The organism is Streptomyces sp. NPDC002076, assembly GCF_053593835.1.
Map to the genome: position 1 here is coordinate 200999 of NZ_JBSFDI010000007.1, position 57671 is coordinate 258669.

Genomic DNA, 57671 nt, shown 5'->3' on the forward strand with positions numbered 1-57671 from the left:
GGCCGTGCCCACGGCGGCCGCCGTGCCGCCGACCAGCAGGGCCCGCCGCCCCAGCCGCCGATCCGTGTCACTCATCCCGCCCCCGTACACGCCCCGTTCCGCCCCTTGTGATCGTCAACGGATATCCGGCGGTCCCGGTTCCCACGGCCCCGTACCCTGGAGGAGCTATGACTGAGACCCCGCAGCGCCCTCTCCGCGTCCTCGCCGCCATGTCCGGTGGAGTCGACTCCGCCGTCGCCGCCGCACGCGCCGCGGAAGCCGGCCACGACGTCACCGGCGTCCACCTCGCGCTCTCCGCGAACCCGCAGTCGTTCCGGACCGGCGCGCGGGGCTGTTGCACCATCGAGGACTCACGTGACGCCCGCCGCGCGGCCGACGTCATCGGCATCCCCTTCTACGTCTGGGACCTCGCCGACCGCTTCCGCGAGGACGTGGTCGAGGACTTCGTCGCCGAGTACGAGGCCGGCCGCACCCCCAACCCCTGCCTGCGCTGCAACGAGAAGATCAAGTTCGCCGCGCTGCTCGACAAGGCGCTCGCCCTCGGCTTCGACGCGGTCTGCACCGGTCACTACGCCAAGGTGATCGTGCGTGCGGACGGCTCCCGCGAGCTGCACCGCGCCTCCGACATGGCGAAGGACCAGTCGTACGTCCTCGGTGTGCTGGACGAGAAGCAGCTCGCCCACGCGATGTTCCCGCTCGGCGACACGGTCACCACCAAGGAGGAGATCCGCGCCGAGGCCGAGCGCCGCGGTCTCGCGGTCGCCAAGAAGCCCGACTCGCACGACATCTGCTTCATCGCCGACGGCGACACCCAGGGCTTCCTGGCGAAGCGGCTGGGCCGGGCGGAGGGCGACATCGTCGACGAGTCCGGCACCAAGGTGGGCACGCACGAGGGCGCCTACGGCTTCACCATCGGTCAGCGCAAGGGCCTCAGGATCGGCACCCCGGCTCCCGACGGCAAGCCCCGCTACGTCCTGGACATCTCCCCGGTGAACAACACCGTCACCGTCGGCCCCGCCGCCGCCCTGGACGTCACCGCCCTCACCGCCATCAAGCCCCGCTGGTGCGGCACCGCCCCCACCGGCCCCGGCACCTACACCGCCCAGCTGCGCGCCCACGGCGGCGAGACCGAGGTCACCGCGGAGCCGGTCGACGGCGAACTGCGCGTGCGCTTCACCGAGCCGGTCCGCGGCGTCGCCCCCGGCCAGGCGATCGTGCTGTACGACGGCACGCGCGTGGTCGGCTCGGCGACGATCGCGTCGACCACGCGCGCGACGGCCGCGGCGGTGTAGCCGGCAGCGAGACCGCCGCCTAGCCCGCGAAGAACTCCGCCAGCACCGGCCCCAGGACGTCCGGCTCCACCATGTGGGTCTGGCCCGCCAGCTCGCGGTACGCGGCCTCGGGCACCGCCCTGGAGATCTCCCGGGACGCCTCGCGCATCCACTCCGGGCTCGCGCCGCCCGCGACCGCCAGCACGGGCACGGAGATCCCGGCGAGCCGGTCCCGGGGGAGCAGCCCGTCGCCCATGACCGAGTCGTCGTACGCGAGACTCGGTGCGACGGCCTCCATCCCGGCCCACATCGGCGACTGGCGGGCGCGCTGGATCATCCCCTCGGCCAGACCCGTCAGCCGCAGGAACAGCTCCACCGCGTCCCCGCGCCGCTCCTCCGAGAGCGCCTTGTTCAGCTGCTCCTTGTAGGTGGCCTCCCGCTCGGCACCTCCCTGGAGGAAGTCCGCGTACGGCACCTCGTACACGGCCGCCCGGCCGACCGGCAGCCCGCTCGCCACCGCCTCCAGCACCAGCGCGCCGCCCGAGGAGACCCCGAACAGCGCCGCCTGGCCTCCCACGGCGTCGATCAGCGCGGCCAGGTCCTCGACCTCGCGCTCGACCGCGTAGGGCTTCGTGTCCCCGCTCTCGCCGCGGCCCCGGCGGTCGTAGACGACGGCCGTGCAGCGGCCCGCGAGCCGCTGCCCCAGGGGCGCCACGGTGCCACCGGTGGACATCGCGCCGCTCACCAGGATCACCGTCGGCCCCTGACCGGTCACGTGGTACGTGAGGGCCGTTCCGTCCCGTGAAGTCGTCTTCTTGTCCATGTCGGTGCAGACTGCCGTACCGGCACGGACTCATCGCTCACGACACGTCGACGTCGTAGAAGCAGAAGTGATCCTTGATCTCCGCCACCCCCGGCTTCGGCTCCGGGTACGCCCACACCAGGTCCGGCGCGTCCGGCAGCGACCAGTAGGACGCCGTGCCCTTGAAGGGGCACACGGTGTGCGTGGTGGAGGGGGTCAGCAGATCGAGTCGTACATCCTCGGCGGGGATGTAGTAGCGCACCGGACAGCCGGTCTCGCGCAGCACCAGCGGCCGGTCGGTCTCCGCGAGCACCTGGTCGCCGTGCACCACGCGCACGTGCTGCTCGCTCTTGTCGATGGTGATCGTGTGTCCTTCGCTCATACAGGGACAGCACCGGCGGGCCCGCGCTTCTTCCCGCGTACGGGGCGGGCCGTACGGTAAGGCCCATGAACATCTGCGTCTTCCTGTCCGCCGCCGACCTCGACGAGCGTTACACGCGCCCCGCGCGCGAGTTCGCCGAACTCATCGGCAAGGCCGGTCACACCCTGGTGTGGGGCGGTTCCGACGTCGGTCTGATGAAGGTCGTCGCGGACGGGGCGCAGGAGGCGGGCGGCAGGCTGCTGGGCGTGTCCGTGGAGTTCCTCGCCAACAAGGCGCGGCCCGGTGCCGACGAGATGGTCATCGCCGCCGACCTCGCCGAGCGAAAGAAGCTGCTGCTGGAGAAGGCCGACGCAGTGGTGATCATGGTGGGCGGCACCGGCACGCTGGACGAGGCCACCGAGATCCTGGAGCTGAAGAAGCACGGCCGCACCGAGAAGCCGGTCGTCCTGCTGAACACCGCGGGCTTCTACGACGGCCTCAAGCAGCAGTTCCGCCGCATGGAGGAGGAGGGCTTCCTGCCCCGCCCGCTGTCCGAGCTGGTGTTCTTCGCCGAGGAGCCGGTCGGCGCGCTGGCGTACCTGGAGGAGTCGCTCGGCATCCGCTGATGCGAGCATGGCGGGCATGGCTACTCATGTGATCACCGGGGCCGGGTCCGGCATCGGGGCGGCCGTCGCCCGCCGTCTGCACGCGCGCGGGGACGAAGTCGTCCTGCACGCGCGTGACGCGGGCCGCGCGAAGGAACTGGCGGCCGAGTTCCCCGGCGCCCGCACCCTGGTGGGCGACCTCGCGGACCCGGACCGGCTCTCCTGGGCGTTCTCCCACCAGGCCCTCCCGGACCGCGTGGACTCCCTGCTGCACATCGCCGGTGTCGTCGACCTGGGCGAGGTCGGCGACCTGACTCCCAAGTCCTGGCACCACCAGCTCAACGTCAACCTGATCGCCCCCGCCGAGCTGACCCGGCACTTCCTGCCCCAGCTGCGTGCGGCCCGCGGCCATGTGATCTTCGTCAACTCCGGCGCCGGCCTGAACGCCCACGCCGGCTGGTCCGCCTACGCCGCCTCCAAGCACGGCCTGAAGGCCCTCGCCGACTCCCTGCGCCACGAGGAGCACGCCAACGGCATCCGGGTCACCTCGGTCTACCCCGGCCGCACGGCCAGCCCCATGCAGGCCAAGGTCCACCAACAGGAGGGCAAGGACTACGACGCGTCCAAGTGGATCGACCCCGAGTCGGTCGCCACGACGATCCTCATGGCCCTGGACCTGCCCGCAGACGCGGAGGTCAACGACCTGACGGTACGACCGGGGCGGTGAGCGGGGCGGACGGCGCCGAGGTGTTCGCCCCGGAGGAGCTGACGGAACTGCGCGCGCCGACCACCACGGGCGAGTTCACGGGCGACATCTGTCGAGACGCCGACCCGCCCGCCTCCCGGCCTGCCGAGTCGGGTGGTGGGCGGGCGAAGGCCCGGGGGTCCAGGGGGCGAGCCCCCCGGGTGTTCGGCATACCCTGCCGGGGTGAGTGAGAACAGCCAGTTCAGGTTCCCGGGGGCCACCGGCATCGGGTCCATGCCCGGCGGGGACGCCAGGGAAGCGGCCAAGACCGTCGCCGGCAGCTTCGAGGACTTTCCGTATCTGCCCGAGCTGCCCGCGCGTGGACCCGGCGCCGACATGATCGGCCGTACCGCCGGGATGCTCGTCGAGCTGTACGCGCGCGTGGAGCCCAGCGGCTGGCGGATCGGGGACCGGCCGGGCCGGGACACCAAGCGGGCGCGGTCGTGGCTGGGGGAGGACCTGGACGCCCTGGAGGAGTTCACCCAGGACTACGAGGGGGATCTGAAGGTGCAGGCGGTCGGGCCGTGGACCCTCGCCGCCGCGCTGGAGCTCAAGAACGGCGAGGCCGCCCTCTCCGACCCCGGCGCCTGCCGTGACCTCGCCTCCTCCCTGGCCGAGGGGCTGCGCCTGCACCTCGCCGAGGTCCGCCGCCGTATCCCGGGCGCCCGGCTCGTGCTCCAGCTCGACGAGCCCTCCCTCACCGCCGTCCTGCGCGGACAGGTCCGTACCGCCAGCGGCTACCGCACGCACCGGGCCGTGGACCGGCAGATCGTGGAGGCCACCCTTCGCGACGTGATCGGCGCCCATGACGGCGGACCCGTGATCGTCCACTCCTGTGCCCCTGACGTGCCGCTCGCCCTGCTGCGGCGGGCCGGCGCGGCCGGCGTCTCCCTCGACTTCTCGCTGCTCACCGAACGTGACGACGACGCGATCGGCGAGGCCGTCGAGGGCGGTACCCGGCTGTTCGCCGGTGTCGTGCCGGGCACGGACGGCCCATTGTCAGACCCTGCCGGTAGCGTCATGGGTGTCAGGACGCTGTGGCGCAGGCTGGGGCTGCCTCCGGGGCTGCTCGCGGAGGCGGTCACGGTCACCCCGGCGTGCGGTCTGGCGGGCGCTTCCCCCGGCTACGCACGCCAGGCGCTCGCCCACTGCGTCCGGGCGGCGAGATCGCTCGCGGACAACCCAGAGTAACGGGAGGACAACACGGTGGCCGGCGACAAGCAGCAGGCGGAGACGGCAGTGCCCGCCGAGGCACGTGACAAGCACGCGCAGCTCGCTGAGCAGATCGAGGAGCACCGCTTCCGGTACTACGTGAAGGACGCTCCCGTCATCAGTGACGCCGAGTTCGACAAGCTCCTGAAGACTCTGGAGGCCCTGGAGGAGCAGTTTCCGGAGCTGCGCACCCCGGACTCGCCGACCCAGAAGGTCGCGGGGTCGTACGAGACGGAGTTCACCGCGGTCGAGCACCGCCAGCGCATGCTGTCGCTCGACAACACCTTCAACGACGACGAGCTGGCCGCCTGGGCCGAGCGCATCGCGCGCGAACTCGGCGACCAGGACTACCACTTCCTGTGCGAGCTGAAGGTGGACGGCCTGGCGGTCAACCTCACGTACGAGAACGGCCGGCTCACCCGCGCGGCGACCCGCGGCGACGGCCGCACCGGCGAGGACATCACGCCCAACGTCCGTACGATCGCCGAGATCCCGGACCGCCTGGGGGGCGACCAGGTGCCCGACCTGGTGGAGATCCGCGGCGAGGTCTACTTCCCGATGGAGAAGTTCCTCGAACTGAACGAACGCCTGGTCGCCGCCGGCGACAAGCCGTTCGCCAACCCCCGCAACGCCGCGGCGGGTTCGCTGCGCCAGAAGGACCCACGGGTCACCGCCACCCGCCCGCTGCACATGGTCGTCCACGGCATCGGCGCCCTGGAGGGCTTCAAGGGCCTGACCCGCCTCTCCCAGGCCTACGACCTGCTGAAGACCTGGGGTCTGCCCACCTCCCCGCACAACCGCGTGGTCGACGACCTCGACGGCGTACGCGAGTTCATCGCCCACTACGGCGAGAACCGCCACTCCGTGGAGCACGAGATCGACGGTGTCGTCGTCAAGCTGGACGAGATCCGCCTCCAGGGCCGCCTCGGCTCCACCGCACGTGCGCCGCGCTGGGCGATCGCCTACAAGTACGCGCCGGAAGAGGTCAACACCAAGCTCGTCGACATCAAGGTGGGCGTCGGCCGCACCGGCCGGGTCACGCCGTACGCCCAGGTCGAGCCGGTCACGGTCGCCGGCAGCGAGGTCGAGTTCGCCACCCTGCACAACCAGGAGGTCGTCAAGGCCAAGGGCGTCCTCATCGGGGACACGGTCGTCCTGCGCAAGGCCGGTGACGTCATCCCGGAGATCCTCGGCCCGGTGGTGGACCTCCGGGACGGCAGCGAGCGGGAGTTCGTGATGCCGGGCGAGTGCCCCGAGTGCGGCACCCCGCTCAGGCCCATGAAGGAGGGCGACATCGACCTCCGCTGCCCCAACGCCCGCACCTGCCCGGCACAGTTGCGCGAGCGCGTCTCCTATCTCGCCGGCCGCGAGTGCCTGGACATCGAGCACTTCGGCGCGGTGGCCGCCGCCGCGCTCACCCGCCCGCTGGAGCCGGCCGACCCGCCGCTGGTGGACGAGGGCGACCTGTTCGACCTGACGGTGGAGAAGCTGCTGCCCATCAAGGCCTATGTCCTCGACCCCGACAGCGGTCTGCCCAAGCGGGACCCCAAGACGGGCGAGGAGAAGGTCGTCACGGTCTTCGCCAACCAGAAGGGCGAGCCGAAGAAGAACACCCTCGCACTGCTGGAGAACATCGAGGCGGCCAAGTCCCGCCCGCTGGCGCGCTTCCTGAACGGCCTGTCCATCCGGCACGTCGGACCGGTCGCCGCGCAGGCCCTCGCCCGCGAGTTCCGCTCCATCGACCGCATCGAACAGGCCACCGAGGAGGAGCTCGCGACCACCGACGGCGTCGGCCCGATCATCGCCGCGGCGCTCAAGGAGTGGTTCGCCGAGGAGTGGCACCGCGAGATCGTCCGCAAGTGGAAGGCCGCCGGAGTCCCGCTGGAGGACGCCTCGACCGGCGAGGACGAGGGCCCGCGCCCGCTGGAGGGGCTCACGGTCGTCGTCACCGGCACGCTGGAGAACTTCACCCGCGACGGCGCGAAGGAGGCACTGCAGAGCCGGGGCGCGAAGGTGACCGGATCGGTGTCGAAGAAGACCTCGTTCGTCGTTGTAGGTGACAACCCGGGGTCGAAGTACGACAAAGCCATGCAATTGAAGGTTCCGGTCCTGAACGAGGACGGTTTCGGCGTCCTCTTGGAGCAGGGCCCCGAGGCCGCGGCTGAAGTCGCGCTTCCGACCGAGTAGTAGCGGTTGAAGGTCACCCGTTCGGCGCATATCAGTTGCATACGGGTGGCCCGGGCGCATTCGGGCAACCGTCGACGACCGGTGCCCGTGGAAGCCTTCCGCGGCCTACTGTTGAGATGTGCACCTGCCGTGCCCAGCTGCGGTTGGGGCATCCCCGTGCGCTCCCGGCGTGCGGGGAAGGTTTCTTCAACGCGGAGCTGCTGATGGCTGTCGGACATCGGGCCGCGTGGCGTGGGCACCGCCGGCTGTGAGAGGGACGGGAATGGAACCGACCGAGAGCGTCGCCCCGGACTCACGGCTGCGCCCGCGCCGGCGCGCGTGCACCTGGCGGGCCACCCGATGGACGGGCCGGGCACACGGGCGTACGGGAGGTCGGGCCCGCGCGGCCGGACCGGGCACCGCCACCGACGCCCACCCGCCCATACCCGTGGCCATCGCGCCCGCCCCCGGCCCGACCGGCGCCGACCCCGAACGGCACCTGTCCTGGCCCACCCTGCCCGCGAGCGTCGTGGCCGCCGCCGCGCTCGTCCTCGGCGCCGGCTTCTACCGCGCCTTCAGCGGCCACCACGCCCTCTTCCCGAGCGGCACCGTCGGCTGGGCGCTGGCCCTGCTCACCGGTGTCATCGTCGGCCACCTCGTCATGCTGGGCCGCGCCCGCTGGTGGCGCGGGACAGGCTCCGGCGCCGCGCTCACCCTCGCCGTGCTGCTGCTCTACGGCTGGGTGCCGGCCGGCATGGTCAGCCTCACCGTCGTCGTCCTGGTCGGCATCGCCCGGCGCCACCACTGGCGGCAGGGCGTGCTGCACGGCGCGGTGGACATCCTCGGCATCGGCACCGGCGCGCTGCTGCTCGGCCTGTTCGGCCGCGTCCCCAGCGTCGAGACGCCCTGGCGGCCCGACAGCTGGACCTTCGCCACCGCGCCCGAGGTGATCCTGGCCGCCGTCGCCTACCTCGCCGTCAGCCGCGGCCTGCAGTGGTACCTGTACGCCCCGCGCGGCGGCGGACTGCCCACCGTGGCCCGCACCGCCCTGGTGAGACAGGGCCTGGTCGCCGTAGCGCTGCTCGGCATCGCACCGCTGCTGTGCGTCGTCGCCGTCGCCCAGCCGGTCCTGCTCCCGCTGTTCGCCATCCCGCTCATCGCCTTGGACTCCACCCTGTGGATGGCCCGGGCGCGTGCCGAGGAGCAGCTGCGCGACCCGCTGACCGGGCTGCCCAACCGGCAGTGGCTGCTGGAGCGGATCTGGACGGCCCTCGACGACGCCGAACGCATCGGCGCCCGCTCCGCCCTCATGCTCATCGACCTCGACCGTTTCCGCTCGGTGAACGACACCCTCGGTCATCTCGCCGGTGACCGGCTGCTGCTCCAGATAGCCGACCGGCTGCGGCTCGCCCTGCCGCGCGGAGCGGAGGCCGCGCGGCTCGGCGGCGACGAGTTCGCCGTGTTACTGCCCGTGGCCGACTCCACGACCTCGGCCACCCGGGTCGCCCGCGGTCTGGTCGCCGCGCTCAGCTCCCCGCTGGACCTCGACGGGCTCACCCTCGTCCTGGAGGCCAGCGCCGGCGTCGCTGTCTTCCCCGACCACGCGCTGGACGCCGAAGGGCTGCTGCGGCGTGCCGATGTGGCGATGTACCAGGCGAAGAGGGACCGTACGGGCGTCGAGGTGTACGAGTCCAAGCGGGACTCCAACACCCCCGACCGGCTCGGTCTGCTGGGCGATCTGCGCCGGGCGCTGGACGCGCACGAGGTGCAGCTGCACTACCAGCCCAAGGTCCGCTTCGACGGCCAGGTCGCCGGCCTGGAGGCGCTGGTGCGCTGGGTGCACCCCGAGCGCGGGAAGGTGCCGCCGGACGAGTTCATAGCGATCGCCGAGTCCTCCGGGCTGATGCCCCATCTGACCGAGTACGTCCTGGAGACCGCGCTCGGGCAGGTCGCCAAGTGGCGCGCGCAGGGGCTGCGGGTCCCGGTCGCCGTCAACGTCTCCCCGCGCGATGTCCACACGCCCGGGTTCGCGGGGTCGGTCGCCGCGCGCCTTGCCCGGCACGGGGTCCCGGCGGGGGCCTTGCAGCTGGAGATCACTGAGCATGTGCTGCTGGAGGATCCGCAGCGGGCCGCGGACACCCTGGCGGGACTGACCGGGCACGGCGTGAAGATGTCGCTGGACGACTTCGGCACCGGGTATTCGTCTCTGGTGCATCTGCGGCGGCTGCCGGTGAGCGAGCTGAAGATCGACCGGTCGTTCGTGGCGCGGCTGGCTGTGGACACCGAGGACGCGGAGATCGTGCGGTGCACGGTGGATCTGGCGCATTCGCTGGGGTTGCTCGTCGTCGCCGAGGGGGTGGAGGACGACGAGACGTGGGAGCGGCTGCGGGATCTCGGGTGTGATGCCGTGCAGGGGTGGCTCGTTGCAGCCGCCATGCCGCCCGAGGAGACGACGGCGTGGTTGCGGGCGCGGGGGTCCCGTGGGTGGCAACGGCCCCGCGCCGCGTTGCCTGCCGCCGAGTAAGGGGTTGGCCGGGCCGCGCCGGAGCATCCTCCGTGGCGAACGGCAGGTCCACCAGCTGGGCGAACATCGTGTCGGTGAACGCGCCCTTGCCCTTGAAGTGGCTGTAGAGGACAGCCACGCCCGAAATTCTATCAGCGCTAGCCAATCTATCGGCGCTCTGCCAGCTTTGGCCCCATTCCTGGCACCGCTAGCACACCCTCGGCTACCGGTTCTGGTTCCAGCCGGGCCCGGCCGCGGCCGGCTACGGCGTCGCAGCCGACCCCCGGGGGGACGCCGGCGCCCACCTGGCGGTCAAAGGCCTCAGGGACGGCACCTTCGGGCTGCCGGGCCTGGTCCTACTGGCCGCCGTCGGTGCCCGCGCCGAGGCGTGGTTCATGGTCTGCGTGGCACTCGTCCCGCTCGTCGACACCCTGATGGTCCTGCGCCGCGGCGGGACGAATGCGGTCGCGTTCGGCATCCACGTCGCCACCGCGATCGTCGTACTGACCAGCGCCGGACTGCTCTTCGCGGTCCGACCACAACACAGCGGTCCGACCACAACACAAGGGAACGCATCATGTCGCTGTTCGTGCCCAAGTTCGACGATTCCGTGATCGTGCGCGGCGCCGAGGCCGAGGTGGTCGGGGGCGCACCCGTCGGCGTCCAGCTGCTGGCCGACCAGAGTGCGACCGGAGGGGCGCTGTCCACCGTGCGCGTCACCCTGGCCGCGGGTGCCGACGGCGCGCGGCCTCACCTCCACCACAACGGGGCGGAGATGTTCTACCTGCTCGACGGGTGTGCCGAGATCCTCTCCGGTGACGACATCGTGACCGCGGAGCGCGGTGACCTCGTGATCGTCCCGCCTCGGAAGCCGCACGCCTTCGCCGCCGTCCCGGAGGCCCCGGCGGACATCCTCATCGTCTTCACCCCGGGCATCGAGCGCTTCGAGTACTTCCGCCACCTGCAGCGCATCCGCCTCGGCGAGGCCAGCCCGGAGAGCATCCTCGAGGTGCAGGACCGGTACGACAACCACTTCCTCAAGAGCGAGGTCTGGGACGGCCGCCGGGGCTGACGCGCGGGGCCGGGGAAACCGTTTCACGGCCACCCGCCCCCGCCCCATAGGATTGGGGCTAGTCGTCCCGTTCCCGTCTGTCGCGCGACGCCTGGCACGCACGCTCGCCGCGTTGCCGAATCGTCCACGTGGCTCCGCCACGAGGACGCTCCGGCGCCTTGCGATCGCACGCACCAGACCCCGCGCGACCCGCCCTCGGGCGGACGACGGGAACGGGACGACTAGCCCCAGCCCAAACCACACACACTCACCCCAGAGGATCGCTGCATGCCTGGCATCACGCGCGAGGAGGTCGCCCACCTCGCCCGGCTGGCGCGTCTGGAGCTGAAGCCCGAAGAACTCGACCACTTCGCGGGACAGCTGGACGACATCATCGGCGCGGTCGCCCGCGTCAGCGAGGTCGCCGACCAAGACGTACCGCCGACCTCGCACCCGCTCCCGCTGACGAACGTCATGCGCGCGGACGAGGTCCGTCCCTCGCTCACCCCCGAGCAGGCGCTCTCCGGCGCCCCGGCACAGGAGCAGCAGCGTTTCAAGGTGCCGCAGATCCTGGGGGAGGAGTGACCACCATGACGGACAGCAACATCATCAAGCTCACCGCCGCGCAGATCGCCGAGAAGATCGCCTCCGGCGAGCTCACGGCCGTCGAGGTCACCGAGGCCCACCTCGCCCGGATCGAGGCCGTCGACGAGAAGGTGCACGCCTTCCTGCACATCGACCGCGAGGGCGCCCTCGCCCAGGCCCGCGCCGTGGACGAGAAGCGGGAGCGAGGGGAGAAGCTCGGCCCCCTGGCCGGCGTGCCCCTTGCGCTCAAGGACATCTTCACCACCGAGGGCGTCCCCACGACCGTCGGTTCGAAGATCCTGGAAGGGTGGATTCCGCCGTACGACGCCACCCTGACCAAGAAGCTGAAGGCCGCTGACGTCGTCATCCTCGGCAAGACCAACATGGACGAGTTCGCCATGGGGTCCTCCACCGAGAACAGCGCCTACGGGCCGACCGGCAACCCCTGGGACCTCACCAAGATCCCCGGCGGTTCCGGCGGTGGATCGAGCGCCGCGCTCGCCTCCTTCCAGGCGCCCCTGGCCATCGGCACCGACACCGGCGGCTCCATCCGCCAGCCGGCCGCCGTCACCGGCACGGTCGGCGTCAAGCCCACGTACGGCGCGGTGTCCCGCTTCGGCATGGTCGCCTTCTCCTCGTCCCTCGACCAGGGCGGCCCCTGCGCCCGTACGGTCCTGGACGCGGCGCTGCTGCACGAGGTGATCGCCGGACACGACCCGATGGACTCGACCTCCATCGACGCCCCGGTCCCGCCGGTCGTCGAGGCCGCCCGCAACGGCAGCGTGCAGGGCATGCGGGTCGGCGTGGTCAAGCAGTTCCGCGGCGAGGGCTACCAGGCCGGAGTCATCCAGCGTTTCGACGAGTCGGTCGAGCTGCTGAAGGAGCTGGGCGCCGAGATCGTCGAGCTGGACTGCCCGTCCTTCGACCTCGCCCTGTCGGCGTACTACCTGATCGCGCCGTCCGAGTGCTCCTCCAACCTCGCCCGCTTCGACGGGCTGCGCTACGGCCTGCGGACCGGCGACGACGGCAGCCACTCGGCCGAGGAGGTCACCTCCCTCACCCGCGAGGCCGGCTTCGGCCCCGAGGTCAAGCGCCGCATCATGCTCGGCACCTATGCGCTGTCGAGCGGGTACTACGACGCGTACTACGGCTCCGCCCAGAAGGTGCGCACGCTCATCACGCGCGACTTCGAGAAGGCCTTCGAGCAGGTCGACGTCATCGTCTCGCCGACGACCCCGACCACCGCCTTCGCGATCGGCGAGCGCGCCGACGACCCCATGGCGATGTACCTCGCGGACCTGTGCACCATCCCGACCAACCTGGCGGGCAACGCGGCCATGTCCCTGCCCTGCGGACTCGCCCCGGAGGACAACCTCCCGGTGGGCCTGCAGATCATCGCCCCGGCGATGAAGGACGACCGCCTGTACAAGGTGGGCGCCGCCGTCGAGGCCGCCTTCGTGGAAAAGTGGGGTCACCCGCTGCTGGAGGAGGCTCCGTCGCTGTGAGCAAGGCACTGTCCAAGGCCAAGGGCTTCAAGAAGTCCAAGTCCGGTACGTACCTGTCCATGGCCACCACCGCGTTCGGCGCGGTCGGTGTCGCCAAGCAGATCAAGAAGGCCCGAGCCGAGCACGACACGCTGCGGCTGATCGACGCCACGGTCTCGGCCGTGGCCATCGTGACCGGCCTCGCGATCCTCTACCGCGAGCTGAAGCGGCTGGGCGACGACGACGTCCTGCTGGGCTGAGAGGGAAGTTTTCACCGTGACCACCACGACCGACCTGGTGTCGTACGAGGACGCGCTTGCGTCGTACGACCCCGTCATGGGCCTTGAGGTCCATGTCGAACTCGGCACCAAGACCAAGATGTTCTGCGGCTGTTCGACGGCGCTCGGCGCCGACCCGAACACCCAGACCTGCCCCGTCTGCCTCGGCCTGCCCGGCGCGCTCCCGGTCATGAACGCGACCGGCGTCGAGTCGGCGATCAAGATCGGTCTCGCGCTGAACTGCGAGATCGCCGAGTGGTGCCGCTTCGCCCGGAAGAACTACTTCTATCCGGACATGCCGAAGAACTTCCAGACCTCCCAGTACGACGAGCCGATCGCCTTCAACGGCTACCTCGACGTGCAGCTGGAGGACGGCGAGACCTTCCGCGTGGAGATCGAGCGCGCCCACATGGAGGAGGACACCGGTAAGTCCACCCACGTGGGTGGCGCGACCGGTCGTATCCACGGCGCGCAGCACTCGCTCCTGGACTACAACCGCGCCGGCATCCCGCTCATCGAGATCGTCACCAAGCCGATCGTCGGCGCCGGCGAGCGCGCCCCCGAGGTGGCGAAGGCGTACGTCCGTGAGCTGCGCGAGCTCATCCGTGCCCTCGGCGTGTCCGAGGCCCGCATGGAGATGGGCCAGATGCGCTGCGACGTCAACCTGTCGCTGATGCCGAAGGGCGCCGACAAGTTCGGCACCCGCAGCGAGACCAAGAACGTCAACTCGCTGCGTTCGGTGGAGCGCGCGGTCCGCTTCGAGGTCATGCGCCACGCCGCCGTGCTGAACGACGGCGGCAAGGTCGTCCAGGAGACCCGGCACTTCCACGAGGACACCGGCTCCACCACCTCCGGCCGGACGAAGGAGGAGGCCGAGGACTACCGGTACTTCCCGGAGCCCGACCTCGTGCCGGTCGCGCCCACGCGCGAGTGGGTCGAGGAGATCCGCGCGGCGCTGCCCGAGCTGCCGCTGGCCCGCCGCACCCGGCTGCTCGCCGAGTGGGGCATCTCCGCCACCGACATGCAGGCGATCATCAACGCCGGTGCGCTGGACCTGATCGTCGCCACGATCGACGCCGGTGCCGACGCCGCCTCCGCCCGCAAGTGGTGGATGGGCGAACTGGCGCGCAGCGCCAACGAGTCCGGCAAGGCGCTGGACGAGCTGGCGATCACGCCCGCGCAGGTGGCCCGGGTCACCGAGCTGGTCGCGAAGGGTGACCTGAACGACAAGCTGGCCCGGCAGGTCATCGAGGGCGTCCTCGCGGGCGAGGGCACCCCGGACGAGGTCGTCGACAAGCGCGGTCTGAAGGTCGTCTCCGACGAGGGCGCGCTGACTGCCGCCGTCGACGAGGCGATCGCCGGCAACCCGGGCGTCGCGGACAAGATCCGCGGCGGCAAGGTGGCCGCGGCCGGCGCCCTGGTCGGCGCGGTCATGAAGGCGACCCGGGGGCAGGCCGACGCGGCCCGCGTCAAGGAGCTGATCCTTCAGAAGCTGGGCGTCAGCGAGGGCTGAGCGACACCGCGGGAACCATCCGAGGGGCAGTGCACCGAACCCGGTGTACTGCCCCTCGCTCGCTTACAAGAACCTTATGAGGCGACAGAGTTCGCCGGAGTGTCCTGTGATGTCGCTCCCAGTCCTGTGAATAAGCCCACGATCACGACAAACGATCATTTTCGCCTGCAAGAGTGTCTGGCGATTGCTCATGCGTTCTTTGCGGGCTGTTCAGTTTATGGACGATCGTTCCCGATCAAAGATCCACAAATCATCTCCTGGGAGCACGTCCGTGGCAGACCTCGCCCGTTGGTGTGTCCGGCATCGGCTGATCGCCGTGCTGCTGTGGCTCCTCGCCTTCGGCGGGGTCACCGCGGCCGCCGCCGTGGCCGGTTCGTCGTACTCGAACGCCTACGACGTCCCCGGCACCCAGGCGGGTCGCGCCGCACAGCTGCTCAAGGAGGGTTTTCCGGGCCTGGGCGGGGACAGCGACACCGTCGTCTGGCACACCGGCACCGGCACCGTCCGCGCCGCCGGCGTCGAGCAGACCATGACCCACACCCTGGACCGGATCGCCTCGCTGCCCGGCGTGGCCTCCGTGACCGGCCCGTACGGCCGCCAGGACGCACACCGGATCAGCGACGACGGCCGTACGGCCTACGCCACCGTCACCTTCACCCAGGAGGCCGAGCACATCGGCAAGGCCGAGGCGCAGGCCGTGGTGCGCACCGCCAAGGCCGCCGAGGGCCACGGGCTCCAGGTGGAACTGGGCGGCAGCGCCATAGGACTCACCGCGTCCCCCCGCGCGCACACCGCCGAGGTGGTCGGCGTGCTCGTCGCGGCCGTCGTGCTGTTCGTCGCCTTCGGCTCGCTCGCCGCCTCGGCCCTGCCCATCGCCACCGCCCTGATCGGCGTCGGCACCGCCTACTCCGGCATCGGGCTGCTCGGGCACGTCATGACGGTCGCCGACTTCGCACCCATGCTCGGCATGCTCATCGGCCTCGGTGTCGGCATCGACTACGCGCTGTTCATCGTGACCAGACACCGGCGCGGACTGAAACGCGGCCTGAGCGTCACCGAGGCCGCCGTGAACGCCGTGGCCACCACCGGACGCGCGGTCGTCTTCGCGGGTGCGACGGTGTGCATCGCCCTGCTGGGGATGCTGATACTGCGGCTGAGCTTCCTCAACGGCGTCGCCGTGGCCGCCTCGTTGACGGTCCTGCTCACCGTCGCGGCCTCGATCACCCTGCTGCCCGCCCTGCTGTCGTACATCGGCCCCCGGGCCCTCAGCCGCCGAGAGCGGCGCCGGCTCGCCGAGCACGGGCCGCGCCCGGAGCTGCCCACCGGTCTCGCCGCCCGCTGGTCGGCGCTCGTCGAACGCCGGCCCAAGCTGCTCGGCTCGCTCGCCGTCGCCGTCATCGCCCTGCTCGCCCTGCCCACCCTCTCCCTCCACCTGGGCACCTCCGACCAGGGCAACGACCCGCGCACCTCCACCACCCGCAAGGCCTACGACCTGCTCGCCGACGGCTTCGGACCGGGAGTGAACGGACCGCTCACCCTGGTCACGCGGGTGGACGGCGCCGACGACAGGCTCGCCCTGGACAACCTCGACGAGACCCTGCGCACCACCCGGGGCGTCGCCGCCGTCACCCCGGCCACCTACGCCGCCGGCGGCGGCACCGCCTATCTCACCGTCGTCCCCGACTCCGCGCCGCAGTCGCAGCAGACCAGTGACCTCGTGGACCGGCTGCGCACCAAGGTGCTGCCGCGGGCGGAGACCGGCACCTCTCTGGACATTCAGGTCGGCGGGGTCACCGCAGGCTACGACGACTTCGCGGGTGTGATCATCGGCAAACTGCCGCTGTTCGTCGGCGCGGTCATCGGGCTCGGCTGCCTGCTGCTGCTCGTCGCGTTCCGTTCGCTCGGCATCCCGCTGAAGGCCGCCGTGATGAACATCGCCGCCGTGGCCGCCGCGTTCGGCATCGTCGTCGCCGTCTTCCAGTGGGGCTGGGGCAGCGAACTGCTCGGTCTCGGCCGGGCCGGGCCCATCGAGCCCTTCCTCCCCGTGATCATGGTGTCGGTGCTCTTCGGACTCTCCATGGACTACCAGGTCTTCCTGGTCAGCCGGATGTACGAGGAGTGGCTGGAGACCGGCGACAACCGGCGCGCCGTCCGCGTGGGCCTCGCCGAGACCAGCCGGGTCATCAACTCCGCCGCGGTCATCATGATCTCGGTCTTCCTCGCCTTCGTGCTCAGCGGCGACCGCGTGATCGCCATGTTCGGCATCGCGCTCGCCTCCGCCGTCGCCCTGGACGCCTTCGTCCTGCGCACCCTCCTCGTGCCCGCGCTGATGCATCTGCTCGGCGCCGCCAACTGGTGGCTGCCCGCCTGGCTGGAACAGCGCCTGCCGCACGTCAGCATCGAGCCGCCCGAGTGCCGCGCCGCGCATGAGAGGCTCGGCAGGGTCTCGGTGGAGGAACTGCGGAAGGAAGAGCAGCGCGATGTACGCGATATCCCTGGGTGACGACGGCGCCGAGCTGCGGCCCCTGGAGGTCTGGCACGCGGAGGAGCTCCTCGCCAACATCGACCGGGGGCGGGAGTTCATCGGCCGGCACATCGGGCTGCCGGACGTGATCACCGACCCGGACTCCGCCCGCGCCTACCTGAAGTCCTACGCCGACAAGCGCGGCGCCGACGCCGGCAGCCTGCACGGCATCTGGCTGGACGGGAAGCTGGTCGGCGGTCTGCTGTTCCGGGTGTGGGACACCCCGAGCGGGGTGTGCGAGGCCGGCTGCTGGCTGGAGCCCGCGGCGGCCGGGCGCGGGCTGGTCACCCGGGGCATGCGGGTGCTGCTGGACTGGGCCTTCGAGGAGCGCGGCATGCACCGCGTGGAGTGGTACGCCTCCTCGGCCAACGAGTCCAGCATCAACGTGGCCCGGCGGCTCGGCATGACCCGCGAGGGCGTGCTCCGTGAGAACTACCCGCACCGGGGCGTGCGCACCAGCACCGAGATCTGGTCGGTGCTCGCCCCCGAATGGCGTGCGGTACGCGCGCGTGCCGCCCACAACGATCATTAAGACACCTCTCAGACAGGGTCCGTACGGTGCCGGGCATGGCTACGAAGACAGAGGAAGGCGCCACGGCCGGCACCGAGGCGCAGGGCGACGACACGGCGGTGGGAGCCGCCACCACCGAGGAGGACAGCGTGCGGGCGGAGGCTCTTGAGGAGCACTCCGGGAAGGCGGACGCCGTCGATGAGGAGGCCGCCGGGCAGGCGGACGCCGTCGAGGAGGAGTCCGGGGAACAGGAACCCGCGCGGGAGAAGGTGCCCTCCGGGGTCGGTCAGGGCGCCGGTGCCGTCGTCTCCGCCGCGCTGGGCTTCGTCTCGCTCAGCGGTGGCTGGATCGGCACCGTCGCGGGCGCCCGCGAGCAGCTCGTCGGTCAGCTGCGCACCTCCTCCACCGCGAGCGTCGCCACCCAGATCAAGGCGGTCTACGGCAACGCCTGGCACAGCACCGCCCTGTGGGCCGGCCTGTTCGCGCTGGCCGCCCTGCTCACCGGTGTCGTCGTGCTCGCCCGGCCCGCCTTCGGCACCCCGGGCCGCCCGCAGGCGCCCTGGATCAAGTCGGTCGCGTGGGCCGGCGTCTCGCTCGGTGTCATCGGCCTGCTGCTGGCCGTCCTGAAGTACTCCGACGCCCTGCTCGCCCTGCCCTCGACCGGCTGAGAACCCACAGGCCCCAGGGGCCTTAGGGAATCCGAGAGCACCTCACGGACTCCCTAAGGCCCCTTACGCGCGCGTGCGGCCCGTACGCCGCCCGAAGATGCGGAACTCTCCCGATGTGGCGCACCCCCCTGGGAGACGAAGGTGGAGGCATCGCAGAAAGCGACACACGACACCGACTCTCCTCGAAGGACACGTCATGATCGAGATCGAGTACCACAAGATGCGCTCCGCCCAGCTGATCCTCGAGGCCGAGCAGCAGCGCCTGGCCCGCGAGGCCGCCCGGGCACGGCGCGCCGCCCGCCGCGAGGGGTCCGCCGGCCGTGACAGCGCGGTCGCCGAGTCCCATACCGACCGGCCCCGCCGGCACCGGATCCCGCGCACCGCGTGAACACCGGACCGACGCAGGGCCCCGGAACGGATGGCGGCCGTACGGGGGTTGGCCGCCATCCGCACCTGCCGGACCAGGGTCGTACGACTGTCCACCCCAGTCGTACGACCCTTCCGTCTGTTTCCACAACCGTTCCGATCACCGGTACGACGATCGCACCGAACCTGTGGAAAACCGCTGCCCTGCCGTCCGGACCTCGTGCGATGCTCGGGCCCGTGGAGACCAGGTCCGTAAGTCCCGTGTTCGTCGGCCGCACCGACGAGCTGGACACCTTGAACGACGCGCTCGCCCGCGCCCGCGCCGGCGAGCCCCAGGCGCTGCTGCTCGGCGGCGAGGCCGGAGTCGGAAAGACCCGCCTCGTCGAGGAGTTCGCCGCGGCCGCCGGCCCGCACGCGGTCGTCGCCGTCGGCGGCTGTGTGGAGATCGGTGCCGACGGGCTGCCGTTCGCGCCCTTCTCCACCGCGCTGCGCGCCCTGCGCGACGCCCTGCCCGAGGAGTTCGCCGCCGCCGCCCACGGGCAGGAGGAGGAACTGGCCCGGCTCCTGCCCGACCTGGGCGAGGCCGGCGCCGGCCGCCACGACGAGCAGGGCATGGCCCGCCTGTTCGAACTCACCGCCCGGCTGCTGGAACGGGTCGCCGCCGAGCACCCGGTCGTGCTCGTCCTGGAGGACCTGCACTGGGCCGACGCCTCCACCCGCCACCTCCTCGCCTACCTCTTCCGGACCCTGCGGGCAGGCAGGCTCCTCGTCCTCGCCAGCTACCGCTCCGACGACATCCACCGCCGCCATCCACTGCGCCCCCTGCTCGCCGAACTCGACCGGCTGCGCACCGTCCGCCGCATCGAACTCGCCCGCTTCACCCGCGAGGAGGTGGGCCGCCAGATCGCCGGCATCCTCGCCGCCGAACCCGACCCCGCACAGGTCGACGAGATCTTCGAACGCTCCGACGGCAACGCCTTCTTCGTCGAGGAACTGGCCGCGGCCGCCTGCGAGGGCTGCTGCACCGGCCTCACCGACTCCCTGCGCGACCTGCTCCTGGTCCGCGTCGAGGCGCTGCCCGAGAGCGCCCAACGGGTCGCCCGGATCGTCGCCGAGGGCGGCTCCACCGTGGAGTACCGGCTGATCGCCGCCGTCGCCCAGCTCGGCGAGGACGACCTCATCGAGGCGCTGCGGGCCGCCGTCGGCGCCAACATCCTCACCGTCACCCCGGCCGGCGACGGCTACCGCTTCCGGCACTCCCTGGTCCGCGAGGCCGTCGCCGACGACCTGCTGCCCGGCGAACGCTCCCGGCTCAACCGCCGCTACGCCGAGGCGCTGGAGGCCGATCCCACGCTCGTCCCGGCCGACGCCCGCGTGATGCGCCTGGCCAGCTACTGGTACCACGCGCACGACCCCGCCAAGGCCCTGCCCGCCGTCCTGGACGCCTCCGTCGTGGCCCGCCGCCGGCACGCCTACACCGAGCAACTCGGGCTGCTGGAGCGGGCGATGGAGCTGTGGGACGGCGTCCCGGAGGAGGTGCGCTCCGCCCTGCGCCCGGTGGACTACACCGAGGTCTACCCGCCGTGCGGCTGCGACCCGGCCACCGCCCCGCTGCACTATCTCGATCTGATGGCCGAGGCCGCCGTCGCGGGCCGGTTCGGCGGAGAACGCGAACGCGCGCTGAAGATCACCAAGCGGGCCCTGCGCCTCCTGGAGGACGCCCCGGACCCCCTGCGCGCCGCCTGGTTCTGGGTGCAGCGCTCCCGGCTCGTCCAGGCCCAGGCCCGCGGCGACGGCTGGCAGGAACTGGCCACCGCCCAGGACCTGGTGCGCGGCCTGCCGCCGTCCGAGGTGCACGCCGAGGTGCTGGCCCTCGCCGCCAACTGGTCCATGTTGCACCGGCCCGGACCCGACGCCTTCGCCGCCGCCGAGCGGGCCGTGGAGTACGCGCGCATGGTCGGCGCCCGCGACATCGAACTGCACGCCCGGCTCACCCTCGGCTGCCTCAAGGTGGACGCGGGCGACACCGAGAACGGCCTGGCGGAGATGCGGCAGGTGCTGCGGGACACCCTCGCGGAGGGTGTGCACCAGGTCGCGGGCCGGGCCTATGTGAACCTGCCCTCCCAGCTGCAGGGCATCGGCCGCGACCGGGAGGCCGTCCCCCTTCTGCGCGAGGGCATCGCCTTCGCCCGGACCCACGGACTGCTGGACTCCGAGACCTGGATACGGGGAAACCTGTCCGAGGCGCTCTACTCGCTCGGCGACTGGGCGGAGGCCGCCGAGACCGCCGGCCATGCCACCCGGGTCGGCCACAGCGCCAAGCCCCGCGGCCAGGGCGCCCTGCGGCTGGCGCACCTTGCCCTGGCCCGCGGCGATCTGGCCGAGGCGGGCCGCCAACTGGCCGCCGCCCGCGCCCACTACGGCAGCCATGACCCCATGCCCCAGCACGTCCTGCCCCTGGCCCGGGTCGCCCTCGGCGTCGCCGCCGAGGAGGGCCGTATCGCCGACGCCCGCGCCGAACTGCTGCGGGCCCTGGACGACGGCTTCCCACCCGGCACCCACCGCTACGGCTGGCCGCTGCTACGGGCCGCCGCCACCGCGGAGGCCGAGGCCCGCACCCTGCCCGCCGCCGAGCCCGGCCGCGCCGAGATCCTCGACCGCCTGCGCGAAGCCGTGCGCGGTCTCGCCACCGGCGTCCCGCTCTGGCAGGCGTACGACCAGTGGACGCGTGCCGAGCTGCGCCGCGCGGAGGGCACGGACACCGTCGACGACTGGTCGCCGGTCGTCACCGCCTTCGAGTGCCTGGACCGCCCCTATGAGCTCGCCCGGGTCCGCCACCGCCTCGCCGGGGCGCTCCTGGCCGACGGCGGCGACGACGAACGCGACCGCGCGGCGGAACTGCTCCGGCTGGCCGCCGCCGTCGCCGCCCACCTCGGCGCCCGCTCCCTCGCCGACGCAGTCGCCCGGCTCGCCCAGCGCGCCCGCCTCACTCCGACCCGCGCGCCCCGGCAGGCCCTCGCCTCCGCCGATCCGGCCGCGGCCCTCGGGCTCACCAGCCGGGAGCGGGACGTCCTGCGCCTGGTCTCGGCCGGCCGCACCAACCGTCAGATCGCCGAGGAGCTGTTCATATCCCCGAAGACCGCGAGCGTCCACGTCTCCAACATCCTGAGCAAGCTCGGCGTCTCCGGCCGGGGTGAGGCGGCGGCGATGGCGCACCGGCTGGGACTGTTCCCGGCCGAGACGCTCACTGCCGGAAGCGCGGGCTGAGACCTACGCTGGAGAAAAGCCGCAAGGGGGAGAAAGCGGGGGAGGGGCTGTGTTCAACGCCTTCGAGGAACTGTTCGCACCCGGCCGCAAACACACCCGGGACGAACAGAACCGCCTGGAGCTGACCCGCGAGGACGTCGGCGACAACGACCCCGGACGGGGCCCGATAGACCTGTCCTCCGGGAAGGCGGTCATACGGCTGCCGCAGCCGTCACCGGCCGAGACGGAGCCGCAGAAGAGCCCGGAGGAGGGACCCGGAGCCGCGTGAACCGTCCGGCGAGCGCTACCTCACCTCCGCCTCCAGCACCCGGTCGTCCCCCTTCGTCGGCCGGCCCCGGCCGTCCGTGTTGCTCGTCACCAGCCATGCCCTGTCGCCGCCCGCCGCGATCACCGTGCGCAGCCGGCCGTACTCTCCGGTGAGGAAGGCCTGCGGTGCCGCCGCGGCCACCGGCTCGGTGGCGCGGCCGGAGGGGGCCGTGCCCGGTGTCGTACCGGTGGCCGTCGTCCTCCCGGGAGGGCCGACCAGGGGTCCCCCTCTGCCCGAGGAGCAGCCGGCCGTCAGCAGGAGGGCGGCCACGGCGAACACGGCCGGCACAGCTCGTCGTTGCACGATCACGGTCCCTTCGAGGCGGTCGTCCACCACCGGGTGCACGTTCTCATACACCGCCCACCCGGGTTCCCGCCCCGGCACCACCGATCCCGTCAGGCCCTCAGTCCCAGGACCCCTGAGCCGCCGGCAGCCGTGCCATCTCCGCGAGGTCCTCCTCGGTCAGGCGCAGGTCGCCCGCCGCCGCGTTCTCCATGGCCCAGCGTTCCTGCTTCGCGCCCGGCAGGGCGATCACATGGCGGCCCTGTGCCAGGACCCAGGCCAGGGCCACCTGGGCCGGTGTGACGTGCTCGCCGTGGCGGCGGGCGATGCGGCGCAGGCCCGCGACGATCGGCTGGTTGGCCGCCATCATCTCCGCCGTGAAACGGGGGTGGCGGGCCCGCAGGTCGTCCGGTTCGAAACCCTCGCCGGGGGTCAGCGTGCCGGTCAGGAAGCCGTTGCCCAGCGGCATCGCCGCGAGGAGACCCACGCCCCGCCCCTCGCACCACGGCAGCAGCGCCCGGAGCGCCTCCGGCGACCACACCGACAGCTCCGCCTCCACCGCGGCCACCGGGAAGACCTGCTGGACCCGCTGCAACTGGCGCAACGTACCGTCGTGCAGCCCCGCCCCGGAGCGGCGGCCGCCGCGCGCGCCCACCGCGCACAGGCCCAGTGCCCGCACCTTGCCGGCCCGCACCAGCTCGGCCATCGCGCCCCACGTCTCCTCGACGGGCACCTCGGGGTCGGCGCGGTGCAGCTGGTAGAGGTCGATCACGTCCGTCTGCAGGCGGCGCAGGGAGGCGTCACAGGCCCGCTTCACATACCCGGGGCGGCCATTGGCCACGATGTGCTGCTCACCCACCAGCAGCCCCACCTTCGTGGACACGAAGGCGTCCGCACGCCGCTCCTTCAGCACCCGGCCCAGCAGCAGCTCATTGGTGAACGGGCCGTACATGTCCGCCGTGTCCAGGAGGGTCGAGCCCAGGTCCAGCGCCCGGTGCACGGTCCTGAGCGATTCGTCGCCCCGCTGCCGCGACCCGCTGTACGCCCAGCTCATCGGCATGCACCCGAGTCCGACGGCCCCCACCGCGAGTGCCCCCGCGCCGATCGTCCTGCGCTCCACCTGCTCGTGAACCTCCCTCTGCCCGGACCCCAACCTAACCTCTGCACGCGCGCGTACCTGACATAGCCTCCATGGCATGAGTGCTGACGTGTGGCTTCCCATGGCGCCGGACGAGATCGAGGGGCTGCCCGAGGGGCCCCGGTACCTGTTCTGGGACGGGGGCGAGGACGGTGACCAGCCCTTTCCCGGCGACCCGGCGGACTGCGTCCTGTACGTGGTGCCGTACATGAAGCCGTGGCCGGTCAGGGTGCGTCCGCTGGAGCGGCTCACCAACGTCCAGGTGATCCAGACCCTCACCGCCGGAGTCGACGACGTCATGTCGCGGCTGTCCGCGATCCGGCCGGGCGTCCGGCTGTGCAACGCGCGCGGTGTGCACGAGGCGAGCACCGCCGAACTCGCGCTCGCCCTGACCCTCGCCTCCCTGCGCGGCATCCCCGGCTTCGTCCGGGCCCAGGAGCACGGGCGCTGGCAGAGCGCCTTCCACCCGGCCCTCGCCGACAAGTCCGTCCTCATCGTCGGCTACGGCTCCATCGGCGCCGCCATCGAAGACCGGCTCGCGCCTTTTGAGGTCGCGCGGGTGGCGCGCGTCGCGCGCTCTGAGCGCACCACGGCGCGCGGTCCGGTGCATCCGCTCACCGAATTGCCTTCTTTGCTTCCACACGCCGACGTCGTGATCCTTTCCACGCCCTTGACGGAGGAGACGCGGGGGCTGGTCGACGCCGAGTTCCTCGCCCGGATGAAGGACGGGGCGCTGCTCGTGAACGTGGCGCGCGGTCCCGTCGTCGACACGAAGGCGCTGCTCGCGGAGCTGGAGAGCGGCCGTGTCACCGCCGCCCTGGACGTCACCGATCCCGAGCCGCTGCCGGCCGGACACCCGCTCTGGCAGGCCCCCGGCGTGCTCATCACCCCGCATGTGGGCGGACCCAGCTCCGCCTTCCTGCCGCGAGCCAAGCGACTGCTCGTCGACCAGTTGACCCGGTTCGTGAACCACGAGCCCCTGCGCAACGTGATCCTGACGACGGGCGCGTAATCCCGGTTTCGGCACCCTCCGCAACCCCTCGGATGCGGCCCGTACCCGCATCCCCGCTGGTCGTCACGGAGCGTAGAGAAGCTATGTCCCTGAGTGACGAACCTGGTGTATCGTCCCGGACAGGGGCTGCGCCGCCTACCGTTCGGCGCCGGGGATGGACATTTCAGATTTGTGAGGGGGGCGACGGGCGATGCACGGCCTATGGACGAGCGATCCGACGCGGCGGAGCCGCCGACGGCGGCCCTGGCGCACGGCCGCGCGCAGACGCGGCCACCACACCAGCCACCACAGCCATCAGCAGCGCAGGCACAGCGGCCGCAGGAGGCATGCGCATCCAGCCCACCGGGACCGTCGGGACCCGGGAGCGGCGCTCACCGGGAGGCCCCGGTGAGCGCGCCGCCCTCGGTGACGACCGCCTTCGACGCAGCCGTGCGCGCCTCGCATCCGCAGCAGGCAAAGCTGCCCCGGCGGCCGGCCGCCGGTGAACGCACACGCACGATGGAGCAACTCGTTCTCGCCCTGGTCTGCGCGGCCTACGCCGTCGGGGCCGCGTTCGACTGGGGTACGGACGAAGTGGCACTGATCATGGGCGACTTCGGGCTGAGCGCCGCGGCGGGCACCGCCTCGGTCTCGTGCTTCCTGTACGCCCGCAACCGGCGCGTCCGTTTCCGCTCGGCCTGGCTGCTGTTCGCCCTCTCCTCCGCGATGGCGGCCCTCGGCAACGCGGTCTGGGGCTGGTACGAGGTCGTCCTCGGCCGGCCGGTGCCCAGCCCCTCCTACGCGGACCTGTTCTTCCTGTGCTTCGCCCCGCCGGCCATCGTGGGCCTGCTGGTGCTCGCCAAGCGGCCGGTGACCAAGGCCGGCTGGATGTGCCTGGCGCTGGACGCCTGGCTGATCGGCGGCTCCCTGCTCACGCTGTCCTGGAGCCTGGCGCTCGCCCAGGCGGCCCGGTTCGACGGACCGAGCGTGGCGCACACCGCGCTGTCGCTGGCGTACCCGCTGCTCGACATCGCGCTCGTCAGCATGGTGCTCGCGCTGCACTTCCGCCGGACCCCGGGCAACCGCACCGCGGTGAACACGGCGATCGGCGCGCTCGCGCTGACCGTGATGTGCGACGCGCTGTTCACCTCGCCGCTGCTGCACAGCAGTTACCGCTCCGGACAGCTGCTGGACGCCGGCTGGTTCGCCGGTTCGCTGCTGCTCGCCTACGCCCCGTGGGCCGCACCCCGCCGCAAGGGCGCGGCGGAGGCCCACGTACCGGACGGGCACACGCGCGTGGTCCACGAGCACGTGCCCGGACAGCGCGGCACCGGCCACCACCACGTGTCCGAGCCCGCCCCGGGAGGTGATCACAGCCGGTATCCGGCCGGCCGGCCGCTCACCGGCTCCCTCGCCGCCCTCACCCCGTACCTCGCCGCCGCCGTGTGCACCCTGGGCATCCTGTACAACGTCCTCAACGGGCGCCGACCCGACCATGTCGTGCTGATCACCGCGGGCGCCGTCGTGCTCGCCCTCGTCATCCGGCAGGGCATCATGCTGCTGGACAACATCACCCTGACCCAGGAACTGGCGCAGAAGGAGAACCACTTCCGCTCCCTGGTGCAGGGCTCCAGCGACGTGATCATGATCGCCGCGCCCAACGGCGTCCTGCGCTACGTCTCCCCGGCCGCCGCCGGGGTCTACGGCCGCTCCGCCGAGGAACTGGTGGGGACCGAACTGGCCGGCCTCATCCACCCGGAGGACCTGGGGTGCGTGGTGCACGAGGTGCGCCGCTTCCTCGCCGCCAGCCCCCTGGAGGAACCCACCACCCGCATCGAGTGCCGTTTCCGGTCCGGCGACGGCGGCTGGCTCAACGTCGAGTCGACCGTCAACCGTCACCACGGCGGCCTGATCTTCAACAGCCGGGACGTCACCGAGCGCGTCCGCCTGCAGGCGCAGCTGCAGCACAACGCCGAGCACGACCCGCTGACCGACCTGCCCAACCGCGCGCTGTTCACACGGCGCGTGCAGCAGGCCCTGTCCGGCCGCCGCGCCACCGACCGGGGGGCCGCCCTGCGGGGCACGGCCGTGCTCTTCATCGACCTGGACGGCTTCAAGGCCGTCAACGACACGATCGGGCACCAGGCCGGGGACGAGCTGCTCGTCCAGGCCGCCCGCAGACTCCAGGACGCGGTCCGGCAGGGGGACACCGCGTCCCGGCTGGGCGGCGACGAGTTCGCGGCCCTGATCACCGGGGACGGCACCCGGGAGCGTGCCGCCCGGGAGCGGAACATCCTGGAGCTCGCCGACCGCCTCAGGGTGACCCTCTCCCAGCCGTACGCCATCGACGGCAGCGACGTCAGGGTCAACGCCTCCATCGGCGTCGCCTTCGCCGAACCGGGCCTCGGCGCGGGCGAGCTGCTGCGCAACGCCGACCTCGCGATGTACCGCGCGAAAGCGGCCGGAAAGGGCCGGGTCGAGCTGTACAGGCCGCAGATGCAGCAGGACGTCGTACGCAAGGCGGAACTGGCCACCCGGCTGCGCGCCGCACTGCACGACGGCGAGTTCGCCCTGCTGCACCAGCCGGTGGTGTGCCTGGAGGGCGGCCGGATCACGGCGGTGTCGGCGCAGGCGCGCTGGCGCTCCTCACAGGGGGTGCTGTTCACCCCCGCCGAGTTCCTGCGGGTGACCGAGGACGGCGACAAGACCGCCGAGCTGGACCGCTGGATCCTGCAGGCGGCCGTCGAGCAGGCCGCCGAGCGGGCCGCGACCGGGACCGTCGTACCGGTGGCCGTCCGGATGAGCGCCCGGCGCTTGCTGGACCGCTCGATTCCGCTCGGCTCCGTGGAGGCGCTGCTGACCCGGCACGGGCTGCCGCCCGGCGCGCTGCTCCTGGAGCTGTCCGACACCGATCCGCGGGTCTGCCTGGACGACCTGGAGCGGCGGCTGACCGTGCTCAGCCGGCTCGGGGTGCGGATCGCGCTGGACGGCTTGGGCAGCGGCTACGCGGCCATCACGGCGCTCAGAAGGCTCCCGGTCGACGTCCTGAAACTCGACCGCAGTCTGGTCGAGGGCGTCGTGGAGTCCGCGCGGCTGCACAAGATCACCAGCGGTCTGCTGCGGATCGCCGGGGATCTCGGGCTGCAGTCCGTGGCCGAGGGCGTGGACCTGCCGGAGCAGGTCGTCGCGCTGCGCGCGATGGGCTGCACGCACGGGCAGGGCATGGCGTTCGCGGGGCCGCTGGACGAGTACCGGCTGCGCCGGGTGCTCGGATCCGGCCACTACCCGGTGCCGCACGCACCGGCCGAGCCGGCGTTCGCGGGGACCGCGAGTGAACCGAAGGGGCGCGTCGGTGTCGAGGGCGCGAGCGCGCGGAGGCCCGAAGGGTTGAGCACGGTCGCGGTCTCGACACCGACTGGAGCGCCCCGGAGGTGAACGCGCCATGGAAAGGTGTGAGCGAGCCGAAGGGGCGCTCCGGGGTGTACACAGGGGGTGTTACGGCTGTCTTCGGAGGCGGCAGTGCCCTTCGTTCACATTCTGAGACTCCCGTCCCACCCACTTGACACGTGGTGCGCGTCAGGGGGAGGGTCAGTGCCATGCGCACCCGAATTCTCGTACTTGGACAGCGCGTCGGCTGAGCTGGGACCCACCGGAGGACGATCCGGCAACCCCAGCGACCTCACCGGCGCGCTCCCCTCGCTTGCCTTGCGGCACGAGGGGTTTTTTGTTGCACGAGTGCTTTTCGTGCAGCGCGTGAACTCCGTACAAACCTCGCAAAAACCCTCAGCATCGAGAAGAGAATGCCGATGACCGAGCAGGCCACCGGGGCCCATCCGCAGCCGCGGCCCCGATCCGGAGGACAGCAGTCCGCCCCCGTCGAGCACGTCACGGGTGCGCAGTCCCTCATCCGCTCCCTCGAGGAGGTCGGCGCTGACACGGTATTCGGCATTCCCGGCGGCGCGATCCTGCCGGCGTACGACCCCCTGATGGACTCGACGCGGGTCCGTCATGTGCTGGTCCGCCACGAGCAGGGCGCCGGCCACGCGGCCACCGGCTATGCGCAGGCCACCGGCAAGGTCGGCGTCTGCATGGCGACCTCGGGCCCGGGTGCGACCAACCTGGTCACGCCGATCGCCGACGCCCACATGGACTCCGTCCCGCTGGTCGCGATCACCGGCCAGGTGGCGTCCAAGGCGATCGGCACCGACGCCTTCCAGGAGGCGGACATCGTCGGTATCACCATGCCGATCACCAAGCACAACTTCCTCGTCACCAAGGCCGAGGACATCCCGCGGATCATCGCGCAGGCGTTCCACATCGCCTCCACCGGCCGCCCCGGCCCGGTCCTGGTCGACATCGCCAAGGACGCCCTCCAGGCGAAGACCGTCTTCTCCTGGCCGCCCACCATGGACCTGCCCGGCTACCGCCCGGTGACCAAGCCGCACGCCAAGCAGATCCGCGAGGCCGCCAAGCTGATCACCTCCGCCAAGCGGCCCGTCCTCTACGTCGGCGGCGGCGTCATCAAGGCGCACGCCACCGCAGAGCTGAAGGTCCTCGCCGAACTCACCGGAGCGCCCGTCACCACCACCCTGATGGCGCTCGGCGCGTTCCCCGACAGCCACCCGCTGCACGTGGGAATGCCGGGCATGCACGGTGCGGTCACCGCCGTCACCGCGCTGCAGAAGGCCGACCTGATCGTCGCTCTCGGCGCCCGCTTCGACGACCGCGTCACCGGCAGGCTGGACAGCTTCGCGCCGTACGCCAAGATCGTCCACGCCGACATCGACCCGGCCGAGATCGGCAAGAACCGCGCCGCGGACGTGCCGATCGTCGGTGACGCCCGCGAGGTCATCGCCGACCTGGTCCAGGCCGTGCAGAAGGAGCACAGCGAGGGCCACAAGGGTGACTACACCGCCTGGTGGAGCGACCTCAGCCGCTGGCGCGACACCTACCCGCTCGGCTACGACCAGCCCGAGGACGGCTCGCTCTCCCCGCAGCAGGTCATCGAGCGCATCGGCCAACTCGCGCCCGAGGACACGATCTTCGCCGCCGGCGTCGGCCAGCACCAGATGTGGGCCGCGCACTTCATCCAGTACGACAAGCCCGCCACATGGCTGAACTCCGGCGGCGCCGGAACCATGGGCTACGCGGTCCCGGCCGCCATGGGCGCCAAGGCCGGACAGCCGGACCGCACGGTCTGGGCGATCGACGGCGACGGCTGCTTCCAGATGACCAATCAGGAGCTGACCACCTGCGCCCTGAACAACATCCCGATCAAGGTCGCCATCATCAACAACGGCGCCCTCGGAATGGTCCGCCAGTGGCAGACCCTGTTCTACAACCAGCGCTACTCCAACACCGTGCTGCACAGCGGCCCCGACGACATCAACCCGGAGGCCAAGGGCACGCGCGTGCCGGACTTCGTGAAGCTGTCCGAGGCGATGGGCTGCGTGGGCCTGCGCTGCGAGCGCCCGGAGGACCTGGACAAGGTCATCCAGGAGGCGAACTCCATCAACGACCGCCCCGTCGTCATCGACTTCATCGTCCACGAGGACGCGATGGTGTGGCCGATGGTCGCCGCCGGCACCTCCAACGACGAGATCATGGCCGCCCGGGACGTCCGCCCCGACTTCGGCGACAACGAAGACGACTGAGCGAGAGAGACGTAAAAAGATCATGTCCAAGCACACGCTCTCCGTCCTGGTGGAGAACACGCCGGGCATCCTCGCCCGGATCGCCGCCCTGTTCTCCCGCCGCGGCTTCAACATCGACTCGCTCGCGGTGGGCGTCACCGAGCACCCCGACATCTCCCGCATCACCATCGTGGTGGGCGTCGAGGACCTGCCGCTGGAGCAGGTGACCAAGCAGCTCAACAAGCTCGTCAACGTGCTGAAGATCGTGGAGCTGGAGCCCGGTCAGGCCGTGCAGCGCGAACTCGTCCTGGTGAAGGTCCGGGCCGACAACGAGACCCGCTCCCAGATCGTCGAGATCGTCCAGCTGTTCCGCGCCAAGACCGTCGACGTCTCCCCGGAGGCCGTCACCATCGAGGCCACCGGATCCAGCGAGAAGCTGTCCGCCATGCTCAAGATGCTGGAGCCGTTCGGCATCAAGGAGCTGGTGCAGTCCGGCACGATCGCGATCGGCCGCGGCGCCCGTTCGATCACCGACCGCTCGCTGCGCGCCCTCGACCGATCCGCGTAAAGCTGAAGTACGGCTGAAACCGGGCGGCCGGCGACACGCCGTCCGCCCGGATGCCGAGATCCCGAAACTTCCCTTCCCCTCACCGGCATACGGTGGGACGCACAACCTGCACACCAAGGAGAGAACCCAAAGTGGCCGAGCTGTTCTACGACGCTGACGCCGACCTGTCCATCATCCAGGGCCGCAAGGTCGCGGTCATCGGCTACGGCAGCCAGGGCCACGCCCACGCGCTGTCGCTGCGTGACTCCGGTGTCGACGTCCGCGTCGGTCTGCACGAGGGCTCCAAGTCCAAGGCCAAGGCCGAGGAGCAGGGCCTGCGCGTGGTGACGCCGTCCGAGGCCGCCGCCGAGGCCGACGTCATCATGATCCTGGTCCCGGACCCGATCCAGGCCCAGGTCTACGAGGAGTCCATCGCCCCGAACCTGAAGGACGGCGACGCGCTGTTCTTCGGCCATGGCTTCAACATCCGCTTCGGCTTCATCAAGCCCCCGGCCGGCGTGGACGTCTGCATGGTCGCCCCGAAGGGCCCGGGCCACCTGGTGCGCCGTCAGTACGAGGAGGGCCGCGGCGTTCCGTGCATCGCGGCCGTCGAGCAGGACGCCTCCGGAGGCGCCTTCGCGCTGGCCCTGTCGTACGCCAAGGGCATCGGCGGCACCCGCGCCGGCGTGATCAAGACGACCTTCACCGAGGAGACCGAGACCGACCTGTTCGGCGAGCAGGCCGTCCTCTGCGGTGGTACGGCCGCGCTGGTCAAGGCGGGCTTCGAGACCCTGACCGAGGCCGGCTACCAGCCGGAGATCGCCTACTTCGAGTGCCTGCACGAGCTGAAGCTGATCGTGGACCTCATGTACGAGGGCGGCCTGGAGAAGATGCGCTGGTCCATCTCCGAGACCGCCGAGTGGGGCGACTACGTCACCGGCCCGCGCATCATCACCGACGCCACGAAGGCCGAGATGAAGAAGGTCCTCGCCGAGATCCAGGACGGGTCCTTCGCCCAGCAGTGGATGGACGAGTACCACGGCGGTCTGAAGAGGTACAACGAGTACAAGCAGCAGGACTCCGAGCACCTGCTGGAGACCACGGGCAAGCAGCTGCGCAAGCTGATGAGCTGGGTGAACGAGGAGGCGTAAGCCTCACGTCAGGGGGCCGGGGCATGCTGCTCCGGCCCCCGTCTTCCATCTGTTGTCCACCCCGTCCAGCCCCGGACGGGTGATCCTTCCGTGGAGGCGCAAGACGCCCTGCGCCACGCCACTACACTGCTGCACACAACACGCGTCAGGCCCACAGCGTCGTGCGTCTTCCGCGGCTAGCCCCCCTCCTCCGCCTGCGGCCGTCGGGACGGCCGTCCGCATGCTCTGGACTTGTGAGGACCTCACGTGAGCTCGAAACCCGTCGTACTCATCGCTGAAGAGCTTTCGCCCGCGACCGTGGACGCGCTTGGCCCGGACTTCGAGATCCGGCACACCAACGGAGCCGACCGAGCCGAACTGCTCCCCGCCATCGCCGACGTCGACGCGATCCTGATCCGCTCCGCCACCAAGGTCGACGCCGAGGCCATCGCCGCCGCGAAGAAGCTCAAGGTCGTCGCCCGCGCCGGCGTCGGCCTGGACAACGTCGACGTCTCCGCCGCCACCAAGGCCGGCGTGATGGTCGTCAACGCCCCGACCTCCAACATCGTGACCGCCGCCGAGCTGGCCTGCGGTCTGATCCTCGCCTCCGCCCGCAACATCCCGCAGGCCAACGCCGCGCTGAAGAACGGCGAGTGGAAGCGCAGCAAGTACACGGGCGTCGAGCTGGCCGAGAAGACCCTCGGTGTCGTCGGCCTCGGCCGCATCGGCGCCCTGGTCGCCCAGCGCATGTCCGCCTTCGGCATGAAGGTCGTCGCCTACGACCCCTACGTCCAGCCCGCCCGCGCCGCGCAGATGGGCGTCAAGGTGCTCTCCCTGGACGAGCTGCTGGAGGTCTCCGACTTCATCACCGTCCACCTGCCCAAGACCCCCGAGACCCTCGGCCTCATCGGCGACGAGGCGCTGCGCAAGGTCAAGCCGAGCGTGCGCATCGTCAACGCCGCGCGCGGCGGCATCGTCGACGAAGCGGCGCTGTACTCGGCGCTGAAGGAGGGCCGGGTCGCCGGCGCGGGTCTCGACGTGTACGCCAAGGAGCCCTGCACCGACTCCCCGCTGTTCGAGCTGGACCAGGTCGTGTGCACCCCCCACCTCGGTGCCTCCACCGACGAGGCCCAGGAGAAGGCGGGCATCGCGGTCGCGAAGTCCGTCCGCCTCGCCCTCGCCGGTGAGCTGGTGCCGGACGCGGTCAACGTCCAGGGCGGTGTCATCGCCGAGGACGTCAAGCCGGGCCTGCCGCTGGCCGAGCGCCTCGGCCGGATCTTCACCGCCCTCGCCGGTGAGGTCGCGCACCGCCTCGACGTCGAGGTCTACGGCGAGATCACCCAGCACGACGTGAAGGTCCTTGAGCTGTCCGCGCTCAAGGGCGTCTTCGAGGACGTCGTCGACGAGACGGTGTCGTACGTCAACGCGCCGCTGTTCGCCCAGGAGCGTGGCGTCGAGGTACGGCTGACCACCAGCTCCGAGTCGGCCGAGCACCGCAACGTCGTCACCGTGCGCGGCACGCTCGCGAACGGCGAGGAGGTGTCGGTCTCCGGCACGCTGGCCGGCCCGAAGCACGTCCAGAAGATCGTCGCGGTCGGCGACTACGACGTCGACCTCGCCCTCGCCGACCACATGGTCGTCCTGCGCTACGAGGACCGTCCCGGTGTCGTCGGCACCGTCGGCCGCATCCTCGGCGAGGCGGGCATCAACATCGCCGGCATGCAGGTCGCGCGTGCCGTCGCCGGCGGTGAGGCGCTGGCCGTGCTCACCGTCGACGACACGGTGACCTCCGGCGTGCTGGCCGAGGTGGCCTCGGAGATCGGTGCGACGTCCGCCCGCTCCGTGAACCTCGTCTGACGCATCGACACCGTGAACCTCGTCTGACACATGCACAAGCGCCGGACGGGCTGACCTTCGTCAGCCCGTCCGGCGTTTTTCCGCGCTGTCCTACGTGTCGTCCCGCACCTCGATCTTCCGCAAGGACAGGGCCGCTCCCACCGCCGCCAGCACCAGGATCACCGCCCCGGCGATCGCCGCGCCCTGCATCCCGGTGGTGAAGGCCTCGCGGGCCGTGGCGAGCAGGGACTGACCGGCGGCGCCGGGCAGGTGGGCGGCCGTGGCGAGGGCGTCGCCCAGGGTCTCGCGGGCCCCGGCCGGGGCGGTGGCCGGCATCTCGTGGCGGTAGACCGCCGTACCGATCGAGCCGAGGACCGCCATGCCGAGCGCGCCGCCGAACTCGGCGCTGGTCTCCAGCAGGGAGGAGGCCGTGCCCGCCCGCTCCACCGGGGCGCCGCTCATGGCCAGGTCGGTCAGCTGGGAGACGATCGCGACCATCCCGCAGGCGAGGACGCCGGCGCCGGCGAGTGCCAGCCACAGCGAGTCGGTGCCGACGAGGGCGAGCATCGAGAAGCCGGCCGCCATGGCCGCGAAGCCGCCCGCGACGACGTAGCCCCGGTTGACGCCCCGCTGGACGAGCTGTGCGGTGACCGGACCGGCGAAGCCGATGAACACCGAGGGCAGCAAGCTCCACAGGGCCGCCGACAGCGGGCTCTTGCCGAGGACCGACTGCAGGTACTGCGTGGTGAAGATGGCCGAGCCCATCATGGCGAGGGCGGCGACGAGGTTGAGGACCAGCGCCGGGGTGAAGCCGTGGCCCTTCAGCAGGGCCGGCGGGATCAGCGGGGAGGCGTTCGTGCGCTGCCGGCGGACGAAGAGAGCCGCGAAGAGCAGGCCGACGACGACGGAGACGACGTAGAGCGGGTGCCAGCCCTCGGAGGGGATCTCCTTCAGGCCGTAGATCACGGGGAGCACGGCGGCCATCGACAGCGGGACACTCAGCCAGTCGAAACGGCCCGGGTTCGGGTCCTTCGACTCCGGCAGCAGCACCGGGCCGAGAAGCAGCAGCAGGGCCATCGCGGGCAGGTTCACCAGGAAGACCGAGCCCCACCAGAAGTGCTCGACCAGGATGCCGCTCATCACCGAACCGAGCGCGATACCGCCGGTCATGACGCCGGACCACAGCCCGATCGCCTTCGCCCGCTGGCCGGGGTCGGTGAACATCGTGCGCAGCAGCGCCATCGTCGACGGCATCAGGGTCGCACCGCCGATGCCGAGGATCGCGCGGGCCGCGATCAGGGTCTCGGCGCTGTTCGCGTAGGCCGCGAGGAGCGAGGCGGTGCCGAAGGCGGCGGCGCCCGTCAGCAGGAGCTTGCGGCGGCCGATGCGGTCGCCGAGGGAGCCCATCGTCATCAGCAGGCCGGCCAGGACGAAGCCGTAGACGTCGAAGATCCACAGCTGCTGGGTGCCGCTCGGGTGCAGGTCCGCGGCGATCGCGGGGGTCGCGAAGTACAGGACCGAGACGTCCATCGAGACCAGCAGCAGCGGCAGCATCAGCACGCCGAGAGCGGTCCACTCGCGGCGCCCGGCGCGGGCGGGGGCGGCGCTTTCGGCGCCGGCGGAGGAGGTGGTGCTCGTCGAGTTCGTCATGCCAGTGACTGTACGGGCGTCTTAAACGCTTGTCTAGAACGGATGTATAGGTCATCTGTCTAGGACGTTCGTATGGATCGGCGGTAGGGTTGGTGGGCATGGGACACCGTGAAGATCTGCTCGAAGGCGCCAAGCGCTGCCTGCTGGAGAAGGGGTTCCTGCGCACGACCGCGCGGGACATCGTCAAGGAGTCGGGCACCAACCTGGCGTCCATCGGCTACCACTACGGGTCGAAGGCCGAGCTGCTGGTGCAGGCGTACGTCTCGCTGATCGAGGGCGTGGGGGAGCGGTTCGACCCGGGGCTGGGCGGGACGGTGACCGAGCCTCCCGGTTCGCTGGCGCGCTTCCAGGAGGTGTGGACGAGCGTCATTCGCACGGTGCCCGAGTCACGGGCGATCTGGATGCTGAGCTTCGAGCTGATGTTCCAGGACGAGCGGCTGGAGGAGGTGCGCAAGCTCTTGGCCGAGGCCCAGAAGGAGGGCCGCTCCGGTCTGGTGGCGATGTTCAGCGGCGTCCCGGAGTCCGATGTCGACCCGGAGGCGGTGGACACTGAGGGCCGTCTCTACCAGACCCTTCTCAACGGCCTCATGGTCCAGTGGCTCTTCGACCCGTCCTCGGCAACCACCGCCGAGCAACTGACGGCGGGGCTACGGCGGATCATGGCGGCGGCGGGCGCGGAGACTCGGTGAGGGGCTGGGCCGGGTTGGGCCGGCCGGGCGGGGCTGAGATCGCGTAGGCCGAGAGGTGGCCGTTGGCAACTCTTCAGCTAGGTCTGCCGCCCATCCGCGCCCGCTTCAGTGCCATGTGCAGGAGCAGGCGGTCCTCGCCGTCGTCCAGGTCCAGGCCCGTCAGCTGCTCCACCCGGGAGAGGCGGTAGTACAGGGTCTGGCGGTGGATGCCCAGTTCGGCTGCCGTACGGGCGGCCTGGCCCGCGCAGTCCAGGTAGACCTCGGCGGTGCGGGCCAGTTCCCGGTGGGCGGGGGCGAGGAGAGGGCCGACGACGGGATCGTGCGCGGCCTGCGGCGGCAGCGCCGTCAGCAGCCGGTACGGCCCGATGCGCGCCCACTGTGCGACCGGCCCGAACCGCGGCTCGGCCAGCGCGGCCCGCGCGGCTGCCGTGGCCTCCTGCCAGACCGTGCCCAGCTCGGCGAGTCCGTTTCGGGCATCACCGACCCCGGCCGCGCATCCGGCGCCCGCGGCCACCCGGGCCGCCGCTCCGGCGAATCCCGCCGCGGCCGCCGCGGCCGCCCGCGCCCCGGCTCCGCGCGCCGCGTTCCCCGATGCGCCGGGAGCCGCCCCGCCGCCAGCCGCCCCGCCGCGACCCCCCGCACCACCAACTGCCCCTCCAAGCACCCCCTCCGCCTCCCTGAGCAACCGCCCAGCCGCCGTAAGGGCCGGTGTGCTCACCTCCGTGGTCCGTAGCCGTACCAGCAGTGCGAGGCTCTGTTCCGAGGGGCCCCAGGGGAGGGTGCACAGGGCGGTGGCGTGGGGGATCGTGCGGGCGGCGGGGGCGTCGTCCGGGTCCGGTGACGGCCAGGGGGCCACGCAGACGAGGGTGAACGGGCCGTCGGCGCGGGGGCCGAGGGCAGTGCGCAGTTCGGCCACCGCCATGTCCTGCTGCCAGCCGCGCTCGGCGGTGAGCACCGCCCGCAGCTCCCGGCTCAGCCCGGCCCCGGCCTCCGCCTCGTCCGCGAGCAGCGCGCCGATCCGGCCGGCCACCTCCATCGCGGCGGCCAGCTGGGCGTCCGTCGGCCCGGGGTCGCCTTCCAGGAGCCAGACGTAGCCGAGGACCACACCCCGGTGGCGTACCGGCAGGCAGATCCGGCCGCGGTAGACGCCGGCCTCCGGGCTCCGCGGGATCCGTACCGGGCCGGTCGCGCGGGTGATGCCGAAGCCCTCGAACCACGCCCGGACCGTGGCCGTGGAGCGCCGGGTCAGGATCGAGCGGGTGCGCACCGGGTCCAGTGCGGAGGGATCCAGCTCGTCGTCGCTGTCGTACGCCGCGAAGGCGATCAGCTCGAAGTCGCGGTTCTCCAGGGTCGCCGGGACCCCGAGCAGCTCCGAGATCTCGTCCACGAGCTCCTGGTAGTCACCCTTGAAAGCCTTGAAATCCGCCGCCACTCGGGCATTCTCCCTCATTCTCCGGCGGTCTTCATACATCTGTCTGAGATCCGGTGCACGGATGCGTGACAGCTGTCGATGGCTCACGATCGGAGAGATCCTTAGGTTTCACGGTGGTTCTCCGTGCCGTACCCGAAGCGTTGGGTAATGGCCTATTTGATGCTTGTCTGTGGAGGTGCCCCGTGCTGGGTCCCGTGATTCTCGCCGCGTCGCGCAGCGACCGGATGCGACGCCTGATCTCGGCGGCCCCGGTGACCAAGCAGGTCGTCGACCGCTTCATCCCCGGCGAGACCGTCGACGACATCGTGCCGATCATCAAGGACCTGACGGCCAAGGGCCTGGAGCTGACGATGGACGTCGTCGGCGAGGACATCACCACCCCTGAGCAGGCCACCGCCGCCCGGGACGCCTACCTGCTGCTGATCGACCACCTCAAGGAGCTGCAGCTCGGCGAGAAGGTCGAGATGTCGGTCAAGCTGTCCATGTTCGGGCAGGCGCTGGAAGGCGGGCACGAGCTGGCGCTCGCCAACGTCCGGCCGGTCGTCGAGGCCGCCGCCGCCATCGGTACCACCGTGACGCTGGACGCCGAGGACCACACCACCCTCGACTCGATGTTCGCCATCCACGAGGAGCTGCGGAAGGACTTCCCGCAGACCGGCTGTGTCATCCAGGCCTACCTCTTCCGCACCGAGGCCGACGCCCGCCGCCTCGCCGCCGCCGGCAGCCGCGTCCGCCTGGTGAAGGGCGCCTACAAGGAGCCCGCCGAGGTCGCCTACCAGCAGAAGCACGAGATCGACAAGGCGTACGTCCGTGTCCTGCGGATCCTGATGGAGGGCGAGGGGTACCCGATGATCGGGTCGCACGACCCGCGCCTGATCGCCATCGCCCAGGAGCTGGCCCACAAGGCCGGCCGCAAGCTCGACGAGTACGAGTTCCAGATGCTGTACGGCATCCGCGGCGACGAGCACCTGCGCCTGGCCGCCGAGGGCCACCGCATGCGCGTCTACACCGCCTACGGCACCGACTGGTACGGCTACTTCATGCGCCGTCTCGCGGAGAAGCCGGCGAACCTGCGCTTCTTCCTCCGCTCGATGGTCAGCAAGGGCTGAGTCCGAACACCCGCTCACGTACAAGGAGTCAAGGAACCTATGGACGCTGTGACCCAGGTCCCCACCCCCGTCAACGAGCCGGTGCACGGCTACGCCCCCGGCTCGCCCGAGCGCGCCCGGCTGGAGGCCAAGCTCAAGGAGCTGGCCGAGAACCCGATCGACCTGCCGATGACCATCGGCGGCGAGCGGCGGATGGGCGGCGGCGAGCCGTTCCAGGTGGTCCAGCCGCACAACCACAAGGCCGTCATCGGCACCCTGCGCAACGCCACCCGGCAGGACGCCGAGGACGCCATCGACGCGGCCCTGGCCGCCGCGCCGGCCTGGCGCGCCATGGCCTTCGACGACCGCGCCGCGATCATCCTGCGCGCCGCCGAGCTGCTGGCCGGCCCCTGGCGCGAGACGATCGCCGCCTCCACCATGCTCGGCCAGTCGAAGACCGCCCAGCAGGCCGAGATCGACACGCCGTGCGAGCTGGTCGACTTCTGGCGCTTCAACGTGCACTACGCCCGCCAGATCCTCGCCGAGCAGCCCCCGGCGAACTCCCCGGGTGTCTGGAACCGCCTGGACCACCGCCCGCTGGAGGGCTTCGTCTACGCGATCACGCCCTTCAACTTCAGCGCCATCGCGGGCAACCTGCCGACGGCCCCCGCCCTCATGGGCAACGTCGTCGTCTGGAAGCCGTCCCCGACGCAGACCCACGCGGCCGTGCTGCTGATGCAGCTGCTGGAGGAGGCCGGTCTGCCCAAGGGCGTCATCAATCTCGTCACGGGTGACGGCATCGAGGTCTCCAAGGTGGCCCTGGAGCACCGCGACCTGGCGGGCATCCACTTCACCGGTTCGACCAAGACCTTCCAGTACCTGTGGAAGACGGTCGGCAACAACATCGAGAAGTACCGCTCGTACCCGCGTCTGGTCGGCGAGACCGGCGGCAAGGACTTCCTGGTCGCCCACCCGTCGGCCGACCGGGCGGTGCTGAAGACCGCCCTGACCCGCGGTGCCTTCGAGTACCAGGGCCAGAAGTGCAGCGCCACCTCCCGCGCCTACATCCCGGCCTCCATCTGGAACTCGGGCTTCAAGGAGGAGTTCGCGGCCGAGGTCGACTACCTGACCATGGGTGACGTCACCGACCTGTCGAACTTCATCGGCGCCGTGATCGACGACCGTGCCTTCGCCAAGAACAAGGCCGCGATCGACCGCGCCAAGGAGGACCCGACCTGCGAGATCGTCGCGGGCGGCAGCTACGACGACTCGGTCGGCTACTTCGTCCGTCCGACGGTCATCGTCTCCACCGACCCGGAGAACGAGATCTTCCGCACGGAGTATTTCGGCCCGGTCCTCGGCGTGTACGTCTACGAGGACGACAAGTACGACGAGATGCTGGCTCAGATGGAGTCGGTCTCCGACTACGCCCTGACCGGCTCGGTCATCTCCAACGACCGTGCGGCGGCCGCCCACACGATGGAGAAGCTCCGCTACGCGGCGGGCAACTTCTACATCAACGACAAGTCGACCGGCGCCGTCGTCGGCCAGCAGCCCTTCGGCGGCGGCCGTGCCTCCGGCACCAACGACAAGGCCGGCGCCCCGCAGAACCTGCTGCGCTGGACGCTGACCCGCGCCATCAAGGAGACCCTGGTCCCGCCGACCGACTACTCCTACCCGCACATGGGCTGATCCTCAGCCCCCGTGAACACGGGCCGGCAAGCCTGACCTCTGAGCAGGCTTGCCGGCCCGTTCCCATCAGCGGACGGTTCTGCCTCAGCCGCCGGGTGAGACGATGGCGCCATGGCCGTCCGACTCCGTCTCGCCCACACCGCCGACCTCGAACCCGCCGAACTCGACGCCGCCCGCGCCCTGTTGGACCAGGCGTTCGAGGGGGACTTCTCCGCCGACGACTGGGAACACGGGCTCGGCGGGATGCATGTGCTCGTCCAGGACGAGGGCGGGCTCGCCGCGCACGGGTCCGTGGTGCAGCGGCGCATCCGGCACCGGGGGCGCTGGCTGCGCACGGGCTATGTGGAGGCCGTCGCCGTACGCGCCGACGTTCGCCGCACCGGTCTGGGCGGGCGGGTGATGGCGGAGCTGGAGCGGGTGATCGACCGGGCCTACGACCTCGGCGCGCTCTCCGCGAGTGAGGAGGGCGAGCTGCTGTACGCCGCGCGCGGCTGGCAGCGGTGGCCCGGCCAGGTGCACACCCTCTCCCCGGCCGGGATCGTGCGGCTGCCGGAGGAGGAGGGGTACGTCCATGTGTGGCCCGCGCTCGCCGGGCCGCTGGACCCCGGCCGGGAGCTGGTCTTCGACTGGCGGGACGGCGACGTCACCTGACGGCTCGTCAATCTCGCGGCAAAGACCCCGGCATCGACGTGACCGTCACCGTCGTACGGGAGCTGGGTGCCGGCACCGCCGGCGAGGTCGCCACGGGGCGGGCCGACCTCGGGATCGCCACCCTGAGCGGGCCGCCGCCGACCGGACCGGTCGGCGGGGTGCTGCCGGCGGAGCCGTACTCCCTGGCGCATCCGGCCGGGCACCCGGATCGTGTCGGTTTCGTCACCACCCCGGAGCTCGCCGCCACGGCCGCCGTACGGGACGTGGTCCGTGCCCTGCGGTCCCTCGGAGCGCCGTCACCCGAACACCCGAAAGCCCAGCTCAGAGCGGTGTGACGGGGACCGCCGTCTCAGATAGTAGGAAGTCCGAGTAATTATGGAGACAGGAGCGGGCCGCTCCCTTAGTTTTGTAGGAGCCGAACGTCTCGCTCGATCAAGCGAATGGCGGTCGTGAGCCGGGCCCGGTGCAGGCAACCCCTGCGGCCCTCGGCTCCCCGCCCCTTCCGGCGTCTCGCAATCTCTCATTGCCGTGCTCCGTGTTTGCCGAAGGAGTCGATTCCCATGGCCGAGACGACCGTCCGCCGCCGCGTCCGCCACGTGACCCGCGCGAGCGAGTCCGACCGCAAGAACGCCGCCGCCGCCCTCCAGCGCGCCCTCGACCGCCGCGACAACGGCGGCGAGACCGGCCACTGAGCCCTCGTCCGATGCCGTCCACGTCGTCCATATGGCGGACGGGTCATGTCATTCCCTGGGACAAGGAGTAGGGTGCCCGCATGTCTCGCAGCATCAATCTCGCAGTGATCCCCGGGGACGGCATCGGACAGGAAGTCGTGTCCGAGGGTCTCAAGGTCCTCTCCGCCGTCCTGCCGCAGGATGTGAAGCTGGAGACCAAGGAGTACGACTTCGGCGCCAAGCGCTACCACACCACCGGTGAGACCCTCACCGACGCCGATCTCGACGCGCTGAAGCAGCACGACGCCATCCTGCTCGGCGCCATCGGCGACCCGTCGGTGCCGTCCGGCGTGCTGGAGCGCGGCTTCCTCCTGAAGCTCCGCTTCGCCTTCGACCACCACGTCAACCTGCGCCCGTCGAAGCTCCTGCCCGGTGTCGCCACCCCGCTCGCCGGCCAGCCGGAGATCGACTTCGTCGTGGTCCGCGAGGGCACCGAGGGCCCGTACACCGGCAACGGCGGCACCATCCGCAAGGGCACCGAGCACGAGGTCGCCACCGAGGTCTCCGTCAACACCGCCTTCGGTGTCGAGCGCGTGGTCCGGGACGCCTTCGCCCGCGCCCAGGCCCGCCCGCGCAAGAAGCTCACCCTCGTCCACAAGAACAACGTGCTGACCTTCGCGGGCCACCTGTGGACGAACGTCTTCAACAAGGTGGCCAAGGAGTTCCCCGAGGTCACCACCGACTACATCCACGTCGACGCGGCGACGATCTACCTCGTCACCGACCCGGCGCGGTTCGACGTGATCGTCACCGACAACCTCTTCGGCGACATCATCACCGACCTCGCCGCGGCCGTCTCCGGCGGCATCGGCGTGGCCGCGAGCGGGAACATCAACCCCTCCCGCGAGTTCCCCTCGATGTTCGAGCCGGTCCACGGTTCCGCGCCCGACATCGCCGGCCAGGGCAAGGCCGACCCCACCGCCACGGTCCTGTCCGTCGCCCTGCTGCTGCGCCACCTCGGCTACGACGGCGAGGCCGACCGCATCGACACCGCGGTCGCCGCTGACCTCACCGAGCGCGCAGCGCTGGGTGCCCGCAGCACCTCGCAGATCGGCGACGCGCTCGCCGCCCGAGTAGCCGGCTGACCCGGCGCTCACCCACGAAGCCGCCGGGTCGGACGACCGCCCGGCGGCTTTTCCATGTCCCCGCCGGGTGCCACCATCGACCCCTGGGCCGCTTTCACCCCCATTCCTTCCGCCGTGGGCCCCGCGCGATAATCGAACGCGGAGCCGCGGTATGAGGGAAAGCTCGGACGTCCTATCACTGAGAGGTCGCAGTGACGGGGCGTGAGCGCGGCCCGTCACTACAACCGGTGAAGGACAAACCACTCATGACGACGCCCACGATCGAGCTCAAGCCCTCCGCCACCCCTCTCGCCGCCGCAGAGCGCGAGGCGATCCTGGCCAACCCCGGGTTCGGCCGCCACTTCACCGACCACATGGTGACGATCAAGTGGACCGAGGGCCGCGGCTGGCACGACGCCCAGCTCGTCCCGTACGGCCCGATCTCCCTCGACCCCTCCACCCACGTCCTGCACTACGGCCAGGAGATCTTCGAGGGACTGAAGGCCTACCGCCAGCCCGACGGCTCGATCGCGCTGTTCCGTCCCGAGGCGAACGCCCGCCGCTTCCGCAACTCCGCCCGCCGCATGGCCATGGCCGAGCTGCCCGAGGACCTGTTCATCGCCGCGCTGGACGCGCTGCTCTCCCAGGACGCCGACTGGGTTCCGCCGCACGGTGGCGAACAGTCCCTGTACCTGCGTCCGTTCATGTTCGCCACGGAGGCCGCGCTCGGCGTGCACCCGGCGAACGAGTACCTGTTCATGCTCATCGCCTCGCCCTCCGGCGCGTACTTCGCCGGTGGCGTCAAGCCGGTCACCATCTGGGTCTCCGAGGACCACGTCCGCGCCGTCCCCGGTGGCACCGGCGACGCCAAGACCGGCGGCAACTACGCCGCGTCCCTGCTGCCGCAGGCCGAGGCCGCCGCGCACGGCTGCGACCAGGTCGTCTACCTCGACGCGGTCACCCGCACCAAGGTCGAGGAGAGCGGCAGCATGAACGTCGCCTTCGTCTACGGCGACCGGATCGTCACCCCGGAGCTGACCGGCTCGATCCTGGAGGGCATCACCCGCGACTCCCTCCTCCAGGTCGCCCGCGACCTCGGCTACACCGCCGAGGAGGGTGTGGTCACCCTGGAGCAGTGGCGTGCGGACGCGGCCTCCGGTGCCCTCACCGAGGTCTTCGCCTGCGGCACCGCCGCCGTGGTCACGCCCATCGGTCACGTCAAGACCAAGACGGACGCCTGGACCCACGGCGATGGCAACCCCGGCGAGGTCACCCTCCGCCTGCGCGAGGCCCTGCTCGGCATCCAGCGCGGTGTGACGGAGGACAAGCACGGCTGGATGCACAAGATCGGCTGAGGTCCGCTCGACCGGCTGTCCGACGGGAGTGAATGGCGCGCGCGTTCGAGGCGTACCACCACTCCCGCCCGGGTATCCACCTCTTCCGCGGGGGCGCGTGCCCCCGCGGACACGCGTCCGGGGTGACACCCGGCACGGGGGGAGGTGGTCAACACCGTGTTCGTGATCGGTCCGCTGATCTCCCGCGCCCAGGAAGGCCGGGTCCGTGAGCACACCCGGCTGGACCACGAGTGGTTCGCCTCCCAGGTGCACGGCGCCACGGCGCCACAGCCTGCGTGAAGGTGCTGGACACCTTCTCCAACCCGTTCGGAACCGCGCGACCAGCCCCCACCGGCCCGCGGGTCCATCACGGCGCTTCCAGCGGAGCGCCTAGCGCCCGCTCTCGGCGCCCACCGCTTCCCGCGCGGCCTCGACGCGGGCCGATGCCGGTTGCCGGGGCGTCAGGAGCAGGTAGATCAGGCCGCCGACCGCGCCCGACAGCAGGAAGCTGCAGTCCACACCGCCGGTCAGGTGCAGCAGCGGGCCCTGGTACGACGGCAGGGACACCGCGAGCAGCCCGACACCGGCGCCCAGCGCCCAGGAGACGGCCGCCCGCACGTTCCAGCCGGCGCGGTACCAGTAGATCCCGCCCCGCGAGCGGCGGTTGAAGACCTGCAGGGCGTCGGCGTCGTACACACCGCGGCAACGGGCGAAGCCGATGAGGGTGATCACGGCCCACGGGGTGCCGATGGCGGTGAGCAGCAGCACGAAGGACGTCATCGCGGACTGCGCGTTCCAGGCGTAGTGGCCGACGAACACGCAGGCCGTGGCCACGATCGCGACGGTGTAGGTGGCACGGGCGCGGGACGCCCGGGGCAGGATGGCGTCCAGGTCCAGGCCCATCGAGTACAGCATCAGACCGGCGTTGCCGACCGAGCCGGCCGAGGCGGACAGCAGCAGCGGGATCAGGTACCAGGTGGGGGAGGCCGCCACCAGCGGACCGGCGTAGTCCAGCGCCGCGTGGGCGCCGTACGCGGTGAAGGTGCCGAACAGTTGCGGCACCAGCAGGCCCAGGGTCAGCCCCAGCCAAGTGGCCCGCAGGACGCGGCGGCCCGAGTGCCGGGCCGGGGAGATGTAGCGGGTGTAGTCGCCGAGCAGGGTGATGAAGGCGATGGGACCGGACAGGCCGGCGGCCACGGCCGACAGGAACCAGGTCGGCCAGAACGAGCCGAGCAGATAGCCGCCCGTCCGGGGCATGGCCGCGGTGGTGAAGTGCGGGGCGTAGGCGAAGACGCCGAGCACCAGCAGGATCGTCATGCCGATGGACAGCACCTTGGACATGTTCAGCAGCACCCGGTAGCCGTACACCGCGCCCGCGACCGTGGCGCCGGCCAGCAGCGCGTAGACGGCGGCGTACGACACCCCGTCCGCGGCCAGCCCGAACATCCGGCCGAGCACGCTGATCATCACGTCGCCGCCGATCCACACCGTCAGCGCGGTGTACCCGAGGGCGAGCAGCAGGCCGACGACCGAGCCGACCAGCCGGCCCCGGACGCCGAACTGGGCGCCGGAGGAGGTGGAGAGGTTGGTCGCGGTGCGCAGGGAGATGAGGGCCAGCGGTGCCGTCACCGCCGTACCGACGATCGTGCCCGCCACGATCGAGCTGACCGACGCCCACCAGCCGAGCCCGAAGGACGGCGGCAGCCAGCCGAAGATGATCACTCCGAGGCAGAGGTTGGAGCCGAGCAGGATCGAGACGAGGTCGCGCGGACCGCTGGTCCGCTCCTCGTCCGGGATGGTGTCGACTCCGCGCTGTTCTATCGGCATGCCTGGTCTCCTTCGACTGCCGCCGGTCGGTTTGAGCGACGTTCAATGTGACGTGAGGTCTCGCCCCCGGTCAATGCTTCTGTTTCACGAATTCTGTGTTTAGAGTGATGTTCTAAAGTCGGGAAGACAAGGAGGTGCCGCGTCGTGAGACTGACCCCCACGGAACGTGACCGGCTGCTGCTCTTCGGGGCCGCCGAGCTGGCCCGGGCCCGCCGGGCACGCGGCCTGAAGCTGAACGTGCCGGAGGCGACCGCGCTGATCGCGGACACCGTGTGCGAGGCGGCCCGGGACGGCAGGCGGCTCGCCGAGGCCATCGAGGCGGCCCGGACCGTGCTCGGCCCCGAGGACGTGCTCCCGGGGGTCGCCGACGTCGTCACCGAGGTGATGGTCGAGGCGGTCTTCGACGACGGCTCCCGGCTCGCGGTGGTCTCCGACCCCATCGGCGGCGGTCTCGGCGACCGGGCACCGGGCGCGCTGCTCCCGGTGCCCGAGCACGTCGAACCGGAGGCGGTCGTACGGCTCACGGTCACCAACACCGCCACCGTGCCGGTCTCCGTCACCTCCCACTTCCACTTCTTCGAGGCCAACCCGCGGCTGGACTTCGCCCGCGAGAAGGCCTACGGGATGCGCCTCGCCGTCCCCGCGGGCTCCTCGGTGCGCTTCGGCCCCGGCGAGAGCGTCGAGGTGGGACTCGTGCCGATCGGCGGCGACCGGGTCGCGATCGGCTTCGCCGGACTGGTCGACGGGCCGCTGGACGCGCCCGGCGCGAAGGAGGAGGCCCTGCGCAGGGCCGAGGCCTGCGGATACCTGGGAGCGGAGAACCGATGAACCCCTACGAGTACGCGGCCACCCACGGCCCCCGCGCCGGCGACCGTATCCGCCTCGGCGACTCCGGGCTCACCGTCCGGGTGGAGTCCGACTCCCAGCGCTACGGCGACGAGTTCCTGGCCGGCTTCGGCAAGACCGCCCGCGACGGGCTGCACCTGAAGGCCGCCGCCGTCCGTGAGACCTGTGACGTCGTCATCAGCAACGTCGTGGTGATCGACCCGGTGCAGGGCATCCGCAAGGTGTCGATCGGCATCCGCGAGGGGCGCATCTGCGCCATCGGACGCGCCGGCAACCCGGACACCCTCGACGGCGTGGACGTCGTCGTCGGCACCGGCACCTCCATCGTCTCCGGCGAGGGGCTGATCGCCACCGCCGGGGCCGTCGACACCCATGTCCACCTGCTGTCGCCGCGCATCATGGAGGCCTCGCTCGCCTCCGGCGTGACCACGATCATCGGGCAGGAGTTCGGCCCCGTGTGGGGCGTCGGCGTCAACTCGCCCTGGGCGCTGCGCCACGCCTTCAACGCCTTCGACGCCTGGCCGGTCAACATCGGCTTCCTGGGCCGGGGTTCGTCCTCGCACAGCGCTCCGCTGGTCGAGGCGCTGGCCGAGGGCGGCGCGTCCGGCTTCAAGGTGCACGAGGACATGGGCGCCCACACCCGGGCCCTCGACACGGCCCTGCGGGTCGCCGAGGAGCACGACGTCCAGGTCGCCCTGCACAGCGACGGCCTGAACGAGTGCCTGTCGGTCGAGGACACCCTGAGGGTGCTGGAGGGCCGCACCATCCACGCCTTCCACATCGAGGGCTGCGGCGGCGGACACGTGCCCAACGTGCTGAAGATGGCCGGAGTCCCGAACGTCATCGGCTCCTCCACCAACCCCACCCTGCCCTTCGGCCGGGACGCGGTCGCCGAGCACTACGGCATGATCGTCTCCGTCCACGACCTCAAGCCCGACCTGCCCGGCGACGCCGCCATGGCCCGCGACCGCATCCGGGCCGGCACGATGGGCGCCGAGGACGTGCTGCACGACCTGGGCGCGATCGGCATCACCTCCTCCGACGCCCAGGGCATGGGCCGCGCCGGTGAGACGGTCCGCCGCACCTTTGCCATGGCGGGCAAGATGAAGGCCGAGCTGGGCCCGATGGAGGGCGACGGCGAGGGCGACGACAACGCCCGCGTCCTGCGCTACATGGCCAAGCTGACCATCAACCCCGCCATCGCGCACGGCCTTTCGCACGAGGTCGGCTCGATCGAGGTCGGCAAGCTCGCCGACATCGTGCTGTGGCGGCCCGAGTACTTCGGCGCCAAACCACAGCTCGTCCTCAAGTCCGGCTTCCCGGCGTACGGCGTGACCGGCGACCCCAACGCGGCCACCGACACCTGCGAACCCCTCGTCCTCGGCCCGCAGTTCGGCGCGTACGGCGCCACGGCGGCCGACCTCTCCGTCGCGTTCGTCGCCAGGGCCGCCGTCGACCAGGGCAACGACACGATGCCCACACGGCGCAGAAGGATCGCCGTGCGCGGCACCCGGGGCATCGGCCCGGCCGACCTGCGGCTGAACGCCCGGATCGGAGCGGTCGACGTCGATCAGCGCACCGGTCTGGTCACCCTCGACGGCGACCCGCTGCGCTCCGAGCCTGCCGACTCCGTCTCCCTCAACCGCCTGTACTTCCTCTAAGGATCACCATGTCTGCTGCCGCCGACGGCTTCCGTATGCCCGCCGAGTGGACCCCGCACGAGCGCACCTGGATGGCGTGGCCGGGCCCCAACCCCACCTTCGACGACCCGGAGGACCTCGCCGCCTCGCGCGCCGCCTGGGCCTCGGTGGCCCGTGCGATCCGCCGCTTCGAGCCCGTGACCGTGGTGTGCGGCCCCGGCCGGTCCGCCGAGGCGCGGGCGCTGCTCGGACCGGACATCGACACCGTCGAGCGGGACCTGGACGACGCCTGGATGCGGGACATCGGCCCCACCTTCCTCACCAACGGCAAGGGTGAACTGGCCGCCGTCGACTGGACGTTCAACGGCTGGGGCGCCCAGGACTGGGCCCGCTGGGAGCACGACTCCAAGATCGCCGCGTATGTCTCCGACCTGGCGGGCGCGAAGACGTACGCCTCGCAGCTGGTCAACGAGGGCGGCGCGATCCACGTCGACGGCGAGGGCACGGTCCTGCTGACGGAGACCGTCCAGCTCGGCCCCGAGCGCAACCCGCACTGGTCGAAGCAGGAGGTCGAGGCCGAGATCCACGCCCACCTCGGCACGAGCAAGGCGATCTGGCTGCCGCGCGGCCTCACCGGCGACTACCCGCCCCACGGCTTCGGCACGCTGGGCCACGTGGACATCGTGGCCGCCTTCGCCCGGCCCGGTGTCGTGGTGGCGCACTCGCAGCCGGACCCGGCCCACCCCGACCACGAGGTCACCAAGGAGGTCATCGGCATCCTGCGCTCCCAGACGGACGCCCGGGGCCGTGCCCTGGAGGTCGTGGAGGTGCCCGCGCCGACCGCCCTGGAGGCCGACGGTCACTGGGCCGACTACTCCTACATCAACCACTACATCTGCAACGGCGGCCTGGTGCTGTGCGGCTTCGACGACCCGCGCGACGAGATGGCCGCCGGGATCTTCCGCCGGCTCTTCCCCGAGCGGACGGTCACCCTGGTGGACGCGCGTACGATCTTTGCGGGTGGGGGCGGCATCCACTGCATCACCCAGCAGCAGCCGAAGGTCTGAGCATGTAGGAGACAGGGATGGCCGGTGCGGCACGGGCGCGGAAGAACGCGCCGCCGCGCGAGGAGGTGCTCGCCGCCGCCATGGACATGATCGCCGAGCGCGGTCTGGAGAAGCTCACCATGGCGGCGCTCGGCCGCGAGGTCGGGATGAGCAGCGGCCATCTCCTGTACTACTTCCGCTCCAAGGACGAGCTGCTGCTGCAGACCCTGGAGTGGAGCGAGGGCAGGCTCGGTGCCGAGCGGGGCCGGCTGCTGGCCCGTCCCGGAACCGCGCGGGAACGGCTGTCCGCGTACGTCGACCTGTACGTCCCCGACGGCCACCGCGACCCGCACTGGACGCTGTGGCTGGAGGTCTGGAACCGCTCGCAGAACGCGGACGACGAGGCCCGCGCCCGGCAGGTCGCCATCGAGGGCGCGTGGCATCGCGACCTGGTCGCGCTGATCGCCGAGGGGATTTCGAGGGGCGAGTTCCGACGGGTGGACGCGGATCGCTTCGCGGCGCGGTTGCGTGCGCTGCTCGACGGTTTCTCCATCCATGTCGCCATCGGGCTGCGCGGCACTGACCGGGAGCAAGTACTGGCGCACGTACGGGAGTTCATCGAGGAGGGGCTCGCTGTGGCTCCCTAGGGGCGCGGGGCACGGCGGCGCCGAGCGCTCCGACGACGGTCATGGACACGTACTGGAAGCAGCACAGGCGGGAGGCGTCGGTGTGGCCCTGCCGTACGCCCTCGCGGATTCCACTCCGACGACCGCATCCTGAGACGGGCGGCGAGCCGGGGGCAGGTTTGTGCCAGACTGCCCCCGTGCTCTCGTTCGCCATGATTATTGGCAGCAGGCGCGCCGGTCCGCAGTGACCACCTCGTACGACCAGGTGCGGGTGGCCACCGTCGTCCTCGACCCGCGCGCAGACCTCTCGCACCCGCGAGGGGTTTTTTCGTTTTCCGGCCCACCTACAGCCGGGAGCGGTGCGCGAGGGACCATTGGGGGGACGGTGGAGCCGGTCATTCCGGTAAGACCGAAGATCCACAACAGGAGCCTTGACACCATGACCGAGACGGCAACCAGCGAGCTCGACGACTCGTTCCACGTCTTCGACACCACGCTGCGCGACGGCGCGCAGCGCGAGGGAATCAACCTCACCGTCGCGGACAAGCTCGCCATCGCACGGCACCTGGACGACTTCGGCGTCGGCTTCATCGAGGGCGGCTGGCCCGGCGCCAACCCCCGGGACACCGAGTTCTTCGCCCGCGCCCAGGCGGAGATCGACTTCAGGCACGCCCAGCTGGTCGCCTTCGGCGCCACCCGCCGCGCAGGTGCGAAGGCCGCCGAGGACCCGCAGGTCAGGGCGCTGCTGGAGTCCGGCGCCCCGGTGATCACCCTGGTCGCCAAGTCACACGACCGGCATGTGGAACTGGCGCTGCGCACCACGCTCGACGAGAACCTGGAGATGGTCCGCGACACGGTGTCGTACCTGAAGGACCAGGGCCGCCGGGTCTTCGTGGACTGCGAGCACTTCTTCGACGGCTACCGCGCCAACCCCGAGTACGCCAAGGCCGTGGTCCGTACGGCCGCCGAGGCCGGCGCCGACGTCGTCGTCCTGTGCGACACCAACGGCGGTATGCTCCCCGCCCAGATCCACGCCGTCGTCGCCACCGTCCTCGCCGACACCGGCGCCCGGCTCGGCATCCACGCCCAGGACGACACGGGCTGCGCGGTCGCCAACACCCTGGCCGCCGTGGACGCGGGCGCGACCCACGTCCAGTGCACCGCCAACGGCTACGGCGAGCGCGTGGGCAACGCCAACCTGTTCCCGGTCGTCGCCGCGCTGGAGCTGAAGTACGGCAAGAAGGTGCTGCCCGAGGGCAAGCTGCGCGAGACGACCCGGATCTCGCACGCCATCGCCGAGGTCGTCAACCTGACCCCGTCCACCCATCAGCCGTACGTCGGTGTCTCCGCCTTCGCCCACAAGGCGGGCCTGCACGCCTCCGCGATCAAGGTCGACCCGGACCTGTACCAGCACATCGACCCCGAGCAGGTCGGCAACACCATGCGCATGCTGGTCTCCGACATGGCGGGCCGCGCCTCGGTCGAGCTCAAGGGCAAGGAACTCGGCATCGACCTCGGCGGCGACCGAGAACTGGTCGGCCGGGTGGTCGAGCGGGTCAAGGAGCGCGAGCTCAAGGGCTACACCTACGAGGCCGCCGACGCCAGCTTCGAGCTGCTGCTGCGGTCCGAGGTCGAGGGCCGCCCGCTGAAGTACTTCGACGTCGAGTCCTGGCGGGCCATCGTCGAGGACCGCCCCGACGGCACCCACGCCAACGAGGCCACCGTGAAGCTGTGGGCCAAGAGCGAGCGGATCGTCGCCACGGCGGAGGGCAACGGCCCGGTCAACGCCCTGGACCGCGCCCTGCGCGTCGCCCTGGAGAAGATCTACCCGCAGCTCGCCAAGCTGGAGCTGGTCGACTACAAGGTCCGCATCCTGGAGGGCAAGCACGGCACCCAGTCCACCACCCGCGTGCTGATCTCCACCTCGGACGGCGCTGGCGAGTGGTCCACGGTCGGCGTGGCGGAGAACGTCATCGCCGCGTCCTGGCAGGCCCTGGAGGACGCGTACACGTACGGGCTGCTGCGGGCTGGGGTGGAACCGGCGGAGTAGAGCGCCCCCGGCGGGGCGTCACGGCGCTCGCCAGATGTTGTCGAAAGCGGCGTTCTCGATGCGGCGCCGCTCCCGCACGGCCCCCAGTTCCGTGACCGCGTCGCCGACCGCCAGCAGAACGGTGACGACCGCCTCCTCGCCGGGCTCCTCCTCCGGCGGCCGCTCGCCCTGGATGCCCAGGGTGGCGGCGAGCCCGGTGAGGACCGGCTCGCGGGACCACCAGCGGTCGGCGGCATGGCGCCGGGCCGGGGTGTCGGCCGCGGCCGCCTTGTCGGCCCGGTGCGGCCAGCGGTGCCGCTTCCCGGAGAGCTGCCCTGAGGTGTCCAGGACGTCGCGGTAGGCCGTGGCCAGCCCCTCGCCCCGGCGCCACAGCCAGTCCTCGACCGTCTCGTACGGCTCCTCGCGCACGAGCGCCGCCCCGGCCTCGTCCAGCATCCGGTCACCCGTGGTCAGCACGGGCCCGGGCACGATGCGCTCACCGTCCAGGGTGAGCGCCCGTGCCCCGAGCAGGTCGATCAGCTCGGCCCCGGCGAGCGCCAGCGACAGATCGCCGGGCTCGACGGGGTGCTCGCCGGGTACGTCGAGGCTGACGAGGAACAGATCCTGCGGTGTGGTCATACCTCATCGTCCCCCAGCCGCCGAGCGGGCGCCGCTCAGCGGCGCCCCCGGGTGAACCCGCATCCGCCGGCGACGGCCCGGTGGGGGTGCGCTACTGCAGGTGCCACTTCTGGTTGGCGGCCCCGGTGCACGACCAGATCTGTGCCCGCGCCCCGTTCGCCGACGAGTTGTCGGTAACGTCGAGGCACTTGTTCGCGGCGAGGTTCACGACGTCTCCGGTGGACGCGTTGTACGACCACTGCTGGGCGCCGGTGCCGTTGCAGTCGTACAACTGCACCTTGGCGCCGTCCGCCGTCGAACCCGATGTCACGTCCAGGCACTTGCCGAGGGCCTGGACCGACCCGTCGGCCATGACCGTCCACTGCTGGGCGGCGGTGCCGTTGCAGTCGTAGAGCTGTACAGCCGTGCCGTTGGCGCTCGAACCGCCCGCCACGTCCAGGCACTTGCCGGCCAGGCCGACGAAGGAGCCGGTGTTCGAGCCGCCGCCGGACTGGGTTCCGGACCAGGTGAAGGTGGCCGAGGCCTTGCCGGGCAGCGAGTAAGTGGCGTGCTGCGAGCCCCAGTTGATGGTGACGGTCTGCGCCGAGGAGGAGCCGTTGTACGCAATCAGCGCCTTGCTGCCGTCGGGGTTGCGCCAGGCGACGTTCGGCACGGTGGTGGACGCGGTGGAGGCGATCCGCTGGGCGCCCGGCCGGACGAACTTGGTCAGGTGGCCCATGTCGTAGTACTCGACGGTGTAGTCCACGGTGCCGCTCTGCCCGTCCCCGTTGTGCACGGTGATCAGGCCCGTGCAGGTGCCGCAACCGCCGTTGTGGGGGCCGCCGTTCTGGTCCACGGCCAGCGACCACTTCGTCACCGACTTCGCCCAGTTGCGGGTGTAGTCGATGATGTTGGACATGTCCTCGCGCTGCTGGTCGGCGATCCAGGTGCCACCGGAGTGCTCGGTGCCGAAGGCGTCCAGGGAGGGGTACTGGTTGTGCACGGTGGTCTGCTTGGTGACGTCACCGCCGTAGCCGTGCCAGGCGATCCCGCCGAAGTTGGGATGGTTGCGGATCGCCGGGTCGTCGACGCTCTGGGCCGCGTAGGAGTCGTAGGTGTCCCAGTTCCAGTCGTGGGCCAGGACCTTCGTCGAAAGGCCCGCCGACTGCAGCTGCGGCAGCAGGTCGTTCTTGAGGAAGTACTGGATTCCGGACGCGTTCCAGCTCATCGACGGGTAGCCGGAACAGCAGGTCGGCTCGTTCTGCGGGGTGACGTACGAGACGTTGATCCCCTGGTCCTTGTACGCCTGGAGGTACTTCACGAAGTAGGAGGCGTACGCCGAGTAGTCCTCGGCCTTGAGCCAGCCGCCGTTGAGTGAGCCGCTGTCCTTCATCCAGGCCGGGGCGGTCCACGGCGAGGCCATCACCGTCAGGGACGGATTGAGCTGCAGCGCCTGCCGGGTGAGCGGCACGACGTCCGCGAGGTCGTGCGCGATCGAGAACTGGCCGAGGTTCGGGTCGGTCTGCCCGGACGGCACGTCGTCGTACGTGTAGCCGTACCGTGCGAGGTCCGAGGCGCCCATCGGGTTGCGCAGGAACGACAGTCCGATGCCGTCCGTCGGCGAGAACAGCTTGCGCATGGTCGCGTCCCGGGTGGCCTGGGACAGCGCCCCGCTGCTGTTCATCAGCCAGGCCGCGGTGTCCGTGAAGGACGCGCCGCCGCCGGTGAAGGTCTGGTAGCGGGTGTTCTCGTCGACGGTGATGTTCGTGCCGCCGCCGCCCGTGCCGGACTGGAACGCGAACGGCGTCTGTGCCTGCAGGCCGCGTACGATATGCCGGCCGGCGGAGTCGTCGGTGGTGGTGAGCCAGGCCGTGACCTGCTCGCCGGCCGCGTGCGCAGGGGGTACGGCGGCAAAGAGGCCGGCGGCGGAGAGCAGTCCGGCCAGCAGCAGCCGGACCGTGCGGGGGGTTCTCCTCATGTGCGTCGCCCTTCAACTGACGTGCACTCTTGACGGGTTGGGGTGCCGTTAGTTAACTCACGGCGTGATCTAAGTCATGAGTGAACCATGAGAGCCGAGGGAAGGTCCATGCCGAGAACCGCCCTGCTCGTCTCCGGGGCCCTGCTCGCCGCCCTGTTGCCCCTGTCCGCCGCGGCGCACGCCGCCGACGACCCCGCACCGGTCCCCGTCGACCGCTTCGAGGGCGAGGTGCCCTTCGCCGCCCAGCCCGCCGACGGCATCTTCACCTGGGGAAGCGACGCCGACGACCCGCCCACCCTGCACCTCACCGACCGCGCCGACGCCCCCGAGGGCGCCAAGGTCCTCACCGGCACCTACGACATCAGCGGCTACGGCGGCTTCACCCACGACTTCGCCGCCGACCGGCCCGCCCACGACTGGTCCGCCCACCAGGGCATCCGCTTCTGGTGGGAGGGCCGGGACAACGGCCGGAAGATCGCCTTCGAGATCAAGGACGGCGGCACGAACGGCGAGGCCTCCGAACTCTGGACGACCTCCTTCACCGACGACTTCACCGGCTGGAAGCAGATCGAGATCCCCTTCACCGACTTCCAGTACCGCACCGACTACCAGCCCGTCGGCGGCATCGACCACGTCCTCGGCCTCACCCAGATGTGGGGGTACGCCGTCACCCTCCCGGCAGGCACCAAGGGCGACTTCGCCATGGACGACGTCGAGCTGTACGGCAAGGCCGACCAGTCGCTGCGCGCCTCCGTCGGCACCGACGCACCCGTGTACCCCGTCAAGGCGGGCGGCACCGCCCAGGTCAAGGTCACCCTGGCCACGACCGGGGACCGGCCGATCGAGGACCCCGTGACGGTCACGTACTCGACGGAGGGCGGCACCGCCACCGCCGGCCGGGACTACACCCCGGCCGACGGCACCCTCACCTTCCCGGCCGGGACCCCGTCCGGAACGGCGCGGACCATCGCGGTGCCCACCCGCAAGGCCAAGGGCCCCGCACCCGCGAAGACCATCCCGCTCAAGCTCACGGTCACCGGCGCCAAGGCCCCCGCGGAGACCCCGCAGGTCGTCATCGACGCGCACGGACTTCCCTACCTGAACAGCAAGTTGCCCGTGAAGAAGCGCGTCGCGGACCTGCTGTCCCGCATGTCCCTTCAGGAGAAGGCCGGGCAGATGACCCAGGCCGAGCGCGGGGCCGTCGGAGGCGGGGGCGACATCGCGACGTACGGACTCGGCTCGCTGCTGTCCGGCGGCGGCTCCACGCCCACGCCCAACACCGCCGAGGCCTGGGCGAAGATGATCGACGGCTTCCAGCTCCGCGCCCAGGCGACCCGGTTCCAGATCCCGCTGATCTACGGCGTCGACGCGGTCCACGGCCACAACAACCTGGCCGGCGCCACGATCACGCCGCACAACATCGGCATCGGCGCGACAAGGGATCCCCAACTCGCCGAGAAGACGGGTGCGGTGACGGCCAGTGAGGTCCGGGCCACCGGAATCCCCTGGGACTTCGCGCCGTGCCTGTGCGTGAGCCGTGACGAACGCTGGGGACGTTCCTACGAGTCCTTCGGCGAGGACCCGGCCCTCGTGCAGTCCATGGAGACCATCATCCAGGGCCTGCAAGGTGCCCCGGACGGGCGGAACCTGAAGGACGACGACAAGGTGCTCGCCACCGCCAAGCACTTCGTCGGCGACGGCGGCACCGCGTACGGCTCCTCCACCACCGGCACCTACACCATCGACCAGGGCGTCACCACGGTCACCCGGCAGCAGCTGGAGGACATCCACCTGGCGCCGTACAGGACCGCCGTGGAGCGGGGCATCGGCTCGGTCATGCCGTCGTACTCCTCGCTGAACATCGTCGGCGACGGCCGGGGCGCGGTGAAGATGCACGCCCGCGGCGACATGATCAACGGCGTGCTCAAGGACCGGATGGGCTTCTCCGGCTTCGTCATCAGCGACTGGAACGCCATCGACCAGCTTCCCGGCGACTACCCGACCCACGTCCGCACGGCGGTGAACGCGGGCGTCGACATGATGATGGTGCCGTACTCCTACAAGGACTTCAGCGGCACGCTCGTCGACGAGGTGAAGGCGGGGCGGATCAGCGAGAAGCGGATGGACGACGCGGTCTCCCGCATCCTCACCCAGAAGTTCAGGCTGGGCCTGTTCGAGCGCCCCTACGCCGACACGTCCGGCGCCGCCGCCATCGGCTCCCCGGCCCACCGCGCGGTCGCCCGCCAGGCCGCCGCCGAGTCGCAGGTGCTGCTGAAGAACAGCGGCGGGCTGCTGCCGCTGAAGAAGAGCGAGAAGGTGTACGTCGCAGGGTCCAACGCCGACGACCTCGGCAACCAGACCGGCGGCTGGACCCTCACCTGGCAGGGCGCGTCCGGCACCCACACCCAGGGCACGACCATCCTCCAGGGCATGCGGGACGCCGGCGGGAACGTCACCTACTCCAAGGACGCCTCCGCCCCGACCGACGGCTACGACGTCGGTGTGGTCGTCGTCGGCGAGACCCCGTACGCCGAGGGCGTCGGCGACGTCGGCAACGGCCACAGCCTCCAGCTGTCCGCGGCCGACCGGGCGGCCGTGGACAAGGTGTGCGCCGCCATGAAGTGCGCGGTGCTGATCGTCTCCGGCCGGCCGCAGCTCGTCGGCGACCGGCTCGACAGGATCGACGCGCTGGTGGCCTCCTGGCTGCCCGGCACCGAGGGCGAGGGCGTCGCCGACGTCCTCTACGGCAAGCGCCCCTTCACCGGACAGCTCCCCGTCACCTGGCCCAAGTCCGAGTCCCAGCTCCCGATCAACGTCGGGGACGCGTCGTACGACCCCCAGTTCCCCTACGGCTGGGGCCTGACCACGCTCACCGAGGTCCCGCGGGGCGGCACGGCCACGCTGAGGGCGCTGGGTGCGGCGGCGACGGCGGCCGAGCAGAAGGGTGACGACCG

General features: G+C 71.2%; 48 protein-coding genes and 2 pseudogenes (2 of these 50 running past the window's edge). 40 read left to right on the plus strand and 10 right to left on the minus strand.

The window, feature by feature from the left end; genetic code table 11:
* Nucleotides 1-75 carry the 5' portion of an N-acetylmuramoyl-L-alanine amidase gene (locus tag ACWCQS_RS17490; RefSeq protein ID WP_451005224.1) on the minus strand. It extends 555 nt beyond the left edge of the window, so only the first 75 of its 630 coding nucleotides appear in the window; it begins with the start codon at nt 73-75; its stop codon lies off the left edge, out of view.
* Nucleotides 76-167: 92 nt separating this feature from the next.
* Between ACWCQS_RS17490 and mnmA the strand changes: the two genes are divergently transcribed.
* Nucleotides 168-1292 (plus strand): tRNA 2-thiouridine(34) synthase MnmA, encoded by a 1125-nt coding sequence (gene mnmA, locus ACWCQS_RS17495; RefSeq protein WP_451005225.1) that lies wholly within the window; start codon nt 168-170, stop codon nt 1290-1292.
* A 19-nt stretch (nt 1293-1311) separates the two neighbouring features.
* Here mnmA and ACWCQS_RS17500 read toward each other — a convergent pair whose 3' ends face one another.
* Nucleotides 1312-2094 (minus strand): alpha/beta fold hydrolase, encoded by a 783-nt coding sequence (locus ACWCQS_RS17500; protein WP_451005226.1) that lies wholly within the window; start codon nt 2092-2094, stop codon nt 1312-1314.
* Nucleotides 2095-2131: 37 nt separating this feature from the next.
* Nucleotides 2132-2455 (minus strand): DUF427 domain-containing protein, encoded by a 324-nt coding sequence (locus tag ACWCQS_RS17505; protein ID WP_450980457.1) that lies wholly within the window; start codon nt 2453-2455, stop codon nt 2132-2134.
* A 65-nt stretch (nt 2456-2520) separates the two neighbouring features.
* Here ACWCQS_RS17505 and ACWCQS_RS17510 point away from each other — a divergent pair, with 65 nt between their 5' ends.
* The 18 genes and pseudogenes from ACWCQS_RS17510 to ACWCQS_RS17595 all read left to right on the plus strand — a co-directional run bounded on the left by ACWCQS_RS17510 (nt 2521) and on the right by ACWCQS_RS17595 (nt 22180).
* Nucleotides 2521-3060 (plus strand): LOG family protein, encoded by a 540-nt coding sequence (locus tag ACWCQS_RS17510; protein ID WP_451005227.1) that lies wholly within the window; start codon nt 2521-2523, stop codon nt 3058-3060.
* A gap of 7 nt (nt 3061-3067) precedes the next feature.
* On the plus strand, nt 3068-3766 hold the full coding sequence (locus ACWCQS_RS17515) for an SDR family oxidoreductase (RefSeq protein ID WP_451005228.1): 699 nt from the start codon (nt 3068-3070) through the stop codon (nt 3764-3766).
* Entirely contained in the window at nt 3763-3975 is a 213-nt protein-coding gene (locus ACWCQS_RS17520; RefSeq protein WP_451005229.1) for a hypothetical protein, read from the plus strand. The genes ACWCQS_RS17515 and ACWCQS_RS17520 overlap by 4 nt, the downstream gene beginning before the upstream one ends.
* Nucleotides 3968-4975: a methionine synthase gene (locus tag ACWCQS_RS17525; RefSeq protein ID WP_451005230.1), complete on the plus strand. Its 1008-nt coding sequence runs from the start codon at nt 3968-3970 to the stop codon at nt 4973-4975. The genes ACWCQS_RS17520 and ACWCQS_RS17525 overlap by 8 nt, the downstream gene beginning before the upstream one ends.
* 15 nt (nt 4976-4990) lie before the next feature.
* Nucleotides 4991-7183: an NAD-dependent DNA ligase LigA gene (gene ligA / locus ACWCQS_RS17530; RefSeq protein WP_451005231.1), complete on the plus strand. Its 2193-nt coding sequence runs from the start codon at nt 4991-4993 to the stop codon at nt 7181-7183.
* Between the two features lie 262 nt (nt 7184-7445).
* The gene (locus ACWCQS_RS17535) at nt 7446-9686 is read left to right on the plus strand and encodes a putative bifunctional diguanylate cyclase/phosphodiesterase (protein WP_451005232.1); all 2241 of its coding nucleotides are present in this window, start codon (nt 7446-7448) and stop codon (nt 9684-9686) included.
* 197 nt (nt 9687-9883) lie between these two features.
* Nucleotides 9884-10198, plus strand: a pseudogene (locus ACWCQS_RS17540) (DUF4267 domain-containing protein); the annotation flags it as partial.
* A 44-nt stretch (nt 10199-10242) separates the two neighbouring features.
* Nucleotides 10243-10737 carry a cupin domain-containing protein gene (locus tag ACWCQS_RS17545; RefSeq protein WP_451005233.1) on the plus strand — a complete coding sequence of 165 codons (495 nt, stop codon included), beginning with the start codon at nt 10243-10245 and terminating at the stop codon, nt 10735-10737.
* Nucleotides 10738-11004: 267 nt separating this feature from the next.
* Nucleotides 11005-11301, plus strand: a complete 297-nt coding sequence (gatC, locus tag ACWCQS_RS17550; protein WP_006130840.1) for an Asp-tRNA(Asn)/Glu-tRNA(Gln) amidotransferase subunit GatC — start codon at nt 11005-11007, stop codon at nt 11299-11301.
* Between the two features lie 5 nt (nt 11302-11306).
* A complete protein-coding gene (gatA, locus tag ACWCQS_RS17555; RefSeq protein WP_451005234.1) occupies nt 11307-12806 on the plus strand; it encodes an Asp-tRNA(Asn)/Glu-tRNA(Gln) amidotransferase subunit GatA in 1500 nt (499 codons plus the stop codon).
* Entirely contained in the window at nt 12803-13045 is a 243-nt protein-coding gene (locus ACWCQS_RS17560) for a hypothetical protein (protein ID WP_323377045.1), read from the plus strand. The genes gatA and ACWCQS_RS17560 overlap by 4 nt, the downstream gene beginning before the upstream one ends.
* A gap of 16 nt (nt 13046-13061) precedes the next feature.
* Nucleotides 13062-14576 carry an Asp-tRNA(Asn)/Glu-tRNA(Gln) amidotransferase subunit GatB gene (gene gatB / locus ACWCQS_RS17565; protein WP_451005235.1) on the plus strand — a complete coding sequence of 505 codons (1515 nt, stop codon included), beginning with the start codon at nt 13062-13064 and terminating at the stop codon, nt 14574-14576.
* Between the two features lie 271 nt (nt 14577-14847).
* A complete protein-coding gene (locus tag ACWCQS_RS17570) occupies nt 14848-17079 on the plus strand; it encodes an MMPL family transporter (RefSeq protein WP_451005236.1) in 2232 nt (743 codons plus the stop codon).
* Complete coding sequence (locus ACWCQS_RS17575) at nt 17057-17632, plus strand: GNAT family N-acetyltransferase (protein ID WP_451005237.1); 576 nt, start codon at nt 17057-17059, stop codon at nt 17630-17632. The genes ACWCQS_RS17570 and ACWCQS_RS17575 overlap by 23 nt, the downstream gene beginning before the upstream one ends.
* Before the next feature lie 35 nt (nt 17633-17667).
* Entirely contained in the window at nt 17668-18279 is a 612-nt protein-coding gene (locus ACWCQS_RS17580) for a hypothetical protein (protein WP_451005238.1), read from the plus strand.
* 196 nt (nt 18280-18475) lie between these two features.
* Complete coding sequence (locus ACWCQS_RS17585; protein ID WP_450980444.1) at nt 18476-18667, plus strand: hypothetical protein; 192 nt, start codon at nt 18476-18478, stop codon at nt 18665-18667.
* A 203-nt stretch (nt 18668-18870) separates the two neighbouring features.
* On the plus strand, nt 18871-21912 hold the full coding sequence (locus ACWCQS_RS17590) for a helix-turn-helix transcriptional regulator (protein WP_451005239.1): 3042 nt from the start codon (nt 18871-18873) through the stop codon (nt 21910-21912).
* 49 nt (nt 21913-21961) lie between these two features.
* Nucleotides 21962-22180 carry a DUF6191 domain-containing protein gene (locus tag ACWCQS_RS17595; RefSeq protein ID WP_451005240.1) on the plus strand — a complete coding sequence of 73 codons (219 nt, stop codon included), beginning with the start codon at nt 21962-21964 and terminating at the stop codon, nt 22178-22180.
* A gap of 15 nt (nt 22181-22195) precedes the next feature.
* Here the strand turns inward: ACWCQS_RS17595 and ACWCQS_RS17600 are convergent.
* A pseudogene (locus ACWCQS_RS17600) lies at nt 22196-22357 on the minus strand (PQQ-dependent sugar dehydrogenase); the annotation flags it as partial.
* Between the two features lie 265 nt (nt 22358-22622).
* On the minus strand, nt 22623-23621 hold the full coding sequence (locus ACWCQS_RS17605; RefSeq protein WP_451005241.1) for an aldo/keto reductase: 999 nt from the start codon (nt 23619-23621) through the stop codon (nt 22623-22625).
* A gap of 76 nt (nt 23622-23697) precedes the next feature.
* On the opposite strand from ACWCQS_RS17605, the gene ACWCQS_RS17610 reads away from it, so the two are divergent.
* From ACWCQS_RS17610 to serA, 6 genes are all read left to right on the plus strand, one after another.
* A complete protein-coding gene (locus tag ACWCQS_RS17610; RefSeq protein ID WP_450980440.1) occupies nt 23698-24651 on the plus strand; it encodes a 2-hydroxyacid dehydrogenase in 954 nt (317 codons plus the stop codon).
* Between the two features lie 387 nt (nt 24652-25038).
* Entirely contained in the window at nt 25039-28065 is a 3027-nt protein-coding gene (locus tag ACWCQS_RS17615; protein ID WP_451005242.1) for a putative bifunctional diguanylate cyclase/phosphodiesterase, read from the plus strand.
* 371 nt (nt 28066-28436) lie between these two features.
* On the plus strand, nt 28437-30284 hold the full coding sequence (locus tag ACWCQS_RS17620) for an acetolactate synthase large subunit (protein WP_450980438.1): 1848 nt from the start codon (nt 28437-28439) through the stop codon (nt 30282-30284).
* A gap of 22 nt (nt 30285-30306) precedes the next feature.
* Nucleotides 30307-30831, plus strand: coding sequence for an acetolactate synthase small subunit (gene ilvN, locus ACWCQS_RS17625; protein ID WP_055708145.1), 525 nt, complete (start codon nt 30307-30309; stop codon nt 30829-30831).
* A gap of 131 nt (nt 30832-30962) precedes the next feature.
* Nucleotides 30963-31961 (plus strand): ketol-acid reductoisomerase, encoded by a 999-nt coding sequence (ilvC, locus tag ACWCQS_RS17630; RefSeq protein ID WP_451005243.1) that lies wholly within the window; start codon nt 30963-30965, stop codon nt 31959-31961.
* Nucleotides 31962-32207: 246 nt separating this feature from the next.
* A complete protein-coding gene (gene serA / locus ACWCQS_RS17635) occupies nt 32208-33797 on the plus strand; it encodes a phosphoglycerate dehydrogenase (protein ID WP_451005244.1) in 1590 nt (529 codons plus the stop codon).
* Between the two features lie 90 nt (nt 33798-33887).
* On the opposite strand, the gene ACWCQS_RS17640 is transcribed toward serA, so the two are convergent.
* Nucleotides 33888-35426 carry an MFS transporter gene (locus ACWCQS_RS17640; RefSeq protein WP_451005245.1) on the minus strand — a complete coding sequence of 513 codons (1539 nt, stop codon included), beginning with the start codon at nt 35424-35426 and terminating at the stop codon, nt 33888-33890.
* Nucleotides 35427-35524: 98 nt separating this feature from the next.
* On the opposite strand from ACWCQS_RS17640, the gene ACWCQS_RS17645 reads away from it, so the two are divergent.
* The gene (locus ACWCQS_RS17645) at nt 35525-36115 is read left to right on the plus strand and encodes a TetR/AcrR family transcriptional regulator (RefSeq protein ID WP_451005246.1); all 591 of its coding nucleotides are present in this window, start codon (nt 35525-35527) and stop codon (nt 36113-36115) included.
* A 73-nt stretch (nt 36116-36188) separates the two neighbouring features.
* On the opposite strand, the gene ACWCQS_RS17650 is transcribed toward ACWCQS_RS17645, so the two are convergent.
* Nucleotides 36189-37565, minus strand: coding sequence for a PucR family transcriptional regulator (locus tag ACWCQS_RS17650; protein ID WP_451005247.1), 1377 nt, complete (start codon nt 37563-37565; stop codon nt 36189-36191).
* A 164-nt stretch (nt 37566-37729) separates the two neighbouring features.
* Here ACWCQS_RS17650 and ACWCQS_RS17655 point away from each other — a divergent pair, with 164 nt between their 5' ends.
* The 8 genes from ACWCQS_RS17655 to ACWCQS_RS17690 all read left to right on the plus strand — a co-directional run bounded on the left by ACWCQS_RS17655 (nt 37730) and on the right by ACWCQS_RS17690 (nt 44407).
* Entirely contained in the window at nt 37730-38656 is a 927-nt protein-coding gene (locus tag ACWCQS_RS17655; RefSeq protein WP_451005248.1) for a proline dehydrogenase family protein, read from the plus strand.
* A gap of 39 nt (nt 38657-38695) precedes the next feature.
* Nucleotides 38696-40327 carry an L-glutamate gamma-semialdehyde dehydrogenase gene (gene pruA / locus ACWCQS_RS17660; RefSeq protein ID WP_451005249.1) on the plus strand — a complete coding sequence of 544 codons (1632 nt, stop codon included), beginning with the start codon at nt 38696-38698 and terminating at the stop codon, nt 40325-40327.
* Between the two features lie 111 nt (nt 40328-40438).
* The gene (locus ACWCQS_RS17665; protein WP_451005250.1) at nt 40439-40978 is read left to right on the plus strand and encodes a GNAT family N-acetyltransferase; all 540 of its coding nucleotides are present in this window, start codon (nt 40439-40441) and stop codon (nt 40976-40978) included.
* 38 nt (nt 40979-41016) lie between these two features.
* Nucleotides 41017-41313: a hypothetical protein gene (locus ACWCQS_RS17670; protein WP_451005251.1), complete on the plus strand. Its 297-nt coding sequence runs from the start codon at nt 41017-41019 to the stop codon at nt 41311-41313.
* Nucleotides 41314-41538: 225 nt separating this feature from the next.
* Nucleotides 41539-41670 carry a hypothetical protein gene (locus tag ACWCQS_RS17675; RefSeq protein ID WP_283844273.1) on the plus strand — a complete coding sequence of 44 codons (132 nt, stop codon included), beginning with the start codon at nt 41539-41541 and terminating at the stop codon, nt 41668-41670.
* An 80-nt stretch (nt 41671-41750) separates the two neighbouring features.
* Nucleotides 41751-42794, plus strand: coding sequence for a 3-isopropylmalate dehydrogenase (locus tag ACWCQS_RS17680; RefSeq protein ID WP_451005252.1), 1044 nt, complete (start codon nt 41751-41753; stop codon nt 42792-42794).
* A 245-nt stretch (nt 42795-43039) separates the two neighbouring features.
* On the plus strand, nt 43040-44128 hold the full coding sequence (locus ACWCQS_RS17685; protein ID WP_451005253.1) for a branched-chain amino acid aminotransferase: 1089 nt from the start codon (nt 43040-43042) through the stop codon (nt 44126-44128).
* A gap of 156 nt (nt 44129-44284) precedes the next feature.
* Complete coding sequence (locus tag ACWCQS_RS17690; RefSeq protein WP_451005254.1) at nt 44285-44407, plus strand: hypothetical protein; 123 nt, start codon at nt 44285-44287, stop codon at nt 44405-44407.
* 90 nt (nt 44408-44497) lie between these two features.
* Here ACWCQS_RS17690 and ACWCQS_RS17695 read toward each other — a convergent pair whose 3' ends face one another.
* Entirely contained in the window at nt 44498-45934 is a 1437-nt protein-coding gene (locus tag ACWCQS_RS17695; protein ID WP_451005255.1) for a cytosine permease, read from the minus strand.
* Between the two features lie 144 nt (nt 45935-46078).
* Here ACWCQS_RS17695 and ureA point away from each other — a divergent pair, with 144 nt between their 5' ends.
* The 5 genes from ureA (at nt 46079) to cimA (ending at nt 52142) form a co-directional block, all read left to right on the plus strand.
* A complete protein-coding gene (gene ureA / locus ACWCQS_RS17700) occupies nt 46079-46762 on the plus strand; it encodes an urease subunit gamma (protein ID WP_451005256.1) in 684 nt (227 codons plus the stop codon).
* Nucleotides 46759-48441, plus strand: a complete 1683-nt coding sequence (locus ACWCQS_RS17705; protein ID WP_451005257.1) for an urease subunit alpha — start codon at nt 46759-46761, stop codon at nt 48439-48441. The genes ureA and ACWCQS_RS17705 overlap by 4 nt, the downstream gene beginning before the upstream one ends.
* Nucleotides 48442-48449: 8 nt before the next feature.
* On the plus strand, nt 48450-49487 hold the full coding sequence (locus tag ACWCQS_RS17710; RefSeq protein WP_451005258.1) for an agmatine deiminase family protein: 1038 nt from the start codon (nt 48450-48452) through the stop codon (nt 49485-49487).
* A gap of 17 nt (nt 49488-49504) precedes the next feature.
* Nucleotides 49505-50113, plus strand: a complete 609-nt coding sequence (locus ACWCQS_RS17715) for a TetR/AcrR family transcriptional regulator (RefSeq protein WP_451005259.1) — start codon at nt 49505-49507, stop codon at nt 50111-50113.
* A gap of 418 nt (nt 50114-50531) precedes the next feature.
* The gene (gene cimA, locus ACWCQS_RS17720; protein WP_451005260.1) at nt 50532-52142 is read left to right on the plus strand and encodes a citramalate synthase; all 1611 of its coding nucleotides are present in this window, start codon (nt 50532-50534) and stop codon (nt 52140-52142) included.
* 18 nt (nt 52143-52160) lie between these two features.
* Here cimA and ACWCQS_RS17725 read toward each other — a convergent pair whose 3' ends face one another.
* Together ACWCQS_RS17725 and ACWCQS_RS17730 are read right to left on the minus strand one after the other, a co-directional pair.
* Nucleotides 52161-52760 carry a GPP34 family phosphoprotein gene (locus ACWCQS_RS17725; RefSeq protein WP_450980422.1) on the minus strand — a complete coding sequence of 200 codons (600 nt, stop codon included), beginning with the start codon at nt 52758-52760 and terminating at the stop codon, nt 52161-52163.
* A gap of 91 nt (nt 52761-52851) precedes the next feature.
* Nucleotides 52852-54717: a ricin-type beta-trefoil lectin domain protein gene (locus ACWCQS_RS17730; RefSeq protein WP_451005261.1), complete on the minus strand. Its 1866-nt coding sequence runs from the start codon at nt 54715-54717 to the stop codon at nt 52852-52854.
* Nucleotides 54718-54825: 108 nt separating this feature from the next.
* Between ACWCQS_RS17730 and ACWCQS_RS17735 the strand changes: the two genes are divergently transcribed.
* Nucleotides 54826-57671, plus strand: the 5' portion of a protein-coding gene (locus ACWCQS_RS17735; RefSeq protein WP_451005262.1) for a glycoside hydrolase family 3 protein. The gene runs 172 nt beyond the window's last position; 2846 of the gene's 3018 nt are visible here — the first part of the coding sequence; the start codon lies at nt 54826-54828; its stop codon lies beyond the right edge, outside the window.

Excerpts from the sequence above, each read along its gene's own strand:
- mnmA (WP_451005225.1), top strand. The coding sequence starts at position 168 with ATGACTGAGACCCCGCAGCGCCCTCTCCGCGTCCTCGCCGCCATGTCC.
- ACWCQS_RS17500 (WP_451005226.1), bottom strand. The coding sequence starts at position 2,094 with ATGGACAAGAAGACGACTTCACGGGACGGAACGGCCCTCACGTACCAC.
- ACWCQS_RS17505 (WP_450980457.1), bottom strand. The coding sequence starts at position 2,455 with ATGAGCGAAGGACACACGATCACCATCGACAAGAGCGAGCAGCACGTG.
- ACWCQS_RS17510 (WP_451005227.1), top strand. The coding sequence starts at position 2,521 with ATGAACATCTGCGTCTTCCTGTCCGCCGCCGACCTCGACGAGCGTTAC.
- ACWCQS_RS17515 (WP_451005228.1), top strand. The coding sequence starts at position 3,068 with ATGGCGGGCATGGCTACTCATGTGATCACCGGGGCCGGGTCCGGCATC.
- ACWCQS_RS17535 (WP_451005232.1), top strand. The coding sequence starts at position 7,446 with ATGGAACCGACCGAGAGCGTCGCCCCGGACTCACGGCTGCGCCCGCGC.
- ACWCQS_RS17545 (WP_451005233.1), top strand. The coding sequence starts at position 10,243 with ATGTCGCTGTTCGTGCCCAAGTTCGACGATTCCGTGATCGTGCGCGGC.
- gatC (WP_006130840.1), top strand. The coding sequence starts at position 11,005 with ATGCCTGGCATCACGCGCGAGGAGGTCGCCCACCTCGCCCGGCTGGCG.
- gatA (WP_451005234.1), top strand. The coding sequence starts at position 11,307 with ATGACGGACAGCAACATCATCAAGCTCACCGCCGCGCAGATCGCCGAG.
- ACWCQS_RS17575 (WP_451005237.1), top strand. The coding sequence starts at position 17,057 with ATGTACGCGATATCCCTGGGTGACGACGGCGCCGAGCTGCGGCCCCTG.
- ACWCQS_RS17580 (WP_451005238.1), top strand. The coding sequence starts at position 17,668 with ATGGCTACGAAGACAGAGGAAGGCGCCACGGCCGGCACCGAGGCGCAG.
- ACWCQS_RS17585 (WP_450980444.1), top strand. The coding sequence starts at position 18,476 with ATGATCGAGATCGAGTACCACAAGATGCGCTCCGCCCAGCTGATCCTC.
- ACWCQS_RS17590 (WP_451005239.1), top strand. The coding sequence starts at position 18,871 with ATGCTCGGGCCCGTGGAGACCAGGTCCGTAAGTCCCGTGTTCGTCGGC.
- ACWCQS_RS17610 (WP_450980440.1), top strand. The coding sequence starts at position 23,698 with ATGAGTGCTGACGTGTGGCTTCCCATGGCGCCGGACGAGATCGAGGGG.
- ACWCQS_RS17620 (WP_450980438.1), top strand. The coding sequence starts at position 28,437 with ATGACCGAGCAGGCCACCGGGGCCCATCCGCAGCCGCGGCCCCGATCC.
- ilvN (WP_055708145.1), top strand. The coding sequence starts at position 30,307 with ATGTCCAAGCACACGCTCTCCGTCCTGGTGGAGAACACGCCGGGCATC.
- ACWCQS_RS17640 (WP_451005245.1), bottom strand. The coding sequence starts at position 35,426 with ATGACGAACTCGACGAGCACCACCTCCTCCGCCGGCGCCGAAAGCGCC.
- ACWCQS_RS17645 (WP_451005246.1), top strand. The coding sequence starts at position 35,525 with ATGGGACACCGTGAAGATCTGCTCGAAGGCGCCAAGCGCTGCCTGCTG.
- ACWCQS_RS17650 (WP_451005247.1), bottom strand. The coding sequence starts at position 37,565 with ATGAGGGAGAATGCCCGAGTGGCGGCGGATTTCAAGGCTTTCAAGGGT.
- pruA (WP_451005249.1), top strand. The coding sequence starts at position 38,696 with ATGGACGCTGTGACCCAGGTCCCCACCCCCGTCAACGAGCCGGTGCAC.
- ACWCQS_RS17665 (WP_451005250.1), top strand. The coding sequence starts at position 40,439 with ATGGCCGTCCGACTCCGTCTCGCCCACACCGCCGACCTCGAACCCGCC.
- ACWCQS_RS17675 (WP_283844273.1), top strand. The coding sequence starts at position 41,539 with ATGGCCGAGACGACCGTCCGCCGCCGCGTCCGCCACGTGACCCGCGCG.
- ACWCQS_RS17680 (WP_451005252.1), top strand. The coding sequence starts at position 41,751 with ATGTCTCGCAGCATCAATCTCGCAGTGATCCCCGGGGACGGCATCGGA.
- ACWCQS_RS17685 (WP_451005253.1), top strand. The coding sequence starts at position 43,040 with ATGACGACGCCCACGATCGAGCTCAAGCCCTCCGCCACCCCTCTCGCC.
- ACWCQS_RS17695 (WP_451005255.1), bottom strand. The coding sequence starts at position 45,934 with ATGCCGATAGAACAGCGCGGAGTCGACACCATCCCGGACGAGGAGCGG.
- ACWCQS_RS17705 (WP_451005257.1), top strand. The coding sequence starts at position 46,759 with ATGAACCCCTACGAGTACGCGGCCACCCACGGCCCCCGCGCCGGCGAC.
- ACWCQS_RS17710 (WP_451005258.1), top strand. The coding sequence starts at position 48,450 with ATGTCTGCTGCCGCCGACGGCTTCCGTATGCCCGCCGAGTGGACCCCG.
- ACWCQS_RS17715 (WP_451005259.1), top strand. The coding sequence starts at position 49,505 with ATGGCCGGTGCGGCACGGGCGCGGAAGAACGCGCCGCCGCGCGAGGAG.
- cimA (WP_451005260.1), top strand. The coding sequence starts at position 50,532 with ATGACCGAGACGGCAACCAGCGAGCTCGACGACTCGTTCCACGTCTTC.
- ACWCQS_RS17725 (WP_450980422.1), bottom strand. The coding sequence starts at position 52,760 with ATGACCACACCGCAGGATCTGTTCCTCGTCAGCCTCGACGTACCCGGC.
- ACWCQS_RS17730 (WP_451005261.1), bottom strand. The coding sequence starts at position 54,717 with ATGAGGAGAACCCCCCGCACGGTCCGGCTGCTGCTGGCCGGACTGCTC.